54 protein-coding genes (2 of these 54 cut by a window edge) are annotated in these 55688 nt (G+C 66.7%); 24 read left to right on the top strand and 30 right to left on the bottom strand.

Annotated elements, in window-relative coordinates:
* Positions 1–1667 carry the 3' portion of a bifunctional diguanylate cyclase/phosphodiesterase gene (locus tag EBB56_RS20340; RefSeq protein ID WP_108449188.1) on the top strand. The gene continues 190 nt to the left of window position 1, outside the view, so only the last 1667 of its 1857 coding nucleotides appear in the window; its start codon lies beyond the left edge, outside the window; its stop codon occupies positions 1665–1667.
* A 19-nt stretch (positions 1668–1686) separates the two neighbouring features.
* Here the strand turns inward: EBB56_RS20340 and EBB56_RS20335 are convergent, their stop codons facing one another.
* From EBB56_RS20335 to EBB56_RS20285, 10 genes are all read right to left on the bottom strand, one after another.
* Positions 1687–2187: a DUF2878 family protein gene (locus tag EBB56_RS20335; RefSeq protein ID WP_124805186.1), complete on the bottom strand. Its 501-nt coding sequence runs from the start codon at positions 2185–2187 to the stop codon at positions 1687–1689.
* Positions 2188–2198: 11 nt separating this feature from the next.
* The gene (locus EBB56_RS20330; protein WP_124805185.1) at positions 2199–3467 is read right to left on the bottom strand and encodes a cyclopropane-fatty-acyl-phospholipid synthase family protein; all 1269 of its coding nucleotides are present in this window, start codon (positions 3465–3467) and stop codon (positions 2199–2201) included.
* Positions 3464–4273 (bottom strand): DUF1365 domain-containing protein, encoded by an 810-nt coding sequence (locus EBB56_RS20325; protein ID WP_124805184.1) that lies wholly within the window; start codon positions 4271–4273, stop codon positions 3464–3466. Before EBB56_RS20325 ends, EBB56_RS20330 begins: the two co-directional genes overlap by 4 nt.
* A complete protein-coding gene (locus EBB56_RS20320; protein WP_124805183.1) occupies positions 4270–5601 on the bottom strand; it encodes an NAD(P)/FAD-dependent oxidoreductase in 1332 nt (443 codons plus the stop codon). Before EBB56_RS20320 ends, EBB56_RS20325 begins: the two co-directional genes overlap by 4 nt.
* Positions 5598–6410, bottom strand: a complete 813-nt coding sequence (locus EBB56_RS20315; RefSeq protein ID WP_124805182.1) for an SDR family oxidoreductase — start codon at positions 6408–6410, stop codon at positions 5598–5600. Before EBB56_RS20315 ends, EBB56_RS20320 begins: the two co-directional genes overlap by 4 nt.
* A 219-nt stretch (positions 6411–6629) precedes the next feature.
* Positions 6630–7070 (bottom strand): nuclear transport factor 2 family protein, encoded by a 441-nt coding sequence (locus EBB56_RS20310; protein WP_124805181.1) that lies wholly within the window; start codon positions 7068–7070, stop codon positions 6630–6632.
* A 294-nt stretch (positions 7071–7364) separates the two neighbouring features.
* On the bottom strand, positions 7365–8795 hold the full coding sequence (gene phrB / locus EBB56_RS20305; protein WP_124805180.1) for a deoxyribodipyrimidine photo-lyase: 1431 nt from the start codon (positions 8793–8795) through the stop codon (positions 7365–7367).
* Positions 8796–8874: 79 nt separating this feature from the next.
* Positions 8875–9786, bottom strand: a complete 912-nt coding sequence (locus EBB56_RS20300) for a MerR family transcriptional regulator (protein ID WP_045990818.1) — start codon at positions 9784–9786, stop codon at positions 8875–8877.
* Between the two features lie 315 nt (positions 9787–10101).
* The gene (locus tag EBB56_RS20290; RefSeq protein ID WP_124805179.1) at positions 10102–10488 is read right to left on the bottom strand and encodes a sirohydrochlorin chelatase; all 387 of its coding nucleotides are present in this window, start codon (positions 10486–10488) and stop codon (positions 10102–10104) included.
* A 52-nt stretch (positions 10489–10540) separates the two neighbouring features.
* Positions 10541–11569: an NAD(P)/FAD-dependent oxidoreductase gene (locus EBB56_RS20285; protein ID WP_124805178.1), complete on the bottom strand. Its 1029-nt coding sequence runs from the start codon at positions 11567–11569 to the stop codon at positions 10541–10543.
* A 216-nt stretch (positions 11570–11785) separates the two neighbouring features.
* Here EBB56_RS20285 and EBB56_RS20280 point away from each other — a divergent pair, with 216 nt between their 5' ends.
* Positions 11786–12697: a TIGR01777 family oxidoreductase gene (locus EBB56_RS20280; protein WP_124805177.1), complete on the top strand. Its 912-nt coding sequence runs from the start codon at positions 11786–11788 to the stop codon at positions 12695–12697.
* A 161-nt stretch (positions 12698–12858) separates the two neighbouring features.
* Here EBB56_RS20280 and rapA read toward each other — a convergent pair whose 3' ends face one another.
* Positions 12859–15798, bottom strand: a complete 2940-nt coding sequence (rapA, locus tag EBB56_RS20275; protein ID WP_124805176.1) for an RNA polymerase-associated protein RapA — start codon at positions 15796–15798, stop codon at positions 12859–12861.
* A gap of 343 nt (positions 15799–16141) precedes the next feature.
* On the bottom strand, positions 16142–16951 hold the full coding sequence (locus EBB56_RS20270; RefSeq protein ID WP_124805175.1) for a TlpA disulfide reductase family protein: 810 nt from the start codon (positions 16949–16951) through the stop codon (positions 16142–16144).
* A gap of 169 nt (positions 16952–17120) precedes the next feature.
* Between EBB56_RS20270 and EBB56_RS20265 the strand changes: the two genes are divergently transcribed.
* Positions 17121–17384, top strand: a complete 264-nt coding sequence (locus EBB56_RS20265; RefSeq protein ID WP_124805174.1) for a hypothetical protein — start codon at positions 17121–17123, stop codon at positions 17382–17384.
* Positions 17385–17532: 148 nt separating this feature from the next.
* On the opposite strand, the gene EBB56_RS20260 is transcribed toward EBB56_RS20265, so the two are convergent.
* On the bottom strand, positions 17533–17952 hold the full coding sequence (locus EBB56_RS20260) for a VOC family protein (RefSeq protein WP_124805173.1): 420 nt from the start codon (positions 17950–17952) through the stop codon (positions 17533–17535).
* A 411-nt stretch (positions 17953–18363) separates the two neighbouring features.
* Between EBB56_RS20260 and phnC the strand changes: the two genes are divergently transcribed.
* The 15 genes from phnC (at position 18364) to nhaC (ending at position 31919) form a co-directional block, all read left to right on the top strand.
* Positions 18364–19233: a phosphonate ABC transporter ATP-binding protein gene (phnC, locus tag EBB56_RS20255; protein WP_124805172.1), complete on the top strand. Its 870-nt coding sequence runs from the start codon at positions 18364–18366 to the stop codon at positions 19231–19233.
* A gap of 58 nt (positions 19234–19291) precedes the next feature.
* Positions 19292–20323 carry a phosphonate ABC transporter substrate-binding protein gene (gene phnD, locus EBB56_RS20250; RefSeq protein WP_124805171.1) on the top strand — a complete coding sequence of 344 codons (1032 nt, stop codon included), beginning with the start codon at positions 19292–19294 and terminating at the stop codon, positions 20321–20323.
* A 90-nt stretch (positions 20324–20413) separates the two neighbouring features.
* A complete protein-coding gene (gene phnE / locus EBB56_RS20245) occupies positions 20414–21208 on the top strand; it encodes a phosphonate ABC transporter, permease protein PhnE (protein ID WP_045994226.1) in 795 nt (264 codons plus the stop codon).
* Between the two features lie 91 nt (positions 21209–21299).
* Positions 21300–22064: a phosphonate metabolism transcriptional regulator PhnF gene (phnF, locus tag EBB56_RS20240; protein ID WP_124805170.1), complete on the top strand. Its 765-nt coding sequence runs from the start codon at positions 21300–21302 to the stop codon at positions 22062–22064.
* Positions 22061–22504 (top strand): phosphonate C-P lyase system protein PhnG, encoded by a 444-nt coding sequence (gene phnG / locus EBB56_RS20235; protein ID WP_239452594.1) that lies wholly within the window; start codon positions 22061–22063, stop codon positions 22502–22504. The genes phnF and phnG overlap by 4 nt, the downstream gene beginning before the upstream one ends.
* 2 nt (positions 22505–22506) lie before the next feature.
* Positions 22507–23175, top strand: coding sequence for a phosphonate C-P lyase system protein PhnH (gene phnH / locus EBB56_RS20230; RefSeq protein ID WP_124805169.1), 669 nt, complete (start codon positions 22507–22509; stop codon positions 23173–23175).
* Complete coding sequence (locus tag EBB56_RS20225; RefSeq protein WP_124805168.1) at positions 23175–24389, top strand: carbon-phosphorus lyase complex subunit PhnI; 1215 nt, start codon at positions 23175–23177, stop codon at positions 24387–24389. Before phnH ends, EBB56_RS20225 begins: the two co-directional genes overlap by 1 nt.
* Positions 24386–25234, top strand: coding sequence for an alpha-D-ribose 1-methylphosphonate 5-phosphate C-P-lyase PhnJ (locus EBB56_RS20220; RefSeq protein ID WP_108133448.1), 849 nt, complete (start codon positions 24386–24388; stop codon positions 25232–25234). Before EBB56_RS20225 ends, EBB56_RS20220 begins: the two co-directional genes overlap by 4 nt.
* The gene (phnK, locus tag EBB56_RS20215; protein ID WP_124805167.1) at positions 25231–26052 is read left to right on the top strand and encodes a phosphonate C-P lyase system protein PhnK; all 822 of its coding nucleotides are present in this window, start codon (positions 25231–25233) and stop codon (positions 26050–26052) included. Before EBB56_RS20220 ends, phnK begins: the two co-directional genes overlap by 4 nt.
* 23 nt (positions 26053–26075) lie before the next feature.
* Complete coding sequence (phnL, locus tag EBB56_RS20210) at positions 26076–26849, top strand: phosphonate C-P lyase system protein PhnL (protein WP_124805166.1); 774 nt, start codon at positions 26076–26078, stop codon at positions 26847–26849.
* Positions 26846–27991, top strand: a complete 1146-nt coding sequence (locus EBB56_RS20205) for an alpha-D-ribose 1-methylphosphonate 5-triphosphate diphosphatase (RefSeq protein ID WP_045994229.1) — start codon at positions 26846–26848, stop codon at positions 27989–27991. Before phnL ends, EBB56_RS20205 begins: the two co-directional genes overlap by 4 nt.
* Positions 27991–28533 carry a ribose 1,5-bisphosphokinase gene (phnN, locus tag EBB56_RS20200; RefSeq protein ID WP_124805165.1) on the top strand — a complete coding sequence of 181 codons (543 nt, stop codon included), beginning with the start codon at positions 27991–27993 and terminating at the stop codon, positions 28531–28533. The genes EBB56_RS20205 and phnN overlap by 1 nt, the downstream gene beginning before the upstream one ends.
* A gap of 119 nt (positions 28534–28652) precedes the next feature.
* Positions 28653–29432, top strand: a complete 780-nt coding sequence (phnP, locus tag EBB56_RS20195; protein ID WP_124805164.1) for a phosphonate metabolism protein PhnP — start codon at positions 28653–28655, stop codon at positions 29430–29432.
* Between the two features lie 56 nt (positions 29433–29488).
* Complete coding sequence (locus EBB56_RS20190) at positions 29489–30232, top strand: DapH/DapD/GlmU-related protein (RefSeq protein WP_124805163.1); 744 nt, start codon at positions 29489–29491, stop codon at positions 30230–30232.
* A 247-nt stretch (positions 30233–30479) separates the two neighbouring features.
* On the top strand, positions 30480–31919 hold the full coding sequence (gene nhaC / locus EBB56_RS20185) for a Na+/H+ antiporter NhaC (RefSeq protein ID WP_221621217.1): 1440 nt from the start codon (positions 30480–30482) through the stop codon (positions 31917–31919).
* Positions 31920–32018: 99 nt separating this feature from the next.
* On the opposite strand, the gene EBB56_RS20180 is transcribed toward nhaC, so the two are convergent.
* The 4 genes from EBB56_RS20180 to EBB56_RS20165 form a co-directional block, all read right to left on the bottom strand.
* Complete coding sequence (locus EBB56_RS20180; protein WP_124805162.1) at positions 32019–32351, bottom strand: zinc ribbon domain-containing protein; 333 nt, start codon at positions 32349–32351, stop codon at positions 32019–32021.
* A 14-nt stretch (positions 32352–32365) separates the two neighbouring features.
* On the bottom strand, positions 32366–33622 hold the full coding sequence (fmdA, locus tag EBB56_RS20175; RefSeq protein ID WP_124805161.1) for a formamidase: 1257 nt from the start codon (positions 33620–33622) through the stop codon (positions 32366–32368).
* A 258-nt stretch (positions 33623–33880) separates the two neighbouring features.
* Positions 33881–34690, bottom strand: a complete 810-nt coding sequence (gene dkgB / locus EBB56_RS20170; protein WP_045993672.1) for a 2,5-didehydrogluconate reductase DkgB — start codon at positions 34688–34690, stop codon at positions 33881–33883.
* A 244-nt stretch (positions 34691–34934) separates the two neighbouring features.
* Positions 34935–36116, bottom strand: a complete 1182-nt coding sequence (locus EBB56_RS20165; RefSeq protein ID WP_124805160.1) for an MFS transporter — start codon at positions 36114–36116, stop codon at positions 34935–34937.
* Between the two features lie 177 nt (positions 36117–36293).
* Here EBB56_RS20165 and EBB56_RS20160 point away from each other — a divergent pair, with 177 nt between their 5' ends.
* The gene (locus EBB56_RS20160) at positions 36294–37178 is read left to right on the top strand and encodes a LysR family transcriptional regulator (RefSeq protein ID WP_124805159.1); all 885 of its coding nucleotides are present in this window, start codon (positions 36294–36296) and stop codon (positions 37176–37178) included.
* A gap of 99 nt (positions 37179–37277) precedes the next feature.
* On the opposite strand, the gene EBB56_RS20155 is transcribed toward EBB56_RS20160, so the two are convergent.
* Positions 37278–38192 (bottom strand): LysR substrate-binding domain-containing protein, encoded by a 915-nt coding sequence (locus tag EBB56_RS20155; protein WP_185696486.1) that lies wholly within the window; start codon positions 38190–38192, stop codon positions 37278–37280.
* Between the two features lie 190 nt (positions 38193–38382).
* Here EBB56_RS20155 and EBB56_RS20150 point away from each other — a divergent pair, with 190 nt between their 5' ends.
* From EBB56_RS20150 to EBB56_RS20135, 4 genes are read left to right on the top strand one after another with little or no spacing between them, the layout of a single operon-like run.
* Positions 38383–39498: an FAD-binding oxidoreductase gene (locus EBB56_RS20150; RefSeq protein WP_124805157.1), complete on the top strand. Its 1116-nt coding sequence runs from the start codon at positions 38383–38385 to the stop codon at positions 39496–39498.
* Positions 39482–39847 carry a (2Fe-2S)-binding protein gene (locus EBB56_RS20145; RefSeq protein WP_124805156.1) on the top strand — a complete coding sequence of 122 codons (366 nt, stop codon included), beginning with the start codon at positions 39482–39484 and terminating at the stop codon, positions 39845–39847. Before EBB56_RS20150 ends, EBB56_RS20145 begins: the two co-directional genes overlap by 17 nt.
* The gene (locus tag EBB56_RS20140) at positions 39834–41435 is read left to right on the top strand and encodes an NAD(P)/FAD-dependent oxidoreductase (RefSeq protein ID WP_185696485.1); all 1602 of its coding nucleotides are present in this window, start codon (positions 39834–39836) and stop codon (positions 41433–41435) included. Before EBB56_RS20145 ends, EBB56_RS20140 begins: the two co-directional genes overlap by 14 nt.
* A gap of 14 nt (positions 41436–41449) precedes the next feature.
* Positions 41450–42223: a transporter substrate-binding domain-containing protein gene (locus EBB56_RS20135; RefSeq protein ID WP_124805154.1), complete on the top strand. Its 774-nt coding sequence runs from the start codon at positions 41450–41452 to the stop codon at positions 42221–42223.
* A 296-nt stretch (positions 42224–42519) separates the two neighbouring features.
* On the opposite strand, the gene EBB56_RS20130 is transcribed toward EBB56_RS20135, so the two are convergent.
* The 6 genes from EBB56_RS20130 to EBB56_RS20105 all read right to left on the bottom strand — a co-directional run bounded on the left by EBB56_RS20130 (position 42520) and on the right by EBB56_RS20105 (position 49851).
* On the bottom strand, positions 42520–42903 hold the full coding sequence (locus EBB56_RS20130) for a RidA family protein (protein WP_108449213.1): 384 nt from the start codon (positions 42901–42903) through the stop codon (positions 42520–42522).
* Positions 42904–42973: 70 nt separating this feature from the next.
* Entirely contained in the window at positions 42974–43789 is an 816-nt protein-coding gene (locus tag EBB56_RS20125) for a DUF3726 domain-containing protein (protein WP_045993663.1), read from the bottom strand.
* Positions 43786–45576 carry a hypothetical protein gene (locus EBB56_RS20120; protein WP_260425402.1) on the bottom strand — a complete coding sequence of 597 codons (1791 nt, stop codon included), beginning with the start codon at positions 45574–45576 and terminating at the stop codon, positions 43786–43788. Before EBB56_RS20120 ends, EBB56_RS20125 begins: the two co-directional genes overlap by 4 nt.
* A gap of 1 nt (position 45577) precedes the next feature.
* Positions 45578–47209, bottom strand: a complete 1632-nt coding sequence (locus EBB56_RS20115; RefSeq protein WP_124805153.1) for a BCCT family transporter — start codon at positions 47207–47209, stop codon at positions 45578–45580.
* Between the two features lie 180 nt (positions 47210–47389).
* On the bottom strand, positions 47390–48394 hold the full coding sequence (locus EBB56_RS20110) for a dipeptidase (protein WP_185696484.1): 1005 nt from the start codon (positions 48392–48394) through the stop codon (positions 47390–47392).
* Between the two features lie 11 nt (positions 48395–48405).
* Positions 48406–49851 (bottom strand): aldehyde dehydrogenase family protein, encoded by a 1446-nt coding sequence (locus EBB56_RS20105; RefSeq protein ID WP_124805152.1) that lies wholly within the window; start codon positions 49849–49851, stop codon positions 48406–48408.
* A 140-nt stretch (positions 49852–49991) separates the two neighbouring features.
* Here EBB56_RS20105 and EBB56_RS20100 point away from each other — a divergent pair, with 140 nt between their 5' ends.
* On the top strand, positions 49992–50909 hold the full coding sequence (locus tag EBB56_RS20100; protein WP_124805151.1) for a LysR family transcriptional regulator: 918 nt from the start codon (positions 49992–49994) through the stop codon (positions 50907–50909).
* Between the two features lie 44 nt (positions 50910–50953).
* Here EBB56_RS20100 and EBB56_RS20095 read toward each other — a convergent pair whose 3' ends face one another.
* The 6 genes from EBB56_RS20095 to EBB56_RS20070 all read right to left on the bottom strand — a co-directional run.
* A complete protein-coding gene (locus tag EBB56_RS20095; protein ID WP_045993659.1) occupies positions 50954–51862 on the bottom strand; it encodes an NAD(P)-dependent oxidoreductase in 909 nt (302 codons plus the stop codon).
* Positions 51863–51929: 67 nt separating this feature from the next.
* On the bottom strand, positions 51930–52670 hold the full coding sequence (locus EBB56_RS20090) for an HAD family phosphatase (RefSeq protein ID WP_124805150.1): 741 nt from the start codon (positions 52668–52670) through the stop codon (positions 51930–51932).
* Positions 52667–53815 (bottom strand): ABC transporter ATP-binding protein, encoded by a 1149-nt coding sequence (locus EBB56_RS20085; protein ID WP_221621216.1) that lies wholly within the window; start codon positions 53813–53815, stop codon positions 52667–52669. The genes EBB56_RS20090 and EBB56_RS20085 overlap by 4 nt, the downstream gene beginning before the upstream one ends.
* Positions 53812–54660 carry an ABC transporter permease gene (locus EBB56_RS20080; RefSeq protein ID WP_124805149.1) on the bottom strand — a complete coding sequence of 283 codons (849 nt, stop codon included), beginning with the start codon at positions 54658–54660 and terminating at the stop codon, positions 53812–53814. The genes EBB56_RS20085 and EBB56_RS20080 overlap by 4 nt, the downstream gene beginning before the upstream one ends.
* Positions 54647–55480 (bottom strand): ABC transporter permease subunit, encoded by an 834-nt coding sequence (locus tag EBB56_RS20075; protein ID WP_108449221.1) that lies wholly within the window; start codon positions 55478–55480, stop codon positions 54647–54649. The genes EBB56_RS20080 and EBB56_RS20075 overlap by 14 nt, the downstream gene beginning before the upstream one ends.
* A protein-coding gene (locus EBB56_RS20070) for an alkaline phosphatase family protein (protein ID WP_124805148.1) crosses the window boundary here: on the bottom strand, positions 55477–55688 show its 3' end. Its footprint extends 658 nt past the window's final position; the window shows 212 of its 870 coding nt (coding positions 659–870); its start codon lies beyond the right edge, outside the window; its stop codon occupies positions 55477–55479. Before EBB56_RS20070 ends, EBB56_RS20075 begins: the two co-directional genes overlap by 4 nt.

Here is a 55688-nt window from a genome sequence, read left to right as displayed (position 1 = left end):
GACAGTCGGGTGAGGCGGTGATGATCACCGACGATCAGCACCGTATCCAGGCGGTCAACCCGGCGTTTACCGAGCTCTCGGGGTTCGAGCTGTCCGAGGTGGCCGGCCTCAGCGCCAGCAACCTGGCGGCGGCGCGCCATGACAGCGCCTTCTTCGAGCGCTTCTGGCAGGCGCTGATCAGCGCCGGTCGCTGGGAAGGCGAGCTGTGGCAGCGACGCAAGGATGGCAGCGAGTACCCCATGTGGCTGGAGGTCCAGGTGATCACCGACCCCCATGGCCGCGCCGAGCACCATATCGCCACCTTTACCGATATCTCGCTGCGCAAGGCCCGGGAGCAGGACCTCAGGCGGATCGGTCGGGAGGATCCGCTGACCGGGCTGCCCAACCGTTTCCGTCTTCATGAATTGCTGGCCTCGCGTCTGCGTCATCTGCGTGCCGGTGAGTGCCTGGATCTGGCGCTGATCGATATCGATGGTTTCAAGGAGATCAACGACGGCCTCGGTGTCAGCGCCGGTGATCGATTGCTGGCACGTTTCGGCAAGCGCCTGGCCGGGCATGTGGCCGGCGGTGTGGTCGGGCGGCTGGGCGGGGACGAATTCATGGTCCTGCGTACCACTACCTACGACGATCACGAGCGCTGGGTCGAGGGCTTGAGGAGCCATCTGGGGGAGCCGTTCGAGATCGACGGCAGCACCTTGAGGCTCGGCATTACCATCGGCAGCTGTCGTGCCCCGGAAGACGGCAACGATGATGGCGTGCTGTTTCAGCGCATGGAGGCGGCGCTGGCGTCCGCCCGCCGCCATGGCGGTAATTGCTGCCAGCGCTTTCGGCCTGCCCTGGACGTCGGTGACGGTCCCAATCTGACGCTGCTCAATGACCTGCGGGAAGCCCTGGCCCAGGGAGGACAGCTGGAGCTTCACTACCAGCCGCAACATCGCCTCGCCGATGACGCCATGATCGGCATGGAGGCCTTGCTGCGCTGGCGACATCCCCGCGACGGGATGATCTCCCCGGCGGAGTTCATCCCCCTGGCGGAGCGTCATGGACTGATGGCGCCGCTGGGTGACTGGGTGATTCATCAGGCCTTGACCCAGCTCGCCCACTGGCGCTCGAGGGGGCTATCGCCGCTGCCGGTGTGGATCAACATCTCGGCGATGCAGCTGTTCCAGGGCGACCTGGAGAAGACCCTGGCCGCCGGCCGCGCGCGCCATGACGTGGCGTCCCAGTGGCTGGGGCTCGAGCTGACCGAGTCGGTGCTGCTGGACGATCGTGGCGGCGATATCGTGCCGCGACTGGAGCGATTGCGTGACCTGGGCCATCGCATCGCCCTCGACGACTTCGGTACCGGCTATTCGTCGCTGGGCTATCTCAAGGAGTTGCCGCTGGACAAGCTCAAGCTGGATCGTGCCTTCATCAAGGCGCTGCCGGGAGACAGCGCCGATGCGGCCATCGTCAACGCGGTTACGGCGATGGCGCGAGGGTTGTCACTGGAGATACTGGCCGAGGGCGTCGAAACCGCAGAACAGCGCGACTACCTGCGCCAGGCCGGTTGTGATGAGGTGCAGGGGTACTTCTACGCCCGGCCGATGCCGGCCCACGAGCTCGAAGCCCTGTGGCGGGAAAGCGCTACCCGTCAAGAGGCCAATACCCGTCAGGCGGTGGCCTGATGGCGCCTCTAGCCCTTGTTCAGCCTGAGCGTCGACGCAGGCCGATGCCGATGACCAGGCACAGCGAGGCCCAGATCAGTGCCTGGGCCGGCAGCAGCCAGTCGGCCAGCTCGACGCCCGCCAATGCCGCGCCGCCCAGGTAGGACGAGGGGCCGCCGATCAGGCCGCCGAGGGCGGCGAGCCAGGGGCGCGCCCATAGCCACTCCAGCGAGTGATGAATCAGGGTGGCGAACAGCGGCCACAGCCATAGAAGCCACAACGCCAGCGGACCGAGGCTCGGGCTCTGCGGGTCGAAGCGATAGCCGCCCAACGCCGCCAGCGAGCCATCGATCACGACCCCAGCCAGCAGAAACCCCAGCAACCAGCGCCATTCTCCGGGCTTGGCCAGCCAGCGCAGGTGCGCCACGATCACCGCCAGGGCAATGGCTCCGCCGGCCCAGGCGCCCATCAGCACACAGCCGAACCAGCCCAGCTGGAAGCCCGCCACATTGAGCAGCGAGGCCTGCCAGCGGGGGGGCATCGGTCCCCTGATCACGGCTTGCCGAGCCGAGTTCGCGGCCGCGCATCGGGCTTGGCCAGCAACAGGTGGCAGGTGCTGATGGTGCGCTCCGCGAAACCCGCCTCGCAGTAGCCCAGGTAGTAGCGCCACATCCGCACAAAGCGCTCGTCGTAGCCCAGCTTGCCGACCTGATCGAGGCTCGCCTCGAAACGCTGGCGCCACTCACGCAGGGTGCGGGCGTAGTGCGGGCCGATATCATCCAGATCGACAAGGTTCATCGAGGTGTGTTTCGTCAGGTTCTGCAGCAGTACCGTGGGCGATGGCAGAAAACCACCGGGAAAGATGTAGCGCTTGATGAAGTCCATCTCTCTGCGCGCGGCTTCATAGCGCTGGTCACGTACGGTGATGGCCTGCAGCAACGCCAGCCCCTGGGGCGCCAGCAACTGGTCCAGGGTCTTGAGGTAGCGCGGCAGGTAGTCGGCGCCGACCGCCTCCACCATCTCCACCGAAATCAGCCGGTCATAGCGCCCGCTAAGTTCGCGGTAGTCCTTGTTGAGCAGGGTGACCTTGTCCTCGAGTCCCTCCTCGGCCAGACGGCGAGCGGTATGCTCGTATTGCTCGCGGGAGATGGTGGTGGTGGTCACCCGGCAGCCGCGGGTACGGGCGGCATGGATCGCGAGTCCGCCCCAGCCGCTGCCGATCTCCAGCAGGTGGTGGTGAGGCCTGACGTCCAGCTTGTCGAGCATGACATCGAGCTTGTGGGTCGAGGCCTGCTCGAGGGTAGCCTCCGGGGAGGGGAAGATGGCACTGGAGTACATCCAGTGTTCACGGTCCAGAAAGGTCGCGAACAGGTCATTGCCGATGTCGTAGTGGGCCGCAATATGGCGCCGGGAGCCCTTGCGGGTATTGCGCTGCAGACGCAGCAGCGTGGACAGCAGGGCGCGTCCCAGGCCGGCCAGGCCGCCTTCCACATCGTCATTGACCCGGTCGATGTTGCGCGCAAACAGACGCACCAGTCCGACCAGATCGTCCACGTCCCAGTCACCGTCCATGTAGGCTTCTGCCGCCCCCAGGGTGCCGCCCAGCGCCATGCGCTTCCACACCCGACTGCGGCGTACCACCAGGGTTACGCTCAGTTCCCCCTGTTCCCCAAGCTGATGGCGCTCATGGCCGTCGACAAGGGTGATGCTGCCGTGGCGCAGTTGGCCCAATTGCGCCAGCACCCGAGGCTTGAGCCAGTGGCTGAGCCTGTCGCCGCGTCGGCTGATGGTGACGCCTTGTTCGCTCCTGAGTGTGGTCAAGACGGAGTCTCCTCGGATCTGGATGAGAGGCCTTCGGCCGGCGGTGGGTGATCGTGCAGCGGGACGCCCTTGAGCCACAGCTTGATTGCCTCCCAGTAGATGGCCGCCAGGGTCTTGGTGGCCATCCAGGGTTGCCGCGCAAGGCCGGCGAGCAGCGCCGGTCGGGTAGCCGGCCGGCCTGCCAGGGTCAGGGTGGCATCGAAGTGGCGCTGGCCATCCCGCCAGGTCTCCATGTGCATGGCGAGCTCACGCCCTGGGCTGTTGAAGCGCCAGTGGTAGGTCATGCCCATGGGCAGAAAGGGCGATACGTGCAGGTCCTTGTCGAACTCAGCGCGGTGGCTGTGACGCTCGGGGTCTACCGCGGCAGCGTAACGGGTGCGCTCGCGCCAGGGGGTATTGGTGACTTCACCGAGTATCGCGCCCAGACGCTCGCGTCCCTCGGCGTCGGGTTCGTGGTAGAGGTAGTAGAGCGAGATGGGATTGAACGACACCCAAGGAGAGCCAAGCTGGGTCAGCAGGCAGACGCGGCCCTGGGGCGCCTGGCCCAAGCGCTCGCGGACCTCGGCCCGGGCGGCGTCGGCCAGGGCTATCTCGCTGCCCCGTGCCGGCAGGTAATCCTCGCGCCTGAAGCGGGCCAGCGCCGGCCTGCGGGCACTGAAGCCGGGCACCCGGTCGAACAGTTCTGGCAGCTCCTCCAGGTCGAGCCAGGCCATCCATACGCGATAGGCAAACTCGTGGGGGCGCGGCAGAAAGCGCCGATGGCGCAGGGTGCCGCGGTAGATCCGCGAACGCGGTTTGGCGATCATGGTGCCACCGCCTCCAGCCGCTCATGGTCGCTTTCCTCGCAGCCCAGCGCCTTTGCCACCCGCAGCGCGCTCCACACGCCATCCTCGTGAAAGCCGTTGCGCCAGTAGGCGCCACAGAAGTGAGTACGCAACGCCGCAGAGGAGATCTCGGCATGACGCGCCTGGGCCAGGCTACCCTGGGCCGTGAACTGGGGATGGGCGTAGCGAAAGCGCCCGAGCACCTTGGCCGGGTCGATGCTGTCGGCGTCGTTCAGGGTCACGCAGAAGGTGTGCGGTGCGCTCAGGCGCTGGAGGATATTCATGTCGTAGGTGACCGAGACCCGGTCAGCGTCGCCGCGGCCGTCGAGGCGATAGTTCCAGCTGGCCCAGGCGCGTCGACGGCGCGGCAGCAGGCGTGTATCGGTGTGCAGTACCACCTCGTTGTCGGCGTAGGGCAACGCCGACAGCACCTCGCGTTCGGCGTGGCTGGGGTCATCGAGCAGCCCGAGCGCCTGGTCGGCGTGGCAGGCCAGCACCAGTTGGTCGAAGCGTTCCTCGCCTGCATCGGTGCGCAGCACCACGCCGTCGTGTTCCCGACGAATACCGCGCACCGGCGTTGCCAGGCGGATGGCGTCGGCGTAGGGCGCCACCATGGCATCGATATAGCCGCGCGATCCCCCTTCCACGGTGTACCACTGGGGCCTGTCGTTGACCGACAGCAGCCCATGGTGGTGGAAGAAGCGCAGGAAAAAGCGCGTGGGAAAGGCGCGGATATCGGCCAGGCTGGCCGACCAGATGGCGCCCCCCATGGGCAGCAGGTAGTGGCGCTGAAAGTCGTCGCTGAAGCCATGGCCATCGAGATAGTCGCCAAGGGGCATCAGCAGGGCATCGCTGGACGTATCCTGGCCCGGTCGCGCCAGATCGGCGATGGCCAGTCGGTTGAAGCGCAGGATCTCGCCCAGCAGGCGATAGAACGCAGGGCGCAGCAGGTTGCGACGCTGGGCAAACAGCGAGGTCAGGGTGTGGCCGTTGTACTCGAAGTCGCGGTCGGTGCGATGCACCGAGAAACTCATCTCGGTGGCCTGAGCGTTCACCCCGAGGTGTGCCAGCAGGCGCTGGAAGTGCGGATAGGTGCGGTCGTTGAAGACGATGAAGCCGGTATCGATGGCGTAGTCCCGCCCGTCCAGGCTGACATCCACGGTAGCGGTGTGTCCCCCCAGCCGGTCGGCGGCCTCGAACAGCGTCACCTGGTGACGCGCGCTCAAGTAGCGGGCGGCGGCCAGGCCGCTGATACCCCCACCGATCACCGCGATGCGCTGGGCCTCGAACGGCGGTTGAAGGCGAGTCATTGGTTGCGTTCCTTGTGGGGGGTGGAAGCGTCATCGTCTTCGCGCCTGACCAGGCGCTTGCCCAGGGCGATCCTCAGCCGCAGGGGCAGGATGCCCATGAACTTGACCAGGTAGGTGAAGCGCCGCGGGAAGTGGATGTCCCGTCGGCGTGCCGACAGTCCTTCGAAGATCGCCTTGGCCGCCTGTTCCGGCGTGACCGCCATGGGCATGGGGAAGTCGTTGCGTTCGGTCAACGGCGTCTTGACGAAGCCGGGGTGGATGACGCTGACGTCGATGCCTTGATGGGCCAGGTCGAGTCGCAGCGACTCGAGAAAGTAGCTCAGTGCCGCCTTGGACGCGCCGTAGGCTTCGGCACGCGGAAGCGCCAGATAGGCCGAAGCACTGGACGTCGCCACGATCTGCGGGCGGGCACCCTGGCGTCGGGCCTTGTGCAACAGCGGCAGAGCCACCTCGATGCCATGGATGGTGCCGAAGAAGTTGGGTTCGAAGTTGTCGCGAACCAGGGTGGTGTCGACGCGGCCGCCGTCGAGGTAGACGCAGGTCCCGGCGTTGAAGATCACCATGTCGAGGCCGTCGAAGGCCTCGTCGATGCGTGCGGCGGCCTCCTGCATCGACGCGCGGTCGGTGATGTCGGCGGGGACCGGCATGGCATTCTCGTGATCCTTGGCCAGTCGTTCGAGGCCAGCCTTGCCGCGCGAAGTCAGGGCGACGCGATGGCCATCGTCGAGCAGGCGTCGTGCCAGTGCCTCGCCGATGCCGGAGGTGGCGCCGGTCAGCCAGATGCGCTGAGGGTTGGGGTCGCGTGCCATCTACTGTCGCTCCTTTTGCGGTGCGGCCTTGCTGTCTGAGCTTGCTGTGGGCTCGATTCAAGCTCGCTGCGATTCACGCTTGTCGAGACTCACTCTTGTTGTACAAGGTCGGATCAGAATTCTGGGCCTGCTGTCAGCTACGTATCGGCGCCGTCCATGGTTTCAGCCGACGGTGCGTATATTTACCGAAGGCGCGGGCATCGACCGGCGCTGTCAGCCTCAACCGGCGGCGTGTCGCTTGATGCTGCGTATCACCGTGCCGAGCAACGGCAGGCGCTCGTAGAGCAGCGCACCGGCATCGAAGTGGTCCTGGTGGTGGACCACCTTGCCGCCGTCCGGTGAGGCGAAGCGCAATACCGAGCAGCCTTCCACGTCGATCTGGCGGCCTTTGCAAAGGCGCCGGTGGCGCAGCGCCATGGTCCAGCACACGAAGCCCCTGTCGCCGTCCCGCAGGCCATGGTGAAAGCGGAAGCGGCAGTCGATCACGTTGGCGTACAGGGCGTCGAAGTCGCGCTTCAGTGCCTCAATGCCTTCCACCCGATGCAAGGGGTCGATAAAGACGATGTCACTAGAATATATACTGTATAGCTTTTCTGTACAGGTATTGTCTAGTTTATTGAAGGTGTCGCAGAAGGTCGCCAGCACAGGGTCCTGGATCATGGGGGCTCCTTGTCGGTGTTGTTGTCGTCGGCAGATCGGACTGAGGTGGATCGGGCTTAGGTGGATCGGTCTGAGGTGGATCGGGCTTAGGTGGATCGGGCTTAGGTGGATCGGTCTGAGGTGGTCAGGGCTTAGGTGGTTCGTGCTTAGGTGGTTCGGGCTTAGGTGGTCAGGGTTTAGAGGGTTCGGGCTGGTGCGGATCAGCAAGGGGGTGTCAGTAAATCTGACCTGGGCTGAGCTATCTCACTAAAGCCCAAGCCAGACAGTAGTATGCCGAGTCCTTATCCCGTGTCCTTATCCCGCGTCCTTCGACAGGCTCTTGAAGGCGTCGAGTGCGCGCTCGCGGGCGGCGCGGTGGTCGACGATGGGGGCGGGGTAGTCGAGGTCGGTGAGCAGATCCCGGGTCGGGGCATGTCGCTTCTTCGGCGCCAGTGACGCAAGCTCCGGCACCCAGCGCGCGATGAACTCGCCTTCGGGATCGAAGCGTTCGGATTGGGTGGTGGGGTTGAAGATGCGGAAGTAGGGCGCGGCGTCGGTACCGGTGGACGCCGCCCACTGCCAGCCGCCGTTGTTGGCGGCGAATTCACCGTCGACCAGGTGCTCGAGGAAGAATCGCTCTCCACGTCGCCAGTCGATCAACAGATGCTTGGACAGGAACATGGCGGTCACCATGCGCAGGCGATTGTGCATCCAGCCGGTGGCGACCAGCTGGCGCATGGCGGCGTCGACCAGCGGATAGCCGGTGCGTCCTTCGCACCAGGCGGCAAAATCCTCGGGGGCATCGCGCCAGTCCAGGGCCTCGGTGTGGCGTTGAAAGGCCCGATAGCGGCACACCCTGGGGAAGCCTGTGGCCACGTGCTGGTAGAACTCTCGCCACACCAGTTCGCTGACCCAGGCGGTCAGGCCGGCGTCGCCGTCGCTCAAGCTACCGTCGTTGATCGCCATCACCGCCTGCATGCACTGACGCCAGGAGATCATGCCCAGCGCCAGATAGGGCGATAGCTCGCTGGTGCCGCGTCTGGCCGGGAAGTCCCGCTGCTCCCTGTAGCGCTTCGCCGGGCTGTCAGGGAAACCTCGCAGAAAGCGCGACAGACGGTCACTGGCGGCCTCCTCGCCGGCCGGCCAGTGGCGACCATCCACGCTCTTGTTCGGATAGTCGGGGCGCTGGCTGGCGCTGGAGGACAGCTCCAGCGGCGCCTGGCGCTCCGGTGGGTCCAGCACCTCGAGTCGCTCGGCGCTGATGGCCTTGTGCCAGGCCTTGGCGAAGGGGGTGAAGACGCCATAGTAGTCGCCCTTGCCGGTGAGCAGCTCGCCGGGACTGAAGGCCACGGCGTCGCGCAGGGCACGCGCCTCGAGGCCGTTGTGCTCGGCCTGCGCCAGCACCGCCTGGTCGCGCCTGACCTCATCGAGGGGGTACTCGCGATTGAAATAGAGGGCGTCGGCGCCGAGTTCCTCGGCCAGCGCCATCAGTGCCTGGGGGGCGTCATCGAAGCGTGGCACCTGACGCTGGATCAACGGAATATTGCGCTCGGCCAGGGCTTCGCCCAGGGCCTCCACGCCACGACACAGAAAGTCGAGCTTGTTGTCGCCGTGGCCATGTTCGCGCCACTGCTGTTCGGCGTGCAGAAAGACCCCGATAACCGGGCCGCGCCGGGCGGCGTGGTAAAGCGCAGTATTGTCGTGAATACGCAGATCGCTGCGAAACCAGACCAGAGTGACAGGCATGGGGAGCTCCCGCGAATCGTGTCGTGGTTAGAGTGGGCATCGCGCCGCGACGGGGATGATCAGGCTGTCTTGTCGTGGCTCAGTGCTGGCGAATCAGCGGCCTCAGCCGGTCCAGCGCCATGGGGATGTCGTCACCGAGCACCTCGATCTGGCTGTCGGCCAGTTCGGCGGCGCGGATGCGTGCCACCGGGCCGCACAGCGCCAGCGGAGTGTCGAGCTGTTCGGCCAGGCGAGGCAGCAGTCGACGGACCACGTCGGAGCGTTCGGCCTTGCCGCTGCACAGCACCACCGCACCGGGGCGCAGGCGCTCCAGCGCCAGCGGCAGATCGGTGAACGGCAGCGGCGCATCCATCAGGGCGATGCGGTAGCCGCGTTCACTGGCGGCGAGCGCCAGCATCAGGGTCCACAGCGAACCGTCATCGTCCGGCAGGGTGTCCAGCAGCAGGGTGGAACCACGGGCGGTGCGATTGGCGTGAAACAGGCGAATACCGATGCGCGTGCGCAGGAAGCTCTCCAGACTGCGTCGCTGCAAGGCCGCGCCAAGCTGCCCTTCCCAGCGCTCCTCGAGCTCTTGGACCACCGGCTGCCACAGCTCACTGATGCAGGTGCCGACCGGGTAGAGGGCCAGGGACTGCTGGTACAGGCCGTCCAGATGATCCATGTCGAGGGCATCCACCGCGCCCAGCATCTGGCGGCGCTGCGAGGTCCAGTCGCCGGCGGCGGGCGGTGCCGTCTCGGCGGGCTCGGGCTGGGTCAACAGATCCTTGACCTGACTGACCGGGACACCGCGGTTGAGCCATTGCAGAATACGTTCGACCCGCTCGATATCTTCCCGAGCGTAGAGGCGATGCCCCTTGGGCGTGCGGCGCGGCTCGATCAGTCCGTAGCGCCTCTCCCAGGCACGCAGGGTCACCGAATTGACCCCGGTGAGCCGCGACACTTCGCGGATGGGGTAGAGAGGAGATTCGGTGGGGGGCGCCGTATGACTCATGAGGGCCTCGATGCGTGTCCTGGTGCGATTGTGAAGGCGCAAGCTGCGCCCTGTCCCTGGAAGTTGTCGATGGCGTAGGTGACTCGACGTTTCCGTAGCTGTACAGACGCTACAAAGTGTACAACAGTTTTACCGCTTTTCGCTCACGCTGATTGAACGTCTAGGCTTAGTCCGAAAAGTCGGCGAGCGAAGGTTAGACAAGGCAAAAATCGGTGAGACAGCGCAGTTTACGGGGTGTAAATGAGCATGTTGATCCGATTTTTAACGCCGTATTACCGAGCGTAGGCACTTTTCAGACAAGCCCTAGGGGGCTGATCAGGGGGCGGGTGACAGCGTCTCGCCGACCTGGTCGGCCACTGCGCTTGCCAGCGCCTCGACGAACACGGGGTGTTCTCCTACCGGCGCCAGCAGCGTCAGTTCGAGCCCCGGGTGTTCGCTGCGCAGGGTGTCGATCTGGGCAGGCACATCCTTGCGCAGATGACGACCGGCGGCGAAGAACAGCGGCAGCACCTCGATGCGGGTAACGCCGGCTGCGCTCAGTTCGGCCACGGTGGTCTCCAGCGACGGCTCGCACAGCTCCATGTAGGACAGCCGGATCGGCGTGCCAAGGCGTGGCGCCAGGGCGTCGCGGAAGTGCTCGAAGGGCGCCCGCCAGTTGGGATCGCTGGAGCCGTGTGCAAGTAGTACCAGTGCGTATGACATGTTCGGTTTCCTGATGACCTGAAAATGGGTAAGCCTGCGACTGGCGCCCGCTTCAGGCGTCGGTGGCAGTACGATGCAGGGCCTCGGCGACGTGCACGCCCGACAGCCAGGCATCCTCGATACGTCCGCCGCGCAGACCGTCACCGGCGAGTGCCAGGCCATCCTCGCCGAGTCGGTGATCGGGCGCCGCCAGCGTAAGGTCCGCGGTGGCGTAGCGCCAGCGATGGGCACCGCTGGCCGTGATCTGGGGCAGAGAGGAAGCTGTCGGCAACCGGGTTGCGAGGGCCTTCTGCAGGGCTGCCGTCAGCCTGCTGGCCACGTCCTCGGCGTCATCCTCGAGATGGCGCTGACTCCACTCGTCCCGGGCCAGCAGCGAAAGCGTCTCGCTCTGGTGCTCGCGTCCGGGCTTACGATTCTGGCGAACCGCCAGGCGCAGCGGCCCCTGGTCAAAGCGTACCACTGGCCAGTCGGCGTCGATGCCCTCGAGCGTCAGCGCTGTGTCGAAGCGCACCCAGGCACTCCAGCAGGGCAGCATGCGGATCTCACGACAGGCCTGCGCCAGCGCCTCGTCGTGGGGGCGCAGCAGGGGTTCGGCCTGGGCCGCCGGCGCGGTCACCACCACCCGGTCGAAGGGGCCGTAGCTGTCACCCTGCGGGTCCTCTAGCCACCAGCCGTCCAGGCGATCGGTCAGGCGGGTGACGCGAGTCGCCGCAAACAGCTCATGGGGGGCGGCCAGGTGGCGGGTGATGGCGCTCATGCGTGGAGTGCCGCAGTAACGATGTTGATCGTCGCCTTCCTCATGCCAGGCGCCCGAGGCGTCGACCCGATAGCTGGAGGGCGGCCAGGGCGTGGCCACCCCTGCGGCTTCCCAGCGGTCGACCTCGGCGGCGAAGGCAGCGTCACGCACGCTGAAGTATTGAGCACCCAGGTCGAGGGATTCGTCTCCCTCTCGGCGAGAACTGCCACGCCCACCGGGCCCTCGGCCCTTGTCGAACAGCACCGCACGGTGACCGTGTCGGCGGAGCTGGCCGGCGCAAGCCAGGCCGCTGAACCCCGCTCCAATGATGGCGACCTGCAGCATCGACGGAAGCCCTCCTCGAGCCTGTGGTGTCAATATCTTGGATGTAGCGTATAAGTGATGTACAACTTGAGTCAAATGAAGTCCTAGACCGGCCAGCGCACAACCGACTAGGCTGAAATCAGGCTGGTCGCACGCTGCGGTGGTCGCTGCCGTCAAAGAGGGCCGACGGTATGTGGTCGGGGCCAGGGATCGTTGTGTATTGCGAGAGGACAAGCTATGCGAGTACTGATCACCGGTGGCAGTGGCTTTGTGGGCCAGCGTCTGTGTCGACGCCTGGTGGACGCCGGTCACCGCGTACAGGTGGTCTCCCGCTCACCGGCGCAGGCGGCGAAGGTGCTGCCCGAGGGAGCGGATGTACGGGTCAGCGCGCTGGACTTCGTCGACGCGCCGCCCGGGGTGCTGGTCAACCTGGCAGGCGAGCCCATCGCCGACAAGCGCTGGAGTGACACCCAGAAGGAAAGACTTATCGATTCGCGCATCAACGCCACCAGGGAACTGGTGATGCTGTGCGAACAGCTGTCGCAGACCGCCAAGGCCCCCAGGGTGCTGGTCAGTGGTTCGGCCATGGGCTTCTACGGCGATCAGGGCGGGGGCGAGGATGCGCCGCCGGTAACCGAGCAGACAGCGCCCCATGATGAATTTGCCCACCGCCTGTGCAAGCGCTGGGAACAGGCCGCCGCTGGAGTGAAGGACTTCGGCGTGCGCCTGGCGATCCTGCGCACCGGCCTGGTGCTGGATGAAGGCGGCGGCATGCTCAAGAAGCTGCTGCCACCGTTCAAGCTTGGGCTGGGGGGGCGGCTCGGCAAGGGCGATCAGTACATGCCCTGGATCCATCGCGAGGATCTGGTGGAAATGATCCTGTGGTTGATCGAGAAGGAGCACCTGAGCGGGCCCTTCAACGGCAGTGCCCCGGAGCCCGTCACCAACCGCGAGTTCACCGAAGCGATCGGGCGTCACCTGAAGCGCCCGACGCCCTTTCCGGTGCCGGCGATGGTGCTGGAGACCGCCTTCGGCGAGATGTCGCGGTTGCTGCTGACCGGCGCGCGCATGGTGCCGCAGCGCTTCGAGGAGGAGGGCTTCAGCTTTCGCTACCCGACCCTGGACAAGGCGCTGGACGACATTCTTTAAGACGGCGCGAGTTCCGCTGTTCGACACCGGCGGTCGCTACTGCCGGTCGAGACCCCAGGCGACTCACCTCACGCCAAGGCCTTGCACCGGATACATCTCGCAAACAACAGGAGCCCCGCGCTGTCGGTCGCAGCGCGGGGCCACCATATCCGAGACGATCCTTAGGCGCTGTCGTCGTCGATGGTCACGATTACACGCACGGCGTCCAGGCGCAGGCGGGTGCCTTCGATGGCCTGGTCCAGCGCCTGGCGCTCGTCGCGCAGGGCGGTGATCTCGTCCTCGCGTACCGACGGGTTGCGCTGTGCCAGGGCCTCGAGTCGGGTCAGCTCGTTGTCCAGCGTCTGGCGCATGCGCACCTGGGCGGCCTCGACGATCGTCGGCAGCTCTCGCTGGGCCTCGGCCTCGGCGCTGTCGAGCAGGTCGCGCAGCTGGTCGTGACGACTCTTGATCAGGTCCCGCGCCACCGCCTTCTTGACCTTCTTGAGGTTCTTCGAAAGACCGGTGAAAGACACCTTGTCGGTGAGGTTGGCGCCGGACTCGTCGAGCAGCACCCGCACCGCGGTGGGCGGCAGGAAGCGATTGAGGTGCAGGCGCTTCGGTGCCGGACAGTGGGTGCGGAACACCAGCTCCGCCATCAGCCGGCCGGCAGGGATCGCCGGATGCTTGAGCAGGGCAAGGGCGGTGTTGCCCATGTTGCCGTCGAGGATGCGGCCCATCATCTCGCGCAGCAGCGGGTGTTCCCAGGACAGCCGCTGGACGTCGTCCCGGGCCAGCGCGCGGGAGCGCGAGGTGGTCACGGTGAAGCCTTCCTCGCCCTTCACCAGCCCTGGCAGGCCGTCGAGCATGTGCGAGCCCGGTGACAGCAGGGTCAGGTCGTTGCCAAGTTCGCGACTGTCGACGCCGAAGATGTCCAGCGCCTGGTCGAGGTAGCGTGGCAGGGCGCGGTCCTCGTCGAGTTCGACGATCCCCTGCTTGACCGACTCGACCCGCTCGGGACGGCAGGCGTTGAGCTCCAGCAGGCGATTGCGACCGGCGTCGCGTTCCGCCAGCTTGGCGTCGAACAGCGCGCGGGTCTCGCCGATGACTTCTTCCAGAGCCTCGTCGTCGAGCAGGCTCTCGGCCAGGTCGTCGCCGAAGGCGTCGAACAGGTCATTGCCGATACCGTGCGGCGCACTGAAGGCGTCCATCCCCTCCTGATACCAGCGCAGCAGTTTCTCGCCGGGGCTGCCTTCGAACACCGGCACATGGATCTCGATGGCGTGGCGCTGGCCGATGCGGTCGAGACGGCCGATGCGCTGCTCAAGCTGATCCGGGTGCAGCGGCAGGTCGAACATCACCAGATGACGACAGAACTGGAAGTTGCGGCCTTCGGAGCCGATCTCGGAACACACCAGCACCTGGCAGCCGTCCTCGTCATCGGCGAAGGCGGCGGCGGCACGGTCGCGCTCGACCAGCGACAGGTCCTCGTGGAACACCGGCGCCTGTACCCCGCCGAGCACGCGCAGACCGTCGGACAGCCCCTGGGCGGTCTCGCGGTCGTGGGCGATCACCAGGACCTTGTCGTCGCCCATCTCGGTCAGCCGTTCAAGCAGCCAGGTCACCCGGGGGTCGAACTGCCACCAGGGTTCGGCGTTGAGCGGGTCCTCGGTCAGGGCGCTGTACATGCCGTCCAGATAGACCATCACCTCGGGGTGGTCGAGGCCGGTCTCGATCAGCAGCTCGTCGAGGTAGTCCTCGTCCCGCGCCAGGCGACGCAGCACTCGGCGATAGGACGACGGCAGCTCCAGCTTGTCGACGTGCAGGCGACGTTCGGGGAAGCCGCCGACGTGGCGGCGGCTGTTGCGGAACATCACGCGGCCGGTGCCGTGGCGGTCGAGCAGCTGGTCTCGCAGCTGGGCGCTGGCCTGCTGGCGCTGTTCCAGGCTGCATTCGGGGTTGGACAGGGTCGCCAGCAGCGCCTGGCTGTCGCCGTCGTCGGCGACCGCTCCGATGGTGTCCCGGGCGCCGGCATCCAGCGGCCCGTCGACATCGCCCAGGGCGTCGATGGCCTCGGCCACCGCCACATAGCCCTGCTCTTCGGCGCGGAAGGCCTCCAGGTCCGAGTAGCGATCGCGATCGAGCAGGCGCAGCCTGGCAAAGTGGCTGGCCAGCCCCATCTGTTCCGGCGTCGCGGTCAGCAGCAGCACGCCGTCGGTGGCGCCGGCCAGGCGCTCGACGCAGGCGTAGCCGGGGCCGACCTCGTCCTCGCTCCACTCCAGGTGGTGGGCTTCGTCGACGATCAGCAGGTCCCACTCGCAGGCTTCGGCCTGTTGCTGACGGTGGGTGTTGGCGAACAGCCAGTCCTGGCTTGCCAGCACCAGCTGGCCGGCCTCGAAGGGATTGGCATCGCCATGGGCCTGGCTCTGCTGTTCGTCGAGCAGGGTCACCGACAGCGAGAAGCGTCGCAGCAATTCCACCAGCCACTGGTGAGTCAGGCTTGCCGGCACCAGGATCAGCGCGCGCTCGACCCGCCCGGTCAGCAGCAGGCGATGCAGGATCAGTCCGGCTTCGATGGTCTTGCCGAGGCCGACTTCATCGGCCAGCAGCACGCGAGGCGCCTGACGCGAGGAGACCTCGTCGGCGATGTACAGCTGATGGGGGATCAGATCGATGCGTGGGCCGGCCAGACCCAGCGCCGGGTTCTGCTCGATGCGATGGTAGTGATGCAGGGTGCGAAAGCGCAGGTCGAACCAGTCGTTGCGATCGACCTGGCCGGTCAGCAGACGATCTCGGGCCTGGTCGAACTGCATGCTGTCGGCCAGCCGGGCCTCCGGCAATTCGCACAGCTCGCCCTTGTCGTCTTCGCCGATATAGACGATCAGGCCATCGATTTCCTTGGTGTCGTCCACCGTCATCTGCCAGCCCTCGGCGGACTGGATGCGATCACCACTGCCGAAGGCGACTCGGGTCAACGGGGCAAGACGGGTACTGTAGGTGCGGGTTTCCTGGCTGGCGCCGAAGAGCACGGTGACGCTGCGCGCGTCGCAGTTCAGGATAGTGCCCAGGCCGAGTTCGGCCTCGCCGTCGCTGATCCAGCGCTGGCCGGGAGAGAAGTCGCTCATGATGCCTCGGGAGATGCGTCGTTACGGTTCGTGGTCGCGGGCCAGGCCCGCCGCCGACAGGGCGCGGTATCTTACAGCAATCTTCAGTCTGGCTTAAGCGCCATCGTCATGCCCGTGATCAGATGTCGCATGGCGGCTGAAACCTTCGCATCGAGGCGTTCCCGAAACGCCCCCGCGCTTGCCGCCGTGCCCGGGCCAGCGATGAGCTCGGCCGTGAGGTGGCGGATTCAGGCTACGTCAGTGCAGGAAAAGACAGGTTGGGCGGGCCGAGGCGGGGTGTCCCCCTCGGCCCTGAGACTGCGGGTGCGGTTCACCTGCAGTATGTGCTCAGGTTGGCAAAGTTTCAGCGCGCCAGCCAGTCGTCCAGCAGAGGCAGGGTCAGCTCCCCCACATGGCGCTCGAGCAGCTTCCCTTCGGCGTCGAACAGCAGTGTCGTGGGTAGCCCGGGAGATTGACTCGCTGCCAGCAGTTGCTGGCGCGGGTCGAGCAGGGGGTAGCGAAAGTCCAGGCCGGCCTCGTCCAGGTAGCGCGCGACCTGAACCAGCGGCTCGCCCTGATTGGCCACGACCACGGTGACGTCGTCGCGTTGGTCGATGTCGGCCAGCAACGGCATCTCGCGCCGGCAAGGCGGGCACCAGGTGGCCCATAGATTGATGATCAGCGGCTTGCCGGTGGGGCCGCCTGCCAGCGAGGCCAGTTCGATGGGGGCGCCATCGACGTCTTCCAGGGTCAGCTCTGGCACGCGTTGCGGCGCCGGACTTGCCGACAGCGGCGCCCAGCTGACCAGCGCCAGCCAGCCAAGCGAGGCGACCAGGGTCAGACCCAGGGCACCGAGCAGGGCGCCGAGGCGGTCGCGCAGTGACCACAGGGTCCACAGGGCGGCGGCGACCAGCCCCCAGACCCCGCTGTAGCCGGGCAGCCACAGCTTGATGATATCCAGCCAGTTGTCCTGATAGGCGGCCCAGTGCGGCAGCACGTGCCCGAGGCGAGCGCCGACCAGCCAGGCCAGCATCAGGCCGTTGAACCAGCGACCGTGGCGGCGGCGGGGCAGGCCCAGCAGGAAGGCGCTGGCGGCCAGCAGCAACAGGGTGACGACGAGGGCGTAGAGACGCGGCAGGCTCACTAGCACCGGACCGATGGCGATGGCATCCATGGATGGGGCGAACTCCATTGGGGAAACGCGAAAGCACGAAAATGCGCAGGCGAGCAGGTACACTTGGTGGGCTCGATCCGGCAAGGCTACTGCGCCCGATGCGCGCTGTCATCCCGAGCCGCCTGCCGGGCCATCGGTTTTCGAGCCATCTCTCTGATCAGGATCTGTGATGTCACCACCCAAGACCTTCGACCCCCTGCGCGCCCTGGCCATCGGCAGCCAGGCCCTCGGCTTCGTGATGATCTTTGTGCTCGGCACCACCCTGGACCACCCGCGCCCGTGGCAGGGGCTCACCCTGGGGCTGATGCTGGTGGTGGCGCTGGTAGTAGCGATAGCCCGTCGTTACCGCAACAACCGCCTGCAGAAGTTCCGTGACGAACGGCGCCAGCGGCTGTTGGGTGATGATGAGGGCGATGACGAGGGACGAGACTGACGCTGGTAGTCAGCACTCTCTATCAGTCCGTCGTTACCGCAACAACCGCCTGCAGAAGTTCCGTGACGAACGGCGCCAGCGGCTTTTGTCAGAAGACGAGGGCGACGAAGAAGCAGGAGAAGGCGAGGGGCGCGATTGACCAACAGCGTCAGGCCCGGACCTCTCGGGTCGATGATGCGCAGCGAGCAGGGTCGATGGCGGTAAGCCTCAGCCAGTGCCCCTCCGGCATCCGGCATAGCACCACCCGAAAGGCGCACTGACGCGAGGTGCTGTTGTCTCCCTCCCAGCTCTGTACAAAGCCGCACTCGTGTCCGCAGTCTTCCAGGCGTCGACGCAGCGCAGGAAAGCTGGTGGCGTCGACCTCGAGATTCAGTGTTCTCGGCGGCGTCGGGGTGTGGCTCGCCAGCAACATCAGCACCTGGGTGTTCTCGCCGCCCCCCAATTCCAGGGTCACTCCAGTGTCGCTGGCGACCAGCACCCGAAGGCCCAGTGTCGTCTCGAAGAACCGACGCATTCCCGCCAGGTCGCTGACCTCCAGGGCGCCCGGCTCTAGACTGAGATGCTGCATGACATGCCTCCGTGGGATCATGTGTCGGATTCAGTCTGGCGCCGAAGCCGCCGGTTTTCCCTTCAAGCCTGTTTATGGCCTTTATCGCCTGGCGCTATGGGCGTGGCGATTGGCCGCTTGCAGGTGCCTCCTTGCAGCCCTTTCCAGGGCGTCTTGTCCAACTTCCTTTTCGTACAAGTGGACGACGTCTTCGTCGACAGGTCGCCCTGCCTGAGTATGACGAATCGGCGGCAATGACGTGACCGCTGCATGACAGCCAACCCCAACTCCTTGTTTTTTATACCTCTGGCGAGGTAATGCCGGAGCGCTTGCTCCGTGTGCAGGGAAATTTGTCATCTCAATGACATTGTCTAGACAACTGGCCTTCATCTTCGATGTCCAGACTGGCGCCATTCCTAGAGGAGAGGCGTCATGTCCATTCCCACCATCATCGTCGAGCGGCTCAACAAGAACTTCGGCCATAGCCGAGTGCTCGAGGATGTCAGTTTCGAGATCACCCCGGGGGAGATCGTTGCGCTGATCGGCCCATCCGGCTCCGGCAAGTCCACCCTGATGCGTCATCTGGTCGGACTGACCTGCTGCAACCGTGATCGCGGTGGCCGAGTCAGCCTGCTGGGGCGCGAGATCCAGGCCAGCGGTCGCCTTCGCCGGGCCAGCCGTGGCCAGCGCTGCCGGGTCGGCTACATCTTCCAGCAGTTCAACCTGGTCAATCGCCTCAGCGTGCTGACCAATGTGCTGATTGGCCAGCTCGGGCGCATGCCGCGGGCGCGGGCGCTGCTCGGTCGTTTCAGCGACGAGGAACGCCAACGGGCCCTCAAGTGCCTGGCTCGGGTCGGCCTCGAGGGCATGGCCTACCAGCGTGCCAACACCCTTTCCGGCGGTCAGCAGCAGCGGGTGGCCATCGCCCGGGTGCTGATGCAGGACGCCGACGTCATCCTCGCCGACGAGCCCATCGCCTCGCTGGACCCGCGCAGCGCCCGGGAGGTGATGGAGATCCTCGAGCGGATTCACGCCGAGGATAGCCGCACCGTGGTCATCACCCTGCATCAGGTCGATATCGCCCGGCGCTACTGCCACCGGGCCATCGCGCTCAAGGATGGGCGCCTGTACTTCGACGGCAAGACCTCCGAGCTGACCGACGCACGCCTCAAGACCCTGTACGAGAACGCCGGCCTCGACGAGCTGCGTGCCGGCAGTCAACCCGACCTGCCGTCACCGCTGCGTGAGCCGAGCTACACCCAGGCCCAGACGGCTGTGTCGGCGCAGGTCGTCCATAGCTGAGCCACCACATCCTGCGACACCTGTTCCCACAACGACCGATAACCTTCAGGAGAATCCCATGTCTCTCGCATCCTTTCGTCGCCTGTCGCTGCCATTGATCGCCGGTATCGGCCTCGCCGCCAGTGCCCAGCTGGCCGCCGCCGAGACCGAGACCCTCAAGTTCGGCATCATCTCCACCGAGGCCAGCCAGAATCTGGCGCCGCTGTGGGACCCGTTCCTGGCCGACATGTCCGAGCAGATCGGCATGGAGGTCGAGCCCTTCTTCGCCACCGACTACGCCGCGGTGATCCAGGCCATGCGCTTTGATCAGATCGACCTGGCCTGGTACGGCAACAAGTCGGCCATGGAAGCCGTCGATCGTGCCGACGGCGAGATCTTCGCCCAGACCGTGGCGGCCAACGGAGCCCCGGGCTACTGGAGTCTGATGATCACCCACAAGGACAGCGACATCGAAAGCGTCGATGACGTCCTGGCCAACGCCTCCGAGCTGGTGTTCGGCAACGGCGATCCCAACTCCACCTCCGGCTATCTGGTGCCGGGCTACTACGTCTTCGCCAAGAACGGTGTCGACGCCTCGTCAGCCTTCAAGCGCACCCTGAACTCCAGCCACGAGACCAACGCCCTGGCGGTGGCCAATCAGCAGGTCGACGTGGCCACCTTCAATACCGAAGGCATGGAGCGTCTGGAAGTGACCGCGCCGGACAAGGCCGAGCAGCTGCGGGTGATCTGGAAGTCGCCGCTGATCCCGTCCGACCCGCTGGTGTGGCGCGGCGACCTGGACGACGCCACCAAGGAAAAGCTGCGTGAGTTCTTCCTGAACTACGGCGATGACGCCGAAGAGCAGCAGATTCTCGAGCCGCTGCAGTGGTCTGGCTTCGATGCCTCCGACAACGACCAGCTGTTGCCGATCCGTCAGCTGGCGCTGTTCAAGGAGCGCTCCGAGGTGGCCAAGGACGAAAGCCTGGACGAAGGCGATCGCGAGACCCGACTGGCCGAGATCGACAGCCAGCTCGACGATCTCGATGCGCGCATGAAGGAAGTGCAGGCCGCCGAGGCGATGCCCGAGGATGCCGCCACCAACGCCGGCTGATGTGACGCCAGGCCGCGCCGGGACGAAGGCCCGGCGCGGCCTGGACCGCTCACGCTGTCACCGCTTTCTCAAGTTCCCCCAGGAAAACGCATGACCACCCAGACACAACTTTCCGGCATCAGCCTGCCGCCCAAGCGTAGCTGGACCACCCTGGCGCTGTGGGGCGTCGGCCTGGCGGTGCTGGCCTGGTCCTGGCAGGGCGTCGAGATGCGCCCGAGCCTGCTGGTGACCAACGCCGACAATATGGCGACCCTGGCCGGCGACTTCTTTCCCCCGGCCTTCGGCAACCTCGGCCACTACATCGAGCAGATGCTGGTGACCATCCAGATCGCCATCTGGGGCACCCTGCTGGCCATCCTGGTCGCCATTCCTGCGAGCCTTCTGTGCTCCGAGAATCTGGTGCCCTGGTGGGTCTACCAGCCGGTGCGCCGACTGATGGACGCCACCCGTGCCATCAACGAGCTGGTATTCGCCATGCTGTTCGTGGTGGCGGTGGGGCTTGGGCCTTTCGCCGGAACCCTGGCGCTGTTCATCCACACCACCGGGGTGCTGGCCAAGCTGTTTTCCGAAGCGGTGGAAGCCGCCGAGGCCGGGCCCATGGAAGGCATTCGGGTCACCGGAGCAGGGCGCATCGAGGAGATCGTGTTCGGTCTGATTCCCCAGGTGCTGCCGCTGTGGATCTCGGTGAGCCTGTATCGCTTCGAGTCCAACATCCGCTCGGCCACGGTGCTCGGCATGGTCGGTGGCGGCGGTATCGGGGTGGCGCTGTGGGAGACCATGCGCGGATTCCAGTACGCCGAGACGGCCACCATCATGCTGGTGATCATCATCGCCGTGACGGCGCTGGACATGGCCTCGCAGTTCGTACGCAAGCGCTTCATCTAGGCTGACACAGCAGAGCCGAGTAAGCAGACCAGAACGGCTGGTCTGCCGGTGGCTTCGGCCACCACCCGATACCTTCTTTTTTGGAGCGAAGATGTCTAGACAAGTGACCGAGGCAGGCAGCCCGCCGCGCTATCGCCAGTTGGCCGATGTCCTCTCGCGCGAAGTCCGGGCGCAGTACTCTCCCGGCGATCTGCTGCCCAGCGAAGCGGCGCTGTCCAGGCGCTTCGGCGTCAACCGCCACACCGTACGCCGGGCGCTGGACGAACTGGTGGCCGCCGGCATGGTGACCCGTCACCAGGGCCGTGGCACCCAGGTGGTGGACCGCCGCCTGGACTATGCGGTCAACGCCGCCAGCAAGGTCACCCACAACCTGGCGGAACTGGGCCTGGCCACCGAGACCTGCTGCCTGACCCAGGGCCTGGCGGTGCCGCCGGAGGCCATCGCCCAGCGCTTTGCGCGTGGGCCGGGCGAGAGCCTTCTGTGTGTCGACACCATGCGCCATGTCGACCGGGCCCCGCTGTTGCGGCTGCGCCACTGGTTCGACCCCGAACGGGTGCCGGGCTGGCTAGATCGCTATCGCGGTGGTTCGACCCGGGCGCTGCTGGACCAGCACTACGGGCTGCGCCTGAGGCGCTCCCGGGTGCGCCTGGAAGCGGTCCAGGCCGACGCCGACGACAGCCGCATGCTGCAGTGCGCCCGCCTGGCGCCGCTGGTGGTGCTGACCAGTGACAACGTCGACGCCGATGGTCGTCTGGTGGAGATCTCCGTCAGTCGGGCACGGGCCGATCGGCTGGCCTATCACTTCGACTTTCCCGCGGACGAGCGTCCGCAGTCCCACGACGAGGGCTTCTCATGACACCGACCATGACCCCGACGCAACGTCATCGCCTGCTCGCGTTGACTCCTTTCGACCGTCTTGCGCAAGGCTGGCAGTCCCTGGGCATCCAGGCGAGCCACCGCTGCGTGCGTGGCCCCGAGACCGGCATGGCGATGGTCCGTGGCCGCATGGGCGGCAGTGGATCGGCCTTCAACCTGGGCGAGATGACCCTGACCCGGGCCAGCGTCGCCCTCGATGACGGCACCCTTGGCCATGGCTGGGTGCGTGGTCGCGACAAGGCCCACGCCGAGCTGATCGCCCTGGTCGACGCCTGCGCTCACCACGACCACTGGGCCAGGCGTATCGACAGCGAACTGATGGCACCGCTCGAGCAGGCACTCGATGAGCAGCGCAACCAGGCCTCGCAGACCGCCGCCGCCACCCGCGTCGACTTCTTCACCATGGTAAGGGGCGAATGAACATGACTCAGCAGACCTCCGAGGCCGTCCGGCCCCACGACTGGCCGGGACTCGCCGATCCCGTTCACGACAGCCAGCGGCTGTTTCGTCAGCTGCTCGGCGCCATGTCCGAGCCCGGCACCCTGACCGAGCTTGTCTTGCCGGAGCTGCCGGCCGGCGCGGCGATCTCGCCCGCCGCCTGGGGCGCGCTGCTGGCGCTGTGCGACCTCGACACCCGGGTGTGGGTGGACGAGGGGCTGGCTGGCGCCAACCTCGCCGCCGCCCTGGCCTTCCACACCGGGGCGCGACTGACCGACGACCCGGCCCAGGCCGACTTCGCCCTGGTGACCCCTGACACCCTGTCCCGCGAGGACGGCTTCGCGCTGGGCTCGGACGCCTGGCCCGATCGCAGCACCACCCTGATCGTGATGGTCGAGGCGCTGGCGCAGGGCGAGGACTGGTGGTTATCCGGTCCCGGGGTACCCGGTCAGCGCGGCCTTGCGCTGGGTAACGCCGAGCGCGTGCTGCCGTTGATGCGTGTGCTCGCCGCCAATCGTGCCCACTTCCCCCGGGGGCTGGACGCCTTTATCAGCAGCGGGACGCGACTCACTGCCATCGCCCGCAGCACCCGCCTGGCCGGACCTGGATTGGCCGCCACCGATGACGCCGAACGCCAAGAGGAGACCGCCTGATGTATGTTGCCGTGAAAGGAGGCGAGAAGGCCATCGCCAATGCCCATCGCTGGATGGCCGATCGTCGTCGTGGAGAGCGCGACCAGCGCGAACTCGAGGTGTCCCAGGTCCAGCAACAGCTGGGGCTGGCGGTGGACAGGGTGATGGCCGAGGCCTCGCTGTACGATCCCGAGCTCGCCGCCCTGGCGCTCAAGCAGGCCAGCGGCGACACCGTCGAGGCGGTGTTTCTGCTGCGCGCCTATCGCACGACCTTGCCGAGGCTGGCCGAGACGCTGCCGGTGGATACCGGCGCCATGCGCATCGAGCGTCGCATCAGCGCCACCTTCAAGGACGTGCCCGGCGGCCAGGTGCTGGGCCCGACCTACGACTATACCCACCGGCTGCTCGACTTCATGCTGCTGGCCGGCGAGGAGGCCGAGAACGCCACACCGGCGGCGCAGGGTGCCGAGGAAGGTCTCGAGGCCTGCCCCCAGATCCTCGACTGTCTCAACCATGAAGGGCTGATCGAGCAAGAACAGGACGACGGCAGCGAGCCCTACGACATCACCCGCGATCCCCCCGACTTTCCGGTGGATCGCGCCACCCGGCTGCAGATGCTGGCGCGTGGCGACGAGGGCTACCTGCTGGCGCTGGGCTATTCGACCCAGCGGGGCTACGGGCGCAATCACCCCTTCGCCGGCGAGATCCGCCAGGGTGCGGTGGAGGTCGAGATCGAGGTCGAGGGCTTCGACGGACCGGTGTGCGTCGGCGAGATCGCCATGAGCGAGTGCCAGATGATCAACCAGTTCGCCGGCAGCGGTGACACCGCCCCCCAGTTCACCCGGGGCTACGGCCTGGCCTTCGGCCGCAACGAGCGCAAGACCATGGCCATGGCGCTGGTCGACCGCGCCCTGCGCGCCGAGGAGCTTGGCGAGCCGATCCAGAGCCCGGCCCAGCAGGCCGAGTTCGTGCTGGCCCACGCCGACAGCGTCGAGGCCTCGGGCTTCGTCTCGCACCTGAAGCTGCCGCACTACGTCGACTTCCAGTCGGAGCTTGAGCTGATTCGCCGCCTGCGTCGTGAGCACGCCGAGCGTACCGCCGCCACGGCCGAGGCCGTGTCCGACACCCAAGCCGCCGGCGCACGCCCTGCACCAGGCGATGGCGACAGTACCCGTTCCGAAAAAGCCCAGACCGCGAACGCCCAGGCCAAGAACGTCCAGGAGAACGTCCGATGAACACCGCCATCGACAGCGGCTACAACTTCGCCTACCTGGACGAGCAGACCAAGCGCATGATCCGTCGCGCCCTGCTCAAGGCGGTGGCGATCCCCGGCTACCAGGTGCCCTTCGGCGGGCGCGAGATGCCGATGCCCTACGGCTGGGGCACCGGTGGCATGCAGTTGACCGCCAGCGTGCTGGGCGCCGACGACACCCTCAAGGTGATCGACCAGGGCGCCGACGACACCACCAACGCGGTCAGCATCCGCGCCTTCTTCGAGCGCGTCGCCGGGGTCGAGACCACCACCGCCACGGCACAGGCCAGCGTGATCCAGACCCGTCACCGGATTCCCGAGAAGACCCTGCGCGCCGACCAGATCCTGATCTTCCAGGTGCCGATCCCCGAGCCGCTGCGCTTTATCGAGCCCAGCGAGGAAGAGACCCGGGTCATGCACGCGCTTGAGGAGTACGGGGTGATGCACGTCAAGCTCTACGAGGACATCGCCCACCACGGCCATATCGCCACCACCTACGCCTACCCGGTGAAGGTCGACGGGCGCTACGTGATGGACCCCTCGCCGATTCCCAAGTTCGACAACCCCAAGCTGCACATGAGCGAGGCGCTGATGCTGTTCGGCGCCGGCCGCGAGAAGCGCCTCTACGCGATTCCGCCACATACCCGGGTGGAGAGCCTCGACTTCGAGGACCACCCCTTCGAGATCCAGGCCTGGGACGAGCCCTGCGCCATCTGCGGGGCCACCGACAGCTACCTGGACGAGGTCATCATCGATGATCAGGGCGCACGCATGTTCGTGTGCTCGGATACCGACTACTGCAACTCCCGCAGCGAGGAGAAGGCATGAAGCGCCCACAGCTTGAACGTCCCGCCCTGCTCGAGGCCCGCGCCATCCAGCGCCTGTACGGCCCCGGCAAGGGCTGCGAGGAGATCGACTTCACCCTGCACCAGGGCGAGGTGCTGGGCATCGTCGGCGAGTCCGGCTCGGGCAAGTCGACCCTGTTGCGGGTGCTCTCCGGGCTCGAGGCGCCGGATCACGGTCAGGTGGTCTATCACGCCGGGGAAGCCGGCTCGGTCGGCGGCTCCCCCGGCAAGGACGAAGCGCTCGACCTCTACGCCATCAGCGAGGCACGCCGCCGCGCCCTGCTGCGCATGGAGTGGGGCCTGGTCCACCAGAACCCCCGGGATGGCCTGCGCCTGGGCGTTTCCGCAGGGGCCAACGTCGGCGAGCGGCTGATGGCGCTGGGCCAGCGTCACTATGGCGAACTGCGCGCCGCCGGCCAGGACTGGATGGGCCGGGTCGAGCTCGACCCGGCGCGCATCGACGACGCGCCCCAGACCTTTTCCGGTGGCATGCAGCAGCGCCTGCAGATCGCCCGCACCCTGGTGACCCAGCCCAGGCTGGTGTTCATGGACGAGCCCACCGGCGGCCTCGACGTCTCGGTCCAGGCGCGGCTTCTGGACATGCTGCGCACCCTGACCCGGGAGCTCGGCCTGTCGGTGATCCTGGTCACCCACGACCTGGCAGTGGCCAGGCTGCTGGCCCACCGCCTGATGGTGATGCGCCGGGGCAGGGTGGTGGAGGCCGGGCTGACCGATCAGATCCTCGATGATCCGCAGCATCCCTACACCCAGCTGTTGGTGTCCTCGGTGCTGACGCCATGAATTCGCTTGCTCAGGAGTCCAAGATGACGTCCCCCTTTCTTACCGCCCGGCGGCTCGACAAGACCTTCGTGCTGCACGCCCAGGGCGGCCAGGCGCTGCCGGTGATGCGCGGTCTCGATCTGTCCCTGTCGCCGGGCGAGTGCCTGGTGCTGGCCGGGCGCAGCGGCATCGGCAAGAGCACCCTGTTGAAGATGGTCAACGGCAACTACCGGGTCAGCGGCGGGCAGCTGACGCTGCACTTCGAGGATGGCGAACTCGAGCTGTCGGCGCTGCCGGCCCACGCCTGGCACCTGCTGCGGCGCGACGTGATCGGCTACGTCAGCCAGTTTCTGCGGGTGGTGCCCCGGGTCTCGGCCCGGGAGGTGGTGATGGAGCCGCTGCTGGCCCGGGGCTGCGACGTGTCCGAGGCCCGCGCCCGTGCCGAGGCCCTGCTGGCGCGGCTCAACCTGCCCGAGCGACTGTGGGAGCTGGCGCCGGGCACCTTCTCCGGCGGTGAGCAGCAGCGGGTCAATATCGCCCGTGGCTTTATCGCCGAGCACCCGCTGTTGCTGCTCGACGAGCCCACGGCGTCGCTGGACGCCGCCAACCGCGAGGTGGTGGTGCAGTTGATCGAGGAGGCCAAGGCCCGTGGCACCGCCATGCTCGGCATCTTCCACGACGAGGAGGTGCGCGAGCGGGTCGCCGATCGCCTGCTGGAGCTGGAAGGGCATATGCTGCTTGCTGGCACCGACGCTGACCGCACCGCGTCAGACCATACCTCATTCCGTCAGACCGACTCCGGGGAGTCTCTTTCATGAACCAGGATCAGATTCTGACCAACGCCAGGCTGGTGCTCGACGACGAGGTGGTGCACGGCAGCCTGGTGATCAAGGACGGCGTGATCAAGGCGCTGGAACGCGGCCCGGTGTCGCTGCCGGGGGTGACCGACTGCCAGGGCGATATCCTGATGCCCGGCATGATCGAGCTGCACACCGACAATATGGAAAAGTACTTCCAGCCAAGGCCCAAGGTGTCCTGGCCGGGCCGCCAGGCGGCGCTGGCCCACGACGCCCAGATGGCCGCCAGCGGCATCACCACGGTGTTCGACGCGGTGTCGATCGGTGACGTCGACGAGCAGAGCATGCGCCACGGGGCCCTCGACGAGATGGTCTCGTCCCTGGCTGCGATCAACGACAACGGCATGGCCCGGGTCGACCACCGTCTGCACCTGCGCTGCGAGGTGTGCCACCCGGATACTCTGGCGCGTTTCAAGAGCTTCATGGACTCGCCGCTGCTGGGGCTGGTGTCGCTGATGGATCACTCGCCGGGCCAGCGCCAGTTCGCCAGCCTTGACGCCTACCGGGTCTACTACCAGGGCAAGTACGGCCTGGACGATGCCAGCCTCGAGGCCTTTATCGAGAAGCAGCTGGCCAACAGCGCCGCCTATTCCAGCGCCCACCGTCGCGCCATCGCCGAGCTGTGCAGCGAGCGCGGCCTGGCCCTGGCCAGCCATGACGACGCCACCGTCGCCCATGTGGCGGAAAGCCTCGAGTACGGCACCCGGGTAGCGGAGTTTCCCACCACCCGGGAGGCCGCCGAGGCCTCCCATCGTCACGGCATGGCGGTGATGATGGGCGCCCCCAACGTGGTCCGCGGCGGCTCCCACTCCGGCAATATCGCCGCGGCCGAGCTGGTGCGCCTGGGCGTGCTCGACATCCTGTCCTCCGACTACTACCCGGCGGCGCTGCTCGATGCGGTCTTCCGTATCGCCGCCATGGAGGACGGCTACGACCTGCCCCGCGCGGTGGCCACGGCCTCGCGTAGGCCGGCCGAGGCCGTGGGCCTGGACGATCGCGGACGCATCGCTCAGGGGCTGCGCGCCGACCTGGTGCGGGTGCGCGAGGTCGACGGCCATCCGCTGGTCCAGCGCGTGTGGTGCGCGGGCAGGCAGGTGCACTGATGCTGGTCTACCTGATCGGCGCCAGCGGCGTGGGCAAGGACAGCCTGCTCGACGCCGTGCGAAAGCGGCGCCCGGACCTGCTGGTGGCGCACCGCTACATCACCCGGCCAAGCGGCGTCGGCGAGGACTCGGTGGCGCTGTCGCCGGCCGAGTTCGAGGCCCGGCGGGCACGCGGCCTGTTCTGCCTTGACTGGGTCGCCCACGGGCTTCACTACGGCGTTGGCATCGAGGTGGAGGCCTGGCTGGCGGCCGGGGCCACGGTACTGCTCAACGGCAGTCGTCGCGAGCTCGCGGCCGCCCGTGCGCGCTTCGGCGAGCGCCTCACGCCGGTGGTGGTGACCGCCCCGCCCGGGGTGCTGCGTGAGCGGCTCGCCAGGCGCGGGCGCGAGAGCGACGATCAGATCGAGGCGCGCCTTGCGCGCCACGCCGAGGTGGAGGCCGAACTCGAGCGCTGCCATCCGGCGCTGGATCGCGTCGACAACGGTGGCAGCCTGGACGAGAGCGTCCGGGCGCTGGAGGCGATCATCGCCTCCCGCCTCTGACGGAGCCGGCGTCGAGCCTGTCGGCGCCGGCCTTGTGTCCATCGTCGACTACAGCGGCAGTGCGTACCACCTCATCAGCGCAAGCGGCTTGTGCCTCTTGCTTCAGCTCGGAGACTTCCATGGAGTTTCGCTTCAACGGCACCGGAGACAGCGCCCAGGTGCCTCGCTTCGGCTGCGACTGTCGCGCCTGCACTCGGGCCAGGGTGTTCACCAGCCATCAGCGTGGCCCCTGCTGCGCCGAGCTGAGCGTGGACGGCCGGCGCTACCTGCTCGACGCCGGGCGCATGGACCTGGCCCATAGCTGCGAGCTGGAGCGTCCCGCCGCCTTCTTCGTCACCCACTACCACGCCGACCATGTGCAGGGGCTGTTTCACCTGCGCTGGGGGACCGGCACGTCGATCCCGGTCTACGGTCCCAAGGATCCCAGCGGCTGCGCCGATCTCTATCGCAACAGCGGCATCCTCGACTTCCAGCCGGGGCTCAAGCCGTTCAAGCCGCTGGACTTCGATGGGCTGTCGGTGACCCCGGTGCCGCTCAATCACAGCAAGCCGACGCTCGGTTACTGCCTGGATGATGGCGGCACCCGCCTGGCCTACCTGACCGACACCCAGGGTCTGCCCGGCGCCACCGAGCGTTTTCTGCGCCAGTGGGACGCCGACGTCGTCGTGCTCGACGCCTGCCACCCGGCCAGCCAGCTCGAGACGCGCAACCACAACAGCATCACCCAGGCGCTGGAGATCATCACCCGGCTCGACCCGCCCCGGGCCTATCTCACCCACATCAGCCATGAACTGGACGCCGAGCGTCTGGACCAGCCGACCCCCTTGCCGCCCAAGGTGCGCATCGCCCGGGATGGCGAGACGTTGGAGGACTGGGATCGCCTGGACGCCGTCTGCTAGCCAGTTGCGGCCTTGGCTTCCTTCATGCTGACGTATCTGCGAGAGCACCCCTGATCATGTCCGATGTCCCCACGCCGTCTGTGTCTGACGGCTCCTTATCTTGTGAATCGCCCAGTGACTCGCCCAGTGGCTCATCCAGAGACTCATCCAGCGCGCTGGACCAGCCGACGTCCCCGCGTCTGTCCGAGCGGCCCAACGTCGCTACCGACGCTCGCCTGCACCACAGCGAGCTTGGGCGCTTCACCGAGGTCGGCAGTCGCTGCGTTTTCAACCATGTCAGTCTCGGCGACTACAGCTATATCGAACGTGACGGCGACGTCATGTTCGCCACCATCGGCAAGTTCACCTCCATCGCTGCCAGCGTGCGCATCAATCCGAGCAACCACCCCTGGTGGCGGCCGACCCTGCATCACTTCAGCTATCGCCCCGGCAAGTTCGGTTTCAGCGACGAGGCCCTCGACGGCGAGGTATTCGCCTGGCGCGAGGCCGATCGGGTGGTCATCGGCCACGACGTCTGGATCGGCCACGGCGCCATCGTGCTGCCCGGCGTGACCATCGGTCACGGCGCCATCGTCGGCGCCGGCAGCGTGGTGACCAGAGACGTGCCGGCCTACCACATCGTGGTGGGCAACCCCGCCCGGGTGCTCAGGCCACGCTTCGATGATCCCGCCATCGCCGAACGGCTCGAACGACTGGCCTGGTGGGACTGGTCGGACGAGCGTATCAAGGCCCATCTGAAGGGCTTTCAAGGCAACGTCGAGGACTTTCTGGCCGAGGCGGAGCGGGGGACATCCAGTTAGGGACAAGAGGGGCTGGCGGTGTGGGGGAGGCTTCATGACCCCTAGTCGGTTGGACATTGACGTTATAGGGCGCCGACATACGCCAGCGACTTTGCTGAATTGAAACGATTGATGACGCTTTGATGGCAGCGTTGTGAATCGCCGCCTAGCTTTCCTGAATCGTCGGGGGGAGCGCTCGAGCAGTGGCCAGGGCTCGCAGATTCTCTCCGGCTCTGTCGGCGACCGACCCTGCTCAGGAGTGCCCCTTTTGATCCACCGCCTCTTTTCCCCAGTGCAGCGCCCCCCGACCCTGACGGAGGCGCTGGTATCGCTGATCGCCCTGGTGGTCGGCATCGGCGTGTCCATCGTCGTCTACGGGCTCGACCCGCAGATTCCCATGTTGCTCGGGGTGATCGTGGCAAGTCTGGTGGCGCTGCGCTGCGGCTACCGCTGGGACGATATTCAGGAAGGCATGGTGCGAGGCATCCACAACGCCCTGCCGGCGCTGATCATCCTGATGGTGGTAGGGGTGCTGATCGGGGTGTGGATTCAGGCCGGGGTGGTGCCGACGCTGATTTCCTATGGCCTCAAGCTTCTGTCGCCGACGATCTTCCTGCCGGCGGCGGTGGTCATCTGCGCCATCTCGTCGCTGGCGACCGGGTCGAGCTGGGGCACCTCCGGCACCCTGGGGGTGGCGCTGATGGGGATCGGCGGCTCGCTGGGGATTCCGCTGCCGCTGGTGGCCGGGGCGGTGCTGTCCGGGGCCTACTTCGGCGACAAGATGTCGCCTCTGTCGGATACCACCAACCTGGCACCGGCCATGGCCGGTACCGACCTGTTCACCCATATCAAGCACATGTCCTACACCACCGGGGTCAGCATTGGCCTGACCCTGGTGATCGAGATGGCGCTGAGCCTTTACTACTCGGGCACGTCCGGCGGGCTCGAGCGGGTCGAGGTGATGCAGCAGACCCTGGCGGCGCACTACGTCATCAACCCGGTGCTGCTGCTGCCGCCCTTGCTGGTGCTGTTCGTTTCCTACAAGCGGCTGCCGGCGATACCCGGCATCACCCTGGGGGTCATCGCCGGTGGTCTCTGTGCGCTGGGCATGCAGGGGGCCGGCTACGCTGAACTGATGCAGGTGGCCTTTGGTGGCGTGACCTCCGATACCGGCGTCGAGGCGGTGGACAGCCTGCTTAGCCGCGGCGGCCTGAATTCGATGTTCTACACCATCAGTCTGGTCATTGTGGCGATGATGTTCGGCGGGGTCATGGAGCGCACCCAGCAGCTCAGGACCATCGCCGAGACCATTCTGAAGGCGGCAAGGACCCGGGGCTCGCTGATCCTGTCCACGGTGCTGACGTCGATCGGCGCCAATGTGGTGCTGTGCGATCAGTACATGGCCATCGTCATGGGCGCACGCACCTACGCCGAGGCCTACCGAGAGCGGGGACTGGCGCCGGAGAACCTGTCCCGGGCGGTGGAGGATTCGGCCACCGTCACCGCCAATCTGGTGCCCTGGAACTCCGGTGGTGCCTACCAGGCGGCGACGCTGGGGGTCGCGACGATTGCCTATCTGCCGTTCAACTTCTTCTGCTGGCTGTCGCCGCTGGTCACCGTGCTCTACGGCTACACCGGCTGGACGATCAAGCCGTTGGCAGCACCCGAGGACGACGCCACGCCAGCGGTACCAGGCGCCAAGGAGTGAAGACAGCGCCAAGGGGGCGGTGGCGCGGCCGCCCGGCGAGAGGGGAGGCGGGACGGGTTTATCCAGTGACCGCCTCCATTGCCGCCGGCACATCAAGGATCAGTGGCTGATCATCCAGGGGCGCGCAGTCGGAAAGGTCTTGTGACCGTCGGCGGTGTAGAACAGCCTGGGCTTGTCGCGCGGTCGATGCCGGCAGCCGCCGTCCTGCTCGCTTGCGTGGTTGCCGTGGCGGGGCTCATGGGCCGCGCGTTCATTTCTGTCCATGGCCTGGCGACGCTCTGGCGCCATGTCGAGCAGCCCCGGTGACACCAGCAACACCCTTGGTGCCAGGTCGCCGCACTCTGGGCAGGGCTGGGTATCGCCGCTGGCATCCATCGCGACCAGTTCATGAAACAGACCGTGCTCAGGGCACTTGTAGTCGTAGACGGGCATCTGTCAGCTCCTCCTCAATGGTCCTTGTCCGATGTCTGGTCCGAAGCCTTGTCGGGCGCCAGCGGCAGGTCCTTGCCGTCGACCTGCTTCGTCGGGCCATCGGCACCGGGCTTGATGTCGAAGTCGAAGATATCGGTGGGTAGCCAGAGCGTGGCGCAGGCATTGGGCACGTCCACCACGCCGCTGATGTGACCCTGGGCCGGCGCGCAGCCGAGCAGCGCATAGGCCTGGGAGCGGCTATAGCCGAACTTGGTCAGGTACTCGATCGCGTTGAGGCAGGCCTGACGGTAGGCGATGTGAACGTCGAGGTAGTGCTGCTTGCCCTGCTCGTCGACGGAGATTCCCTCGAAGATCAGGTAGTCGTCGTAGCGCGGAGCGATCTTCGACGGCTTGAAGATGGGGTTCTTGATGCCGTACTTGGCCATGCCGTCCTTGATCAGCTTGACCCTCAGGTGGATCCAGCCGGCCATCTCGATGGCGCCGCAGAAGGTGATCTCTCCATCACCCTGGCTGAAGTGCAAATCGCCCACCGACAGACCCGCATCCTTGACGTAGACAGGGAAGTACACCGTCGAGCCGCGAGACAGGTCCTTGATATCGCAGTTGCCGCCGTGCTCGCGTGGCGGCACCGTGCGGGCACCCTCGGCGGCGGCACGGTCGCGGGCATCACCGTTTAGCTTTCCCATATGGGCGGTGTCGGCGTAGGGCAGGTTGACCAGGCCCGGCACACGGTCAGGGTCGCTGTCGTAGAGCGTCTTTTCGCGTCGGTTCCACTCTTCGAGCAGGGGCCGGGACGGCAGGGTGCCGATCAGGCCGGGATGGATGAGACCGGCGAACTCGACGCCAGGAATATGACGGGAAGAGGTCATCATGCCGTTGAAGTCCCAGATCGACTTCTGGGCCTGGGGGAAGTGCTCGGTCAGGAAACCGCCGCCGTTCTGCTTGGAGAAGAAGCCGTTGAAGCCCCACTGGCTGTCGCCAAAGGCACCGATGTCGAGGATGTCGACCACCAGCAGGTCGCCGGGCTCGGCCCCTTCGACGCCCACCGGACCCGACAGAAAGTGCACTTGGGAAAGGTCCACGTCGCGCACGTCCTCGGCGCTGTCGTCGTTGTGGATCTGCCCTCCGGTCCAGTCGTGACACTCGATGATGAAGTCGTCGCCAGGCTTGACCATGGCGGCCATGGGGATGTCCGGATGCCAGCGGTTGTGCACCTGGGCGTTGTCGTAGGGGGATTGGTGCAGATCGATCTTGATAAGAGTATCGGCCATGATGCGCGTGCTCCCGTGAAAACGATAAACGAGTGACCCCGTGGTCGACCCGTTGCTTCACTATCGGAAACATTTGCTTGACTCACCATGCGGTGGGCCAGGTGATGCCTAGATTGTCAGACCCTGTGGCAAGACACCTAACGCAAGAAGCGAAAAAAAGCGCCACCTGCGGTAGTAACCTCAGGTGGCGCCTTTGGTCAGGTCTGATCGACGATCAACCCATCAAGAGATCAGCGATGGCAGCGTCGGTCTGCCGGTCTACTGGTCCCACTTCGGTGCGAAATCGGGGCTGGCGACACGCTCGCCCCTATCCAGCTTGGCGATGGCGTCCATGTCCTCCTGGGACAGCTCGAGCTTCAGCGCCTCGAGATTGCTCTTGAGGTTCTGCTCCTTGGTCGAGGAGGGGAAGGTCGGGATACCGAGCTGGTTGAGCCAGGCGATGGCGACCTGGGCCGGATTGGCGCCATGCTTCTCGGCGATGGCCTTGAGCGTCTCGTCCTCGAGCACCTTGCCCACGGCCAGCGGCATGAAGGCGGTGGGGATGATGCCGTGGCGTTCGCAGTGGGCGATCAGTTCGCGGTTCTGCAGGAAGGGGTGGACCTCGATCTGGTTGGTCAGGATCTCTCCCTTGCCGAGGATATCCACCGCCTGATCGATGTGCGCCTTGGTGAAGTTGGACACCCCAATGTGGCGTGCCTTGCCGGCGTCCTTCACTTCCTTGAGGGCGGTCAGGTAGTCGCGCATGGGGACTTCATCGTCCGGCGACGGCCAGTGGATCAGCAGCAGGTCGACGTAGCCGGTGCCCAGCTTGGACAGGCTCTCCTCGACGCTTGCCTTGAGTGATACCGGATCCAGACGATCCCACCACACCTTGGTGGTCAGGAAGATCTCGTCGCGGGGGACCGAACTCGCTTCGATGGCGGAGCCGACCTCGGCTTCGTTGCCGTAGAACTGGGCGGTATCGATATGCCGATAGCCAAGCTTCAGCGCGGTGGTGACCGCGTGACGCAGGGTGTCGCCCGTCAGGCGAAAGGTACCGAGACCGGGGTTGGGGATAGGCTGAGACATCTTGGCTCCATTGTCGTGGCGAGGCCCGCACAGCGGGACCCTGGATTCCTTTGTCACCGGCAGGCCGGTGTTTTGCCGATACGTGCTTCGATGTGTCGTTAATGACATGCGGGGAGACCCTTGCGACTTCAAGGGTTCGTCAAAAAAATTTAGCAGGCGAAGCAATAATGCGACAGCCACGAGGCTCTTCCGTTCGCTCTGTGGCTGTCGCGGGACGCGGGTCGCGGGTCGCGGGTCGCGGGCTTCAGGCGCTGGCCAGGCGAGCGGCGCGACGCTGATCGAGCCTGCCGGACAGCCGGGTCAGTACCAGCGCCGCCAGCACGATGATGGCGCCGATCCAGGCGGTGTCGGTCAGTGCGAGGTGCGTGACCACCTGGCCTCCGACCACCGAGCCCAGCGCGATGCCGATATTGAAGGCAGCGATATTGAGCCCTGAGGCCACGTCCACCGCTTCGGGCACATAGCGCTCGGCCAGCTTGACCACGTAGACCTGCAGGCCCGGCACGTTACCGAAGGCGAAGGCGCCCCACACCAGGATCGTCAGCACCGCGGCGACCGGGTGGACGGCGCTGACGCTGAGCACCAACAGGATGGCGACGAGTCCGGCAAAGATCAGGGTCAGGGCGGAGATCGGGCCGAGACGGTCGGCCAGCCTGCCGCCATAAAGGTTACCGATGGCCACCGAGGCGCCGTAGACCAGCATGATCAGGCTGACCATGGACGGCGCGAAGCCGGTGGTCTGCTCGAGGATCGGGGCGAGGAAGGTGAAGGCGGTGAAGGTGCCGCCGTAGCCCAGGATGGTGATGGCGTAGACCAGCAGCAGTCGCGGATGTGTCAGTACCTTGAGTTGCTGACCCAGCGTCGCCGGAGCCGAGCGCTTGAGGTTGCCAGGAATCAGCAGGGCGCTGCCGATCAGGGCGAGCAGGCCGAGGGCCGAGACCACCAGGAAGGTCGCGCGCCAGCCGAAGGTCTGGCCGATCCAGGTGCCCAGCGGCACGCCGGTGACCAGTGCCACGGTCAGGCCGGTAAACATGATGGCGATGGCGCTGGCTTCCTTGTCCTTGGCGACCAGGCTGGTGGCAATGGTGGAGCCGATCGAGAAGAACACGCCGTGGGCGAGGCCGGTCAGTATGCGGGCGGTGATCAGCGAACCATATCCGGGGGCCTGCCAGGCCAGTAGATTGCCGGCGATGAACAGCGTCATCAGGCCGAGCAGGACCCACTTGCGATTGAAGCGGCCGGTCAGGGCGGTCAGTACCGGTGCCCCTACCGCGACACCGGCAGCGTAGAGGCTGACCAGCAATCCCGCAGAGGGCAGGCTGACGCCCAGGTCCTGGGCGATGGTGGGCACCAGTCCGACGATGACGAACTCGGTGGTACCGATGGCGAAGGCGCTGAGGGTCAGCGCAAATAACGCGATGGGCATCTGTTTCTCCTGTCGAGATGGCGTCGTCTCGAGAGACGACTTGACGACGCGGAGTCTGGGGGAGGAGACTTTTGCGATAAACGCGTCTAGTCGAGAAACACCTTTGTCGCTATCGAGACAATTGCGCGCTAAACAGAAACGAACTCAGCAGCGCCGAACCGAACAGGAACCGCAACGATGAAGACCCGCTCAGAAGATCTGGAACTGCTGCTGGCGGTGGTCGATAGCGGCGGCTTCAGCGCCGCCGCGTCGCGCCTGGACGTCCCGGTGGCGCGGGTCTCCCGGGCGGTGCAGCGCCTGGAACAGCGCCTCGAGGTGCCGCTGTTGAACCGCACCACGCGAAGCGTCGCCCTGACCGATGAGGGCTGTCGCTTTATCGAGCAGGTGCGCGTCGGGCTCGAGCGCTTGATCGCCGCCGAAGAGTCGCTGGCGCTGGGGCGCGGCGAGCCCCGCGGACGCCTGCGGGTGGATGCCGCCAGCCCCTTCGTGCTGCATCAGTTGGTGCCTCTGGTGGGAGAATTCCGTCGTCGCTATCCCGGTATCGAGCTGGAGCTCTCCGCCAGCGACGGCATCATCAATCTGCTAGAGCAGCGTGCCGACGTGGCCATTCGCATCGGTGCCCTGGCGGACTCCACCCTGCACGCCCGGTTGCTGGGGCGCTCGCGGTTGTATCTGGTGGCGAGCCCCGCCTATCTCGAGCGGGCCGGACGACCAGCCTCGGTGGCGGAGCTGGCCGATCTTCAGCTGATTGGCTTTCTCGCGCCGACAGCGCTTAATCGCTGGCCAGTGGAGGGCCTGGACGAGGAGATCACGCCCACGCTTGCGACCTCCAGTGGCGAGGTGATGCGAAACCTGTGCTTGGCCGGGGAGGGCATCGCCTGCCATTCGAACTTCATGGTGGGCGATGACATCGCCAGCGGACGCCTCGAGGTCATCCTGCCTGACGCCATGCGCCACGGCGGGCCCCGCGAACTGGTGCAGGCGGTGTATTACCGCAATACCGCCCTGTCTGCCCGCATTCAGGCGTTTCTCGATGTTATCCAGCCCAGGCTGCGGCTGTAACGGGCGGTCCTTGCCGCCGGGTCAGCCCAGCGGGTTCTGGTGTCGGGCTATTTCCCAGAGCTATTCCCCAGAGCTATTGCCAAGGGCTATTGCCAAGGGCTATGGCGTCGCTTCTGCCTGCACCTCGGCAAACCGACGCCGAAAGCGCTGAACAAACTCCTCGGCCAGCCGCGACAGCGGCTGGTCCCGGGGTGTCAGCAGGTAGAAGGTCTCGGTCAGGGGCTCTTGCAGCGGTAGCGCAATGCTGTCGCTGCCTCCCATGGCGCGGGCGTTGAGGGCGTCGACGATGGCGATACCGGCGCCCTGGCCAACCAGCCGGGTTGCCTGCAGCGCCAGCGACACCTCCAGCCGCGAGCGCGGCGCGACGCCTCGCTCGGCCAGGGCTCGCTCCAGCGTCTGGCGGCTGGGGTCTCCCGGTTCATAGTGGATCAGCGTCTGGCCATCGAGATCCTCAAGGGCGATGCTTTCGTGCCTTGCCAGCGGATGATCCCGGGGCAGCAGGCAGACGCTATCGAGGGTGAAGGCTGACGCACCGAGGCGTTCGTCCTGGCCTCCCAGCAGGGAAAAACCGATCTCCGAGCGCTGGGTGACCACGTCTTCCACCACCTGCTCGGAGCGGTAGGTGGACAATCGCAGGTGCTGGTCCGGGTGATCCTTGGCCATCCCGGCAATGACGTCCGGGACAAAGGTCAGGCCGAGCAGCGGCATGGCGCTGATGCCGAGCCCGCCAAGCTCGCGCTGGCGAATCCGCCGGGCGCTGTCTCTAAGGTGCTCGAGTCCCTGCCACAGGCGCTGCTGTTCGCGATAGAACAGGCGCGCCTCCGGCGTCGGCACCAGACGTCCCTTGATCCGCGAGAACAGCGCAAAGCCGAGGTCATGTTCGAGCTGCTTCAACAGCCGAGTGACGCCTGGCTGGGCGATGCGCATGCGGCTGGCGGCGGCGGTGACGCTGCCGCTGTCCATGGTGTGCTGAAAGGCCTGCAACTGGCGGTCACTGAGCCGGGGGCTGTCCATCGCTGTCCTCCATCGAAACCTCCACTGAACCCACCCATCAGCCCCGCCCATCAGCCCTGCATCCAGCCCTGCATCGAAAGGAGCCATAGCATCAGGGCATGGGTTTGCCATTGATTGGTATTGGATCGTATGGGATGTGGGTTCTATCGTCGAGTCATCGGCAATCGACGGCTAGGGGTCCAAGGCTTCCATGGCACACGAGGTAATGATCATCGGCGGTGGTGTGGTCGGCATGGCGGTGGCCTACGGGCTTGCGCGCCGTGGCCGTCGCGTCTGCGTTCTCGATGAGCACGATACCGCCCTCAAGGCCTCCCGGGGCAACGCGGGCCTGGTCTGGGTCCAGGGCAAGGGCGCCGGCATGCCCGCCTATGCGGCGATGTCGCTGGCCTCGAGTCGAGCCTGGCCGAGATTTGCCGGCGAGCTTGGCGAGCGCACCGGGGTGGATCTGGAGTTCGAGCAGCCCGGAGGCGTCGATCTGTGTCTTGACGACGACGAGGTGCGTGAGCGTTGCGCCGAGTACCAGGCACTGTACGACGCGCCCTGGGCCCGTGAGGCCGGCGTGCGCTGGGAGTACCTGGAGGGCGCGCGGCTTGAGCGACTGCTGCCGGGCCTTGGCGGCGACGTCCCGGGGGGCATCTGGACACCCCACGACGGCCACTGCAATCCGCTGTTTCTGCTGCGCGCACTCTACAGCGCCTGCCAGGCGCTTGGCGTGGACGTGCGGCCTCATCATCCGGTCGCCTCGATCGATCCCGGCGAGGCTGGCTTTGTTGCCCACACCGCCCGTGGCGCCGTGTCTGCCGAACGGCTGGTACTGGCCTGCGGACTGGGGGCGGCGCGGCTGGCACCGCCGCTCGGGCTCTGCGGTCGGGTCACGCCGGTGCGTGGCCAGGTGCTGGTCAGCGAGCGCCTGCCCGCCGCCGGCCGCCTGCCGACACCGCAGATCCGCCAGACGGCGAGCGGCGGCTACCTGATCGGCGACGTGCTCGAGCACGTTGGCCACGACACCCGGGTCACCCTCGATACCCTGCACGCCCTGGCGCGGCGGGCGGTGACCATCTATCCCGATCTGGCGTCGGCGCGGCTGGTGCGCAGCTGGGCGGCGCTGAGGATCATGACGCCGGACGGCTGCCCCGTCTACGAGGCGTCGCAGCGCTATCCCGGGGCCTACAACCTGAGCTGCCACAGCGGCATCACCCTGGCCGCCTTTCACGCCGATGAGCTGGCCGCAGCGCTGGACGATGATCGGCTCACCGAGCGCTATCCGCTCTTCTCGGGAGGACGCTTCGATGTTCAAGCGGCATGAAAGGGCCACGGCCACGCCCGAGGTCACCATCACCATCGACGGCGCATCATGCCAGGTGCCCTCGACGCTTAGCGTGTCGGCCGCGGTGCTGATGCACCAGGGCGCCGCCGGCTATCGCCGCCACGCCGCAGGTGGCCATCGCGCGCCGCTGTGCATGATGGGGGTGTGCCACGACTGCCTGATCACCATCGACGATGCCCCCAATCGACAGGGCTGTCTGGTCACGGTGGAGCAGGGCATGCGGGTACGCCGCCAGCTCGACGAAGAGACAGCGACGGCTTCCCGGTGGGACATCGCCAACCATGCCAGTGGTGACGAGCAGAGGGGGCGCGACGATGCAGACCTGTGAGCCGAGGGAGACCGTCGGCACCGACGGCAGCAAGGAGCGGGCCCGGGTGGTGGTGCTCGGCGCCGGCCCTGCCGGCATGGCGGCGGCCCTGAGACTGGCCGAGGCAGGCCTGCGCTCGCTGGTACTGGATCAGGCCAGGGCGCCGGGCGGGCAGATCTATCGCGATCTCGACCAGCCCCAGCTTGACGCCGCCGTCATGGGCAAGGACTACCATCGCGGTCGGTCCCTGGTCGGCGCCTTCCTGGACGCCGCCAGGCGGGGCGAGATCGACTATCGCTCAGGCACGCGGGTGTGGTGGATCGAGGCGCTGGATGACGCCCTGAACGACGCCCATCGCCTGGGCGTGCGGGGGCACGATGGCATCAGCCGGGAACTGGTTGCGGAGCGTCTGATCATCGCCACCGGCGCCATGGAGCGGGGCTGGCCCTTCCCCGGCTGGCAGCTACCTGGGGTGATGCAGGCCGGCGCCGCCCAGATCCTGATGAAGCAGGGCGCGCTGCTGACCGAGGGGCCGCCGGTGCTGGCGGGCAACGGGCCACTGCTGTACCTGCTGGCCTGGCAGTACCTCAACGCCGGCTGCCCGCCCCGGATGATCCTCGATACGGCGCCGAACCTGGGACTGGCGCGGACCCTGCGCCATCCGCTCAGGGCCTGGCGGGCTCGCAGCTACCTCGCCAAGGGCGCGCGCATGCTGGCGGCGTTGAGGCGTGCTGGGGTGCCGATCGTGCGTGGCGTCCAGTCGCTGGCCGCCGAGGGTGACCAGCGCTTGACCGGGGTGCGCTATCGCCGGCGTGGCGTCAGCGACGAGCACAGGCTCAAGACCGATTGGCTGTTGACCCATATGGGGGTGGTGCCCGAGCCGCAGCTCCCCCGAGGGCTGGACATCGAGCACCGCTGGCAGGAGGCGCAGCAGGCGTTCGTGCCCGATCGTCGCGACGACCTGTCGGTGCGCCCTGGCGTGTGGCTGGCCGGTGACGGCGGCGGCATCGGTGGCGCCATGAACGCCGAACGCGAAGGGCGACTGGCGGCGCTGTCCGTGCTGGATGAGCTGATGGCTGACCTGATGGATAAGCCGCAGGACACGACAGCCAACGCGAAAGGCGCCGCGGTGCCGATACCAGACGCCGATAACCGCCGGGCGATCGCCAGGGAGAGCACCAGGGAGAGCGCCAGGGAAAGCGCCAGGGAAAGCGCCAGGGAAAGCGCCGCGCTGAGGCGTCGACGCCGCCAGGATCTGTCCGGCCGACGTCTGCTGGATGCGTTGTTCACTCCACCGGCGGACTGGGTCGAGCGACAGTCTGGCGAGACCCTGATCTGTCGCTGCGAAGGGGTGAGCCGGGCCCAACTCAAGGCGGCGCTGGAAGCAGGGCCCGCCGGGCCCAACCAGCTCAAGGCCTTCACCCGCTGTGGCATGGGCCCCTGCCAGGGACGGCTATGCGGCACCAATGTGTCGCGGTTGATGGCCCGCGAGCAGGGCCGCGACATGGACGAGGTCGGCTACTACCGCATTCGCCCACCGCTGACCTCCATCACGCTGGGCGAGCTGGCACTGGCGACCTCCGATCACCTGACCACACAATCACAATAGAGCGAGAAACGACCATGAAAATTAACGCTTCGCTGTCTGCCTCCCTTGGTCTGGCGATGGCCCTTGCTGGCGCCAGCGCCGCTGTTGCCACCACCGCCCAGGCCGATGATCGTCCGCTGCGCATCGGTGTCGACGTGCCCTATCCTCCGTACCAGGAAAAGCTGCCCGACGGCAGCCTGACCGGCTTCGAGGTCGAGCTGGTCGAGGCCGCCTGCGAGCGCATGCAGCGCCAGTGCGAATGGGTCGAGCAGGGCTGGGACGGCATCATCCCGGGGCTGCTGGCGCGCAAGTACGACCTGATCGCCTCGGCCATGAACATCACCGAGGAACGCGCGAAACAGGTACTGTTCTCCGATCCCTACTATCAGGTGCCCTCGGTGTGGGTCGGTCAGGCCGACGCAGAGATCGATCCCGAAGGCGACCTGTCGGACATGACTATCGGTGTGCAGCAGGGCACCATCCAGGACGAGTACGTGACCACCTACCATGGCGAGGCGGACATTCGTCGCTACTCGGACTCCGGCGGCGTGGTCAACGACATGTTTACCGGCCGGCTGGACCTGGTCTTTACCGCCTTCCCGTTGGCCCAGGAGCGGCTGTTCAGTGATGAGCGCTTTGCGCGCAAGGGCGAGCTGGTGACCGGCCCCGAGTCGATCTACGGGCCCGGCGTCGGCGCCGCCTTCCGCCAGCGCGATCGGGAACTGGCCGTCGAGTTCAGCGAGGCCATCCAGGGGCTCAAGGACGACGGCGACTACCAGGCGCTGTGGGCACGCTACTTCGAGAAATAGCACCGGCGGAGCCGACCTCCCGCGGGGGGAAGACGAGAGGCGTGACAGCCCGCTATGCGACGAGCCCACCATGCGACGAGCCCTCCATCGGAGGGCTCGTTGGTGTCGGGGGTTCGGCCATTTACGCCGTCGGCGGCACGGTGCAATAGGCGGCTAGGCGCTGTCCGAAAAGTCGACGAGCGAAGGTTAGACAAGGCAAAAATCGGTGAGAAAGCGCAGTTTACGTGGTGTAAATGAGCATTTTGATCCGATTTTTAACGCCGTATTACCGAGCGCAGGCACTTTTCAGACAAGCCCTAGGGCGTCACCGGTAGCGCCGCGTAGGCCACCATCTCGACCAGCATTTCTTCCCGGGCGAAGCCGGAGACGATCACCGCCGCGCGGTTGGGATAGGGCTCGCTGACGTACTCGGCGTAGACCCGGTTGACCGTAGCCAGGTCCTCGCGCCGGGTCACGTAGATCAATACCTGGGTCAGCGATTCAACGCCGCCACCGGCGCAGGCGAGGGTGTGCACCAGATTGTCCAGCGTCTGGCGGGTCTGGGCCTCGATGCCGCCGTCGACCACCTCGCCGCTCTTGTCGATGGGGATCTGGGCGGTGAACAGGATGCCGTTGCCGACGCTGGCCCAGGACAGTGGGGCGCGGGAGGCGAACAGCTCGGTCTTGACCGGGTGAACCATGGGGTATCCTCGAACGTTGGAAGTCGGGGGTAGTAGGGCAAAGAGAGTGCCAAGGGGTGAGGGTTGTGTGTCAGTCGTTGTCGTGGGTGCCGGCGCCGGCGCCGCTGCGTGAGGCCTCGGTAGATTCCACCAGCAGCCGGGTGGCCAGCGCCTTGAGCTGCGCCCACAGGCCGTCGTCGACCTCGATGCCTTGCTGCATGGCACGCTCGCGGCAAGCCAGCAGGTCGGACTCCTGGTGACGGGCCAGCAGGTCGAGCTGATACTCGGAGCGCAGCGACGGCAGCAGGTCCACGTGGTTGGCCATGATCAGCGTCACCCCGTCGTTGGGTTCGTTTTCCTCGGGCACCTCGTGCACCGCGTAGACGCGGATCTCCGGCACCGAACTTCCCGCACGAAAGCCCACCACCTGCTCGATCAGCGGGGTGGCTGCCGCCTGCTCTGCGCCAGCGGTCCGGGCCTCACCGTCAGGCGCCTGGGCATTGCGCCAGAAGGCGGTGACGTTCATCCCGCGCCCGGCCAGCCGCGCCAGGTAGCCCATGATCAACTGGCGGTTGTGGCAGTGGCGGATCTTGATCACCGCAAGGCCTCGCGCCCGGGCCTTGGCAAAGCCCAGCTCCAGTGCCAGGGTCGAGCTCTTGAGCACGCTGGCGCCGTGGCTGTCGAGCACCGCCAGGTCGCCGTCCGAGTAGACGAGTTCCGGGGGGCGCTCGCCCTGATCCGCGAGCAGAAAGTCGAGGCCTCGTCCCAGCGCCGCCAGTCCACCGAGCTCGTAGAGCTGCATCCAGGCCACCATGTCGGCGGCGTCGCTGGCGTCTCCGTCCTCGAAGCCCATGGCCTGGAAGGCTTTGCGGCAGAGTCCCTGGAGTTCGTTGTAAGACACCTTCATGAGTTGGCTCCGGCGTGCTGGCGGGGTTGGGCATCGGCTTCCTTGAGCGTGCCGGCGGCGTCCTGGTCGGGCTCCAGCGGGAAGCTCCAGTCGTCGAAGTCGATCAGGTCGCTGGGCTCGGCGTTGAGTTCTTCGACCAATGGCGCGCCCTGGAACAGGGTGATGCGCACCCAGCGATCGGACTTGGGATCGAAGCGACTGGCGCCGAAGAACGACAGCTTGGTGCGAAGCAGGTGCATCGGCTTCATCTCGCGGGCCCACAGGTTGGCGCGGATCTCGCCGAAGGGCGTCTCGGCCATGCTCTGGATGCGCCGGATGATGTCCTTGTGACGCGGGTGGTGAATCAGGAACTCCACCACCAGGGCGCGCGGATGGGCGCTGAGGAAGTCGTCGATGACCCCATGGGTATCGGCCACCCGAGGCGCGATGGCGAGCTTCAGTTCACGGTCGGCGCCGGGTTCGACGTCGCGCACGCCCAGGCGCGGTTCTTCTTTCTCGACCGAGCGATACCAGAACCAGTAGCGCTCCTCGGGGTCGCTGAAGTCATGACGCAGGGCCCAGTCGTAGTGGGTCTCGATCAACTGCTTGAGTCTGACCAGCGGCATGTCCGGGGTCAGCTCCAGGCCCTCTTCGACCCCCATCTGGTCCTCGAAGGGATCGACGATCTCCGGGTAGAGCTCAAGCAGCAGGGTATGGATCAGCTCCTGGGCTTCCAGGCTCAGGGTCTGGCGGCTCCAGTCGATCAACTCCTGCCACAGCTCCTCGGCCAGTGGTACCTGCTCGAGCCAGGCGCGCACCGCCGGCAGGGCACTGGCGGTCTCGCGGTTGCGCGCGCTCTGCTCGCTATCCTCGGTCACGGTCTGAGCCAGGTGGCGCTCGGCCCGGGCGACCAGCGCCACCAGGCGCTGTCGCTCCGGTTCACCGGGAACCTGACCACTGACCTGGGCCAGCGCCTTCTCGCGGCTCTCGACCCAGCGCTGGATCAGCTGCGGGTGGTTGATCAGAAAGGGCGCCATGCCCAGTCCGGTGGAGTTGCCGATGCCCAGATAGCGGCGCAGCGGCGCGGCCATGGCGACGGCGCTGCCCGGCGCGCGGGCTCGGGCCATATGCTCGATCTGCTCGATGGAGAAGTGGCGCAGCAGGTAGACCGCCAGCATCTGGGCTGAAAAGGGACGCTGGAAGTCCGGGTTGTGCTTCAGCCGATCGAAGTCGGCGATGCCGAACTTGCCGTTTCCGTAGACTGCGGTGGTGCGATACAGATAGCCGACCCGGGTCAGCCAGGCCGGGTCCGGCTGGCGCCCGGCGCATAGCGCGTCGAGAAAGGCGGCGAAATTTCTGAGGCTGCGGTTGGCCCGGGACAGCACCAGCAGTCGTGGATGCTGGCGCCCGGCCTCCTGCAGCGGCACATTGGCGGCCATCTGTTCGAGCAGCGAGTCGTCCACGTCACCTTCGACCACGCCGAAGGTGACGTCCCAGGCCTCGGCGATGACCCGGTCGGAGCGGGCAGCGTCATCCAGTGGCTGGGAAAAGATCAACCCGTGGTAGCGGGCCTGGGGCGTCTGCAGACGATAGATGGCGACACCATGGCCCTCGGCGTCGAGCGCGAAGCGGGTGGTGCTGATCTGCCAGCGCTGGCGCGCCATCTGGCGCACCAGGCTTCGCACGAAGCTCAGCCGGCTGGCGTGCAGGCTGCCCAGGCGATCGAGCTGCATCACCTCGTCGGGCGCGCGCAGACGCAGGCGCTGCTCGACGTCGGAAAGGCGGCTGGCGAGGTCTTCGCGTCTCATCTCAGGCCTCCCCTGTAGCACTGGCTTTGTGGCTGGTGATGCCCTGGGCGCGGGCCATGGCGAGGGCGGCCTGGGGGCCGGTCCACAACGACGGTAGCAGCACCAGCGACACCGGGATGGCGGTCAGCACGATGAACTGCTGCAGGGCGCTGATCTGCCCCGCGCCCATGTACAGGAGGATAGCCGCCATCAGCGCCATGGCGATGCCCCAGAAGGCACGAACCAGCGGGCTCGGCTCGTCGTGACCGGCACCGACCACGGCGATGGCGTAGCTCATGGAGTCACCGGTGGTGGCGACGAAGATGGTGGTCAACACCAGGATCGCCACCGCCATGACGGTACCGCCGGGCAGCGCCTGGGCCACGGTCAGGGTAGCCACGTCGAACTGGAAGTTGTTGAGCGCCTCGGTCAGGTCGATGGCTCCGGTCATCTGGTAGAAGATGCCGGAACCGCCCAGCAGGGTGAACCAGATGGCCGTGGCCACCGGTGCCAGCACCGCCACGGTGAGCACCATCTGGCGAATCGTGCGGCCCCTGGAGATGCGCGCGACGAAGATCGCCATCAGCGGGCCGTAGCCGATGAACCAGGCGAAGAAGAACACCGTCCACCACTGCATCCACCAGTCCGGCGCACTCTGGGCGGTCATCGTCGACATCGCGAAGAACGACGTCAGGTACTCGCCGAAGCCCTGGGTGAAGGCGTTGACCATGAACAGCGTCGGCCCGAACAGGAAGATCACCGCGGCGATGGCGAGCGCCAGGAAGACGTTGAAGCGCGACAGGATCTGGATGCCCTTGTCGATGCCGGTAACCGCCGAGGTGACGTAGACCGCGCCGAGGCCGATCAGGATGATCAACTGGGTCATGTAGGTGTTGGCCACGCCGAACAGCTCATGCAGACCGAAGCTGACCTGGGTGGCAAGAAAGCCGATGGGCCCGACGGTACCGGCCACCACCGCAATCACGCACAGGGCGTCGACCACGCCACCCAGCGGGCCCTTCATCAGCCGCTCGCCGAGTACCGGATAGAGCAGGGTGCGCGGCTGCAAGGGCTGGCCCTTGTCATAGTGGGCGTGGGACAGCACCACCGCGGTCAGGCTGCCGAGCACCGCCCAGGCCAGAAAGCCCCAGTGCATGAACGACTGGGCCAGGGCCGGGGCGATGGCGGAGTCGCTGCCGGCCTCGATGGCCGCGCTGCCGGCAAAGGCCGGCGGCGTGACCACGAAGTGGTAGATCGGCTCGCCGGCGGCGAAGAACACCCCGCCCCCTGCCAGCAGGGTGCACATGATGATCGACACCCACTTGAAGGTGGACAGCTCCGGCGTGCGGGTGTTGCCGATGCGTGCACTTGCCGCCGGGGTGGCGATCAGCCCCATGGCGATAAAGAAGGTCAGCAGCAGCAGGATTTGGAAGTAGCTGCCGAGCGCCTTGGCGGTCCAGGCGAAGCCCGTGCCGATGGCCCCCGCGACGCCGTCGATGTCGTACAGCGACAGGCCGACGAACAGCAGGATGAAACCGATGCTGAGACAGAGCACGACGGGGTCGCCCAGGCGATACTGGCCGGCGGGCAAGTCCGCGGTCGCTGGCGCCGAGCGATCGGCGGGCGACGAGGTGCCGGTGGTGGAGGTGGTCATGGCATGAACCTCTGGCGTGCGGCACCGTCGGGGCGGTGCCTGTTATGGTGATTGATGGCCGCAGGCATTCGGTTGTTGTTGAAATCTGGGATGCCAGCGGGTCGGTGGCTGACGGGTGGCTGGTCCAGGGTTGGTCGAGGGCTGGTCGGTGGCTGGTCGGGGGCTGCTCCGACGGTCGCCTCAGGCGACCTTGGCGATACCCTGAGGCGTGGCGGCGCGCTCCAGCAGCGCCACCCAGTTGCGGCCCATGATGCCGGCCACTTCGTCCTCGTTCATGCCGACGTCGCGCAGGCCCTGTATCAGGTTGGGGAAGTCTCGACTGTCCTTGAGCCAGGCCAGTGGCCGCGGCCAGCCGGCGTTGGTGGCGCTGCCCTCGCCATAGTCCATGTCCTTGGACCAGCGGCCATTGCGCATCCAGTCGAGCACCGAGGTGGGCTGGTTCTGACACAGGTCGGTGCCGATGCCCAGGTGTTCGACCCCCATCAGGTCGGCGGTGCGGGCGATCATCTCGCAGTACTCGGCAAGGGTGCAGTCCGGGCCGTTGCGCAGGTGGAAGGGGTAGGCCGAGAAGCCCAGCAGGCCGTTGCACTCGGCGATGGCTTTGAGTACCCGATCGGACTTGTTGCGCTTGGCCGGGTGGAAGCTCTCGGGGTTGGCGTGGGAGATGATCACCGGACGGCTCGACAGCTCGATGGCCTCGAGGGTCGAGCGCTCGGCGCTGTGGGACATGTCGATGACCATGCCGACCCGGTTCATCTCGCGAATCACCTGGCGCCCGAAGCGGGTGATACCGCTGTCTTCTGCCTCGTAGCAGCCGCAGGCCAGCAGGCTCTGGTTGTTGTAGGTGAGCTGCATGATCAGGAGGCCGAGATCGCGCATCACCTCGACCATGTCGATATCGTCCTCGATGGGCGAGCAGTTCTGGGCGCCGAGAAAGACCCCGATGCGCCCGCTGGCCTGGGCCCTGGCGATATCGCCGGGCCCGCGCACCGGCATGATCAGGTCCGCATGGGCCTCGAAGCGGCGGTTCCACTCGCCCAGGCGAGACAGCGTCTCGCGGGTGGTCTCGTGGTAGACCAGGGTGGCGTGGACGGCGTCCAGGCCGCCCTCGCGCATCTGCTCGAAGATCTCCCGCGACCAGTTGGAGTACTGCAGGCCGTCGACGGTCAGCATTTCTCGGGACATGACGTCTCTCCTCAGGCCTTGACGTAGCAGGTCTTGACCACGGTGTAGAACTCGCGGGCGTAGCGGCCCTGCTCGCGGGGGCCGAAGCTCGACGCCTTGCGGCCGCCGAAGGGCACGTGGTAGTCGGTGCCCGCAGTGGGCAGGTTGACCATCACGCAGCCGGTCTCGGCGCGGGCCTTGAACTCGCTGGCAAGCTTCAGCGAGTCGGTGATGATGCCGGCGGTCAGGCCGAAGTGGGTGTCGTTGAGCACCTCGATGGCCTCGATGGCGTCGGCGACCTTGATCACGCAGGCGATCGGGCCGAACACCTCCTCGCGATTGATGGCCATGTCGTTGGTGGTATCCACCAGAAGCGTCGGTGCCATGAAGTAGCCGTCGCTTGCCGCGCTGACGCGCTCGCCGCCGAACACCAGCCGAGCCCCATCGGCCTGGGCGCGTTCGACCCATGCCAGGTTGGAGGCAAGCTGGCGGGCGTCGGCCGCCGGGCCGATGTGCACGCCGTCTTCCAGAGCGGGGCCGACACGCACCTGCTTCAGGCGCTCGATCAGCCGCTCGACGAAGGTGTCGTGGACCTTTTCGGTGACGATCAGCCGCGACGAGGCGGTGCACTTCTGGCCGGTGCCGGAGTAGGCGCCGTTGAAGGCGGCCTCCACGGCGAGGTCGAGATCGGCGTCGTCGGCCACGATCAGGGCGTTCTTGGAGCCCATCTCGAGCTGGCACTTGACCAGGTTGGCGGCGGTGGCGCCGGCCACCCGGCGACCGACCTCAAGCGACCCGGTAAAGGTCAGGGCATTGATCTCGGGACTCGAGATCAAGGCGTCGCCGACGCTCGAACCCGGCCCCATGATCAGGTTGAAGCTGCCTGCGGGCAGCGCCTGACGGCTGAGGATCTCGGTCAACGCCCAGGCGCTGGCGGGGACCAGGTTGGCCGGCTTGAACACCACGGCGTTGCCGAAGGCCAGCGCCGGGGCGATCTTCCACACTGCGGTGGCCATGGGGAAGTTCCAGGGGCTGATGACGCCGACCACCCCCACCGGCTCACGGCGCACCTCCACTTCCACGCCGGGGCGCACCGACTCGGCGCGCTCGTCGATCTGGCGCAGCACCTCGGCGGCGTAGTAGTGGAAGAACTGGGCGGAGCGGTGGACCTCGCCGACCGCCTCGGCCAGGGTCTTGCCCTCTTCACGGGCCAGCAGCTCGCCGAGCTCGGCCTTGCGCGCCATCAGTTCGTCGCCCACCGCCATCAGCACGCCGTAGCGCTGCTCCAGGCCGCTCTTGGCCCATTCGCGGCCACCCCGGCGGGCGGCGGCGATGGCGTCCTTGACCTGCTCGGTCGAGGCCTGGGCGTAGACGCCGATCAGGTCGCTGGTATCCGACGGGCTGCGGTTCTCGATCTGGTCGACGCCGTCGATCCACTGGCCGTCGATATAGAGTGGGTAGGCTGACTGCTGAGACATGATGACCTCCTGTGACGAATGCGACACAGCCTAGGAGAGTCACCAAAATAAAGATAATCAATAATAACGAGCATATGATAAATAAGGCTTACCGCCTGTCTGTGTGACGGCCCGTGTGACGGCCCGTGTGAGGAAATGCCATGCTCCCCGACCTCAAGATCCAGCCGCTGCGCTACGTGCTGGCGATTGTCGACCACGGCGGCTTTCACGCCGCCGCGCGCCAGCTTCACCGCAGCCAGCCGGCGGTGTCGATGGCGGTGCGCGAGCTGGAGGCGCGCCTTGGTGAGGCGCTGTTCGAGAAGGGTGCCCAGGCGAGCCTCACCCCCTTCGGCGAGTACTGCGTGCCGCGCTTTCGCGAGCTGATCCTCCAGCATGATCGCCTGAGCCGTGACCTGCTCGCCCAGGTCGAGCGCCAGGCGGGGCATCTAGATATGGCGGCGGTACCGTCGGTGGCCAGCCGCCTGATGCCGAGCTTGCTGTCGGAGTTCGTCGAGCGCTATCCGGGCATCCGCGTGGCGCTGCACGACGGCAACGCCGACTTCGTGCGCGAGCAGGTGCTGGGCGGTGAGGTGGATATCGGGCTTTCAAGCCTGTGGCAGCCTGACGATGCCCTGGCGTTCACCCCTTTGCTGCGCGACAAGGTGGGGGTGGTGTGTCGCGATGACCATCCCTTCGCCGGGCGCGAGAGCCTGCACTGGCGCGAGCTTGCCGGCGAGACCCTGATCGGCAATGGCACCTCGCGGCTGCTCGAGGGCACCGAGGCCGAGGCGCTGCTGGCGAGTCCCACCTTCTTCATCTCCAACATGATCTCGCTGACCGCAAGCCTGGTGGCAGGGCTCGGCATCACCACCCTGCCGCGACTGGCGTTTGCCGAGGAGTACGAGCGGCTGAGGTTCGTTCCGCTGGAGTGCCCTGTGGTAGAGCGCCAGGTGGGACTGGTGCGCCTGGCCGGTCGCAGCCTGTCGCCGGCCGCCGCTGCCATGGCGGCCTTTATTATCGAGCGCCTGGAAGAGGGGCAGGGGCAGGGGCAGGATGGCCATGCGCCGAGCAGCCAATAGCCGTTCAGCCAATAGCCGATAACGCCAGGCGGGCTCGCCGTCCGTCAGCCGTTGCGGTCGAGTTCGCCGGCGTCCATGCCGTTGCGTCGCCGGACCTCGAGCAGCAGGGCGCTGTGGTCGAGGTCGGCACCACCTGCGTTGACCAGATCGCCGAACAGGCGGTCGGTCAACTCAAGCAGCGGCAAGTCGAGGCCGAGTTCCCGGGCGACGTCACAGGCGGCGCGAGTGTCCTTCAGCTGATGCCTGGCCGGGCCGCCGGGTGCGAAGTCGCCGTCCAGCATGCGTTGGCCATGCTGGTCGAGAATCCGCGAGTAGGCGAAGCCCCCCAGCATGGCCTGGCGCACCTTGGCGGGGTCGGCGCCGCCGGCTTCGGCCAGCACCAGGGCTTCCGACACCGCCGCGATGGTGCTGGCCACCGTCAACTGATTGACCAGCTTGGCCAGGGCGCCGCTGCCTGCCGGGCCAATATGCAGGGGATGCCCCATGGCCTCGAGAATGGGCTTTGCCCTGTCGTAATCGGCGGCGTCTGCTCCGGCCATGATCGAAAGAGATCCTTCGCGCGCGCCCTTTTCGCCGCCGGAGACCGGGGCGTCCACCCAGCCAAGGCCAAGCTCGCGACAGCGTTCGGCCAAGGCGATTGCTTCACTGTGGCCAATGGTCGACATCACGATGAGCAGGGTACCGGGAGACAACTGACGGGCGATGCCGTCGTCGCCGAACAGCAGCGTCTCGCATACCGCGCCCGAACTTACCATCATCACCACCGCCTGGGCGTTTGCCGCTGCCTCGATGGGTGTCTCGGCCAGAGTGGCGCCAAGTTCGCCCAGCGGGGCTGCCTTGTCGATGCTGCGATTCCAGGCACGCAGGGGGAAGCCTGCACGGATCAGATGACGGCCCATGGGCAGGCCCATGATACCGGTGCCCAGCAGGGCGATGGTGGCAGGAGAGGTCATACGGGCGGCTCGTTGTAGATTAGAAAGTAGGTAACAGCCTAACCTCTTCCGCCCGGTGCCTCCACGCTCAGTCGACCTGCCGCCACCACTGTACCGGCCAGCCGCGCTCGCGGGCGGTGGCGTCAAGCGTCGAGTCGGGGTTGATGGCGAAGGGACGGTCGACGAATTCCAGCAGGGGCAGGTCGTTACGCGAGTCGGAGTAGCCGAAGCTCTCCACCGGGGTGTGCTCGGCCAGCCACTCGCGCAGCGCCTCGAGCTTGCCGCCCTGGAAGGTGCGGATGCCCTCGGCCTTGCCGGTGTAGCGCCTGCGGGAGTCGAGTTCGAGAGCGGTGGCCAGCGCCTGATCGGCACCGAGGCGCTCGGCCAGCGGCCCGACCACGTGGATCGGCGAGGCCGAGATGATCACCACCCGATGGCCCTGGTCACGGTGCCAGGCCAGGCGTTCGTGGCCCTGGGGGAAGAGCCGGGGCACCACCTTGGCATCGAGGAAGGCGTCGACCTGTTGCCTGACGTCGGCCTCGCTGCGGCCGGCCAGCGGCGTCAGCAATAGCGCCAGATGGGCTTCCATGTCGAGCGTCCCGGCGGCGTAGTCGGTCATGTGCTCGGCGAAGGCGGCGCGGTAGGCGTCGCCGTCCTCGATCCAGCCGAGATCGATCAGCCACTGGCTCCAGAGTCCAGTGATGTCGCCGTTGAGCAAGGTGTCGTCGAGGTCGAACAGGGCCAGGGTCATGGGCGCGTCGGGGGCCTTGGCGGCGTCGCCGTGGCAGGCGTCAGTGGTCATGGTGACAGGGCTCGTCAGATCGTTCATGCATCCAGCTCCTGAACCTCGTCGAGATCGACGTGGATCGTCACCTCGCAGCCGGCGGGCAGCAGGCTGCGGGCGGAGCGATTGAGGGTGTCGACGGCGAGGCTGGTGCCATCGCAGTCGATGTCGTAGCGCACGATGTTACCGAGCAGGCGATGTCGACGCACACGTCCGTTGACGCCCGGCCCCACCCGTGCCGGTAGCTCACCACCTAAAGGGCGGCCCCGCACGCTGAGATAGAGCGCCTCGGGGCGCAGCGCGACACGCCCGGCCTGGCTGCGAAAGCCCAGTAGTGGCGCGGCCTCGACGGCGTCGAGCAGGCAGTAGTGGCCCATGAAGCCGGCGGCGTTTTCGTCCCGGGGCCGGGTGTAGAGCACCTCGGCGGTGTCCTTTTGCAGGATCCGCCCCTGGTGCATCAGGAACACCCGGTCGGACATCAACATGGCCTCTTCCTGGTCATGGGTCACGAACAGGGTGGTCAGGCCGAGGGTCTTCTGAATCTCGCGGATCTGGTCGCGCAGATGTCGACGAATGCGGGCGTCCAGCGCCGACAGCGGCTCGTCCATCAGCAGTACCTTGGGTTCCACCACCAGCGAGCGTGCCAGTGCCACCCGCTGGCATTGCCCGCCCGACAGCTGGTGGGGGAACTTGTGCGCCTGGTCCTGCATCTCGACCAGGCGCAGCACCTCGTCCACCCGGCGTGCACGCTCGTCACCGGGGACCTTCTGCATGCGCAGGCCGAAGGCGACGTTGTCGGCGACCTTGAGGTTGGGAAACAGCGCATAGTGCTGAAACACCATGCCGACTCCACGTCGCTGGGGCGGCAGGCGGGTGATCTCGTCACCGCCGATGTGGATGCTGCCGGCGTCCAGCGAGGTCAGCCCAGCGATGGCCCGCAGCAGGGTCGACTTGCCGCAGCCGGACGGCCCCAGCAGGGTGATGAACTCGCCATGCGCGATATCGGCGTCGATGTCGGCGAACACCGAGGTTTCGCCGAAGCGCTTGGCCAGCCCCCTCAGCGAGACCGCATTGCCGCTTTCCTGGTGGCCTGGCGCTGATGGGGTCGTGGTCTGGACCGAGGACGGGACAGAGGATGAGACAGTGGACGGGGCGGCACGCTGGGTGGCAGGTGTGGTGGCAGCCATCATCGTGTGGCCTCCGTGATGGTGTGCTCGGCCTGGCGATTGCCCAGCCAGGTCAGGATCAGGGTAAAGGCGAACAGGGTGATCACCAGGGCGCTGGTGAAGTGGCCGCTGGCGCCGCGCATATTGTTGAGGTAGACCTGCAGCGTCTCGAAGCGGGTGCCCACCAGCATGTTGGCGAAGACGAACTCGCCGACCAGGAACGAAAACGACAGGAAGATGGCGATCTGCACCCCGCCACGCAGGTTGGGCAGGATGACCAGAAAGAAGGCCTTCAGCGGCCCGGCACCCAGCAGCTGGGCGGCGTCCATCAGGCTTTGCACGTCCACCGCACGCAGGCTGTTGGCGATGGCGCGGTACATGAACGGCAGCACGATGGTGAAGTAGGTGGGAATCAGGATCCAGGGGGTGCCCACCAGCGGCAGCGGGCCGCCAGCGTAAAGCTTGAGTAGCCCCACCGAGGACACCACCGGGGGCACCGCGAAGGGCATCAGGATCAGGGTGTTCATCCAGCGGTCCAGCCACGGATAGCGGGTGTGGGCCAGCAGGGCCACCGGCATTACCAGCACCAGCGACAGCGCCAGGGCCCCCACGGCGACAGCCAGCGACCGGGCGAAGGCGGCCACAAAGCGCGGGGTGGTCCATAGCTCCACGAACCAGGCCAGGGTCAGGCCATCGGGGACCAGGGTTGCGCCCCAGCGGGTGGCCAGGGCGTAACCCAGGGTCGCCACCAGCGGCAGGGCCAGCACCGCGAAGACGCTGCCGACGATCCAGGCGTAGGGATTGAAGGTCGCCGACAGCGACGCTGCGGTCGGGCCCTTGTGAGCCGGCAGGGTTTCAGCGTGAGCCATGCTGTGCACTCCTTCTCAACAGCCACTGCTGGACCAGGGTGACCAGCACCAGCAGCAGCACCAGGATTAGCGCCAGGGCGCTTGCCAGATTGGGCTCGAGGAACAGGTCGCCGGCCACCAGGTTGGCGATACGAATGGTCATCAGGTTGTAGCTGGTGTTGACCAGCGCGTAGACGGTGGCGTAGGCGCCCATGGCGTTGGCGAACAGTACCGTGAAGGTGCCGGCCAGGGCCGGCCACAGCACCGGCAGGCCGATGCGCTGCCAGTAGGCGATGCGCCCGGCGCCGAGCAGGCTGGCGGCATCACGCCATTCGGCCTTGAGGCCGGCGAAGGCCGGGAACAGCAGCAGGATGCCCAGCGGAATCTGGAACCAGGTGTAGATGACGATCAGCCCGCCGGTGGAGTAAAGACGCACGTCCTCGATGATGCCGAGTCGTTGAAGCGCCAGGGTCAGCACGCCGTTGGCCCCCAGCAGGATGATGAAGGCGAAGGCCAGCGGCACGCCGGCAAAGTTGGAGGTCATGTTGGTAAAGGCGATCATCGCTCGCCTCAGGCGTCCGCCGGAACGCACCAGGGCGTGGCAGGTCAGGGTGGCGATGACCAGGCCGATGGCGCTGGACACCAGCGAGATGGTCAGGCTCTTCCAGATCGCCTGGCGGAAGAACGCCGACTGGGCGATCTCCTGAAAGTGGCCAAGGCCCCAGTCGCCGTTGACGTTGAAGGCACTGATCGCGACCCAGGCCATCGGCGCCAGTTGGAAGGCGGTGAATATCACGGCGAAAGGCACAAGCCACAGCCAGGCCGGTAATGGCGCCTTCACGATCCGGCCTCCTCGTTGCAGGTGGCGTGCGCGGTGGGCGCGGCGCCGGTGATATTGGACGCAGCCAACAGCTCGGGATGCCAGGGCTTGTCGTGGGAGAGCCCAAGGACGCTTGCCAGGGTGCCGCACAGGTGGGTCTGGCGGATGACCCGTCCGGCGGGGTCGGCAAAGGCATCGCCGAACAGCCACAGCGGCACCCGGCGTTCTT

The sequence above is a fragment of the Halomonas sp. YLB-10 genome (assembly GCF_003856855.1).
GTDB classification, from domain to species: domain Bacteria; phylum Pseudomonadota; class Gammaproteobacteria; order Pseudomonadales; family Halomonadaceae; genus Halomonas; species Halomonas litopenaei.
Note: the sequence above shows the minus strand (reverse complement) of the source record. Positions and strands in the feature narration are given on the sequence as shown.

Bases quoted from the DNA above. Each gene is read 5' to 3' on its own strand.
- EBB56_RS20335 (WP_124805186.1), bottom strand. From the start codon at position 2,187: ATGCCCCCCCGCTGGCAGGCCTCGCTGCTCAATGTGGCGGGCTTCCAG.
- EBB56_RS20325 (WP_124805184.1), bottom strand. From the start codon at position 4,273: ATGATCGCCAAACCGCGTTCGCGGATCTACCGCGGCACCCTGCGCCAT.
- EBB56_RS20320 (WP_124805183.1), bottom strand. From the start codon at position 5,601: ATGACTCGCCTTCAACCGCCGTTCGAGGCCCAGCGCATCGCGGTGATC.
- EBB56_RS20315 (WP_124805182.1), bottom strand. From the start codon at position 6,410: ATGGCACGCGACCCCAACCCTCAGCGCATCTGGCTGACCGGCGCCACC.
- EBB56_RS20310 (WP_124805181.1), bottom strand. From the start codon at position 7,070: ATGATCCAGGACCCTGTGCTGGCGACCTTCTGCGACACCTTCAATAAA.
- phrB (WP_124805180.1), bottom strand. From the start codon at position 8,795: ATGCCTGTCACTCTGGTCTGGTTTCGCAGCGATCTGCGTATTCACGAC.
- EBB56_RS20300 (WP_045990818.1), bottom strand. From the start codon at position 9,786: ATGAGTCATACGGCGCCCCCCACCGAATCTCCTCTCTACCCCATCCGC.
- EBB56_RS20290 (WP_124805179.1), bottom strand. From the start codon at position 10,488: ATGTCATACGCACTGGTACTACTTGCACACGGCTCCAGCGATCCCAAC.
- EBB56_RS20285 (WP_124805178.1), bottom strand. From the start codon at position 11,569: ATGCTGCAGGTCGCCATCATTGGAGCGGGGTTCAGCGGCCTGGCTTGC.
- EBB56_RS20280 (WP_124805177.1), top strand. From the start codon at position 11,786: ATGCGAGTACTGATCACCGGTGGCAGTGGCTTTGTGGGCCAGCGTCTG.
- rapA (WP_124805176.1), bottom strand. From the start codon at position 15,798: ATGAGCGACTTCTCTCCCGGCCAGCGCTGGATCAGCGACGGCGAGGCC.
- EBB56_RS20270 (WP_124805175.1), bottom strand. From the start codon at position 16,951: ATGGATGCCATCGCCATCGGTCCGGTGCTAGTGAGCCTGCCGCGTCTC.
- EBB56_RS20265 (WP_124805174.1), top strand. From the start codon at position 17,121: ATGTCACCACCCAAGACCTTCGACCCCCTGCGCGCCCTGGCCATCGGC.
- EBB56_RS20260 (WP_124805173.1), bottom strand. From the start codon at position 17,952: ATGCAGCATCTCAGTCTAGAGCCGGGCGCCCTGGAGGTCAGCGACCTG.
- phnC (WP_124805172.1), top strand. From the start codon at position 18,364: ATGTCCATTCCCACCATCATCGTCGAGCGGCTCAACAAGAACTTCGGC.
- phnD (WP_124805171.1), top strand. From the start codon at position 19,292: ATGTCTCTCGCATCCTTTCGTCGCCTGTCGCTGCCATTGATCGCCGGT.
- phnE (WP_045994226.1), top strand. From the start codon at position 20,414: ATGACCACCCAGACACAACTTTCCGGCATCAGCCTGCCGCCCAAGCGT.
- phnF (WP_124805170.1), top strand. From the start codon at position 21,300: ATGTCTAGACAAGTGACCGAGGCAGGCAGCCCGCCGCGCTATCGCCAG.
- phnG (WP_239452594.1), top strand. From the start codon at position 22,061: ATGACACCGACCATGACCCCGACGCAACGTCATCGCCTGCTCGCGTTG.
- phnH (WP_124805169.1), top strand. From the start codon at position 22,507: ATGACTCAGCAGACCTCCGAGGCCGTCCGGCCCCACGACTGGCCGGGA.
- EBB56_RS20225 (WP_124805168.1), top strand. From the start codon at position 23,175: ATGTATGTTGCCGTGAAAGGAGGCGAGAAGGCCATCGCCAATGCCCAT.
- EBB56_RS20220 (WP_108133448.1), top strand. From the start codon at position 24,386: ATGAACACCGCCATCGACAGCGGCTACAACTTCGCCTACCTGGACGAG.
- phnK (WP_124805167.1), top strand. From the start codon at position 25,231: ATGAAGCGCCCACAGCTTGAACGTCCCGCCCTGCTCGAGGCCCGCGCC.
- phnL (WP_124805166.1), top strand. From the start codon at position 26,076: ATGACGTCCCCCTTTCTTACCGCCCGGCGGCTCGACAAGACCTTCGTG.
- EBB56_RS20205 (WP_045994229.1), top strand. From the start codon at position 26,846: ATGAACCAGGATCAGATTCTGACCAACGCCAGGCTGGTGCTCGACGAC.
- phnN (WP_124805165.1), top strand. From the start codon at position 27,991: ATGCTGGTCTACCTGATCGGCGCCAGCGGCGTGGGCAAGGACAGCCTG.
- phnP (WP_124805164.1), top strand. From the start codon at position 28,653: ATGGAGTTTCGCTTCAACGGCACCGGAGACAGCGCCCAGGTGCCTCGC.
- EBB56_RS20190 (WP_124805163.1), top strand. From the start codon at position 29,489: ATGTCCGATGTCCCCACGCCGTCTGTGTCTGACGGCTCCTTATCTTGT.
- EBB56_RS20180 (WP_124805162.1), bottom strand. From the start codon at position 32,351: ATGCCCGTCTACGACTACAAGTGCCCTGAGCACGGTCTGTTTCATGAA.
- fmdA (WP_124805161.1), bottom strand. From the start codon at position 33,622: ATGGCCGATACTCTTATCAAGATCGATCTGCACCAATCCCCCTACGAC.
- dkgB (WP_045993672.1), bottom strand. From the start codon at position 34,690: ATGTCTCAGCCTATCCCCAACCCCGGTCTCGGTACCTTTCGCCTGACG.
- EBB56_RS20165 (WP_124805160.1), bottom strand. From the start codon at position 36,116: ATGCCCATCGCGTTATTTGCGCTGACCCTCAGCGCCTTCGCCATCGGT.
- EBB56_RS20160 (WP_124805159.1), top strand. From the start codon at position 36,294: ATGAAGACCCGCTCAGAAGATCTGGAACTGCTGCTGGCGGTGGTCGAT.
- EBB56_RS20155 (WP_185696486.1), bottom strand. From the start codon at position 38,192: ATGGACAGCCCCCGGCTCAGTGACCGCCAGTTGCAGGCCTTTCAGCAC.
- EBB56_RS20150 (WP_124805157.1), top strand. From the start codon at position 38,383: ATGGCACACGAGGTAATGATCATCGGCGGTGGTGTGGTCGGCATGGCG.
- EBB56_RS20145 (WP_124805156.1), top strand. From the start codon at position 39,482: ATGTTCAAGCGGCATGAAAGGGCCACGGCCACGCCCGAGGTCACCATC.
- EBB56_RS20140 (WP_185696485.1), top strand. From the start codon at position 39,834: ATGCAGACCTGTGAGCCGAGGGAGACCGTCGGCACCGACGGCAGCAAG.
- EBB56_RS20135 (WP_124805154.1), top strand. From the start codon at position 41,450: ATGAAAATTAACGCTTCGCTGTCTGCCTCCCTTGGTCTGGCGATGGCC.
- EBB56_RS20130 (WP_108449213.1), bottom strand. From the start codon at position 42,903: ATGGTTCACCCGGTCAAGACCGAGCTGTTCGCCTCCCGCGCCCCACTG.
- EBB56_RS20125 (WP_045993663.1), bottom strand. From the start codon at position 43,789: ATGAAGGTGTCTTACAACGAACTCCAGGGACTCTGCCGCAAAGCCTTC.
- EBB56_RS20120 (WP_260425402.1), bottom strand. From the start codon at position 45,576: ATGAGACGCGAAGACCTCGCCAGCCGCCTTTCCGACGTCGAGCAGCGC.
- EBB56_RS20115 (WP_124805153.1), bottom strand. From the start codon at position 47,209: ATGACCACCTCCACCACCGGCACCTCGTCGCCCGCCGATCGCTCGGCG.
- EBB56_RS20110 (WP_185696484.1), bottom strand. From the start codon at position 48,394: ATGTCCCGAGAAATGCTGACCGTCGACGGCCTGCAGTACTCCAACTGG.
- EBB56_RS20105 (WP_124805152.1), bottom strand. From the start codon at position 49,851: ATGTCTCAGCAGTCAGCCTACCCACTCTATATCGACGGCCAGTGGATC.
- EBB56_RS20100 (WP_124805151.1), top strand. From the start codon at position 49,992: ATGCTCCCCGACCTCAAGATCCAGCCGCTGCGCTACGTGCTGGCGATT.
- EBB56_RS20095 (WP_045993659.1), bottom strand. From the start codon at position 51,862: ATGACCTCTCCTGCCACCATCGCCCTGCTGGGCACCGGTATCATGGGC.
- EBB56_RS20090 (WP_124805150.1), bottom strand. From the start codon at position 52,670: ATGAACGATCTGACGAGCCCTGTCACCATGACCACTGACGCCTGCCAC.
- EBB56_RS20085 (WP_221621216.1), bottom strand. From the start codon at position 53,815: ATGATGGCTGCCACCACACCTGCCACCCAGCGTGCCGCCCCGTCCACT.
- EBB56_RS20080 (WP_124805149.1), bottom strand. From the start codon at position 54,660: ATGGCTCACGCTGAAACCCTGCCGGCTCACAAGGGCCCGACCGCAGCG.